The 56,092-nt window shown below is 70.2% G+C and carries 55 protein-coding genes (2 of these 55 cut by a window edge); 21 read left to right on the top strand and 34 right to left on the bottom strand.

Annotated features, from left to right (window positions below; genetic code table 11):
- The 6 genes from rbfA to rimP all read right to left on the bottom strand — a co-directional run.
- Nucleotides 1–193, bottom strand: the start of a protein-coding gene (rbfA, locus tag ABD951_RS08390) for a 30S ribosome-binding factor RbfA (RefSeq protein WP_345343515.1). It extends 278 nt beyond the left edge of the window; only the first 193 of its 471 coding nucleotides appear in the window; it begins with the start codon at nucleotides 191–193; the stop codon falls past the left edge of the window.
- A gap of 92 nt (nucleotides 194–285) precedes the next feature.
- Nucleotides 286–576: a DUF503 domain-containing protein gene (locus ABD951_RS08385; protein ID WP_345343941.1), complete on the bottom strand. Its 291-nt coding sequence runs from the start codon at nucleotides 574–576 to the stop codon at nucleotides 286–288.
- Between the two features lie 66 nt (nucleotides 577–642).
- Nucleotides 643–3,480 (bottom strand): translation initiation factor IF-2, encoded by a 2,838-nt coding sequence (gene infB, locus ABD951_RS08380; RefSeq protein WP_345343513.1) that lies wholly within the window; start codon nucleotides 3,478–3,480, stop codon nucleotides 643–645.
- 179 nt (nucleotides 3,481–3,659) lie between these two features.
- Nucleotides 3,660–4,004, bottom strand: coding sequence for a YlxR family protein (locus ABD951_RS08375; protein ID WP_345343511.1), 345 nt, complete (start codon nucleotides 4,002–4,004; stop codon nucleotides 3,660–3,662).
- A gap of 44 nt (nucleotides 4,005–4,048) precedes the next feature.
- Entirely contained in the window at nucleotides 4,049–5,068 is a 1,020-nt protein-coding gene (gene nusA / locus ABD951_RS08370) for a transcription termination factor NusA (RefSeq protein WP_425569811.1), read from the bottom strand.
- 16 nt (nucleotides 5,069–5,084) lie between these two features.
- Entirely contained in the window at nucleotides 5,085–5,675 is a 591-nt protein-coding gene (gene rimP, locus ABD951_RS08365; RefSeq protein ID WP_345343507.1) for a ribosome maturation factor RimP, read from the bottom strand.
- A 193-nt stretch (nucleotides 5,676–5,868) separates the two neighbouring features.
- Here rimP and ABD951_RS08360 point away from each other — a divergent pair, with 193 nt between their 5' ends.
- A complete protein-coding gene (locus ABD951_RS08360) occupies nucleotides 5,869–6,402 on the top strand; it encodes a hypothetical protein (RefSeq protein ID WP_345343506.1) in 534 nt (177 codons plus the stop codon).
- Entirely contained in the window at nucleotides 6,399–6,875 is a 477-nt protein-coding gene (locus tag ABD951_RS08355) for a ferritin-like domain-containing protein (protein WP_345343504.1), read from the top strand. Before ABD951_RS08360 ends, ABD951_RS08355 begins: the two co-directional genes overlap by 4 nt.
- Nucleotides 6,876–6,896: 21 nt before the next feature.
- Here ABD951_RS08355 and ABD951_RS08350 read toward each other — a convergent pair whose 3' ends face one another.
- Together ABD951_RS08350 and ABD951_RS08345 are read right to left on the bottom strand one after the other, a co-directional pair.
- The gene (locus ABD951_RS08350) at nucleotides 6,897–8,096 is read right to left on the bottom strand and encodes an RtcB family protein (RefSeq protein ID WP_345343502.1); all 1,200 of its coding nucleotides are present in this window, start codon (nucleotides 8,094–8,096) and stop codon (nucleotides 6,897–6,899) included.
- Nucleotides 8,097–8,189: 93 nt separating this feature from the next.
- Nucleotides 8,190–9,614 (bottom strand): DHA2 family efflux MFS transporter permease subunit, encoded by a 1,425-nt coding sequence (locus ABD951_RS08345; RefSeq protein ID WP_345343500.1) that lies wholly within the window; start codon nucleotides 9,612–9,614, stop codon nucleotides 8,190–8,192.
- Nucleotides 9,615–9,733: 119 nt separating this feature from the next.
- Here ABD951_RS08345 and ABD951_RS08340 point away from each other — a divergent pair, with 119 nt between their 5' ends.
- The 4 genes from ABD951_RS08340 to ABD951_RS08325 all read left to right on the top strand — a co-directional run bounded on the left by ABD951_RS08340 (nucleotide 9,734) and on the right by ABD951_RS08325 (nucleotide 17,001).
- Entirely contained in the window at nucleotides 9,734–10,372 is a 639-nt protein-coding gene (locus tag ABD951_RS08340; protein ID WP_345343498.1) for a TetR/AcrR family transcriptional regulator, read from the top strand.
- 196 nt (nucleotides 10,373–10,568) lie between these two features.
- Complete coding sequence (locus tag ABD951_RS08335; RefSeq protein WP_345343496.1) at nucleotides 10,569–13,184, top strand: helix-turn-helix transcriptional regulator; 2,616 nt, start codon at nucleotides 10,569–10,571, stop codon at nucleotides 13,182–13,184.
- A 446-nt stretch (nucleotides 13,185–13,630) separates the two neighbouring features.
- Nucleotides 13,631–14,440, top strand: a complete 810-nt coding sequence (locus ABD951_RS08330; RefSeq protein WP_345343494.1) for an ABC transporter ATP-binding protein — start codon at nucleotides 13,631–13,633, stop codon at nucleotides 14,438–14,440.
- Nucleotides 14,440–17,001, top strand: coding sequence for an ABC transporter permease (locus ABD951_RS08325; protein WP_345343492.1), 2,562 nt, complete (start codon nucleotides 14,440–14,442; stop codon nucleotides 16,999–17,001). Before ABD951_RS08330 ends, ABD951_RS08325 begins: the two co-directional genes overlap by 1 nt.
- A 6-nt stretch (nucleotides 17,002–17,007) precedes the next feature.
- On the opposite strand, the gene ABD951_RS08320 is transcribed toward ABD951_RS08325, so the two are convergent.
- Nucleotides 17,008–20,175: an ATP-binding protein gene (locus ABD951_RS08320; protein WP_345343490.1), complete on the bottom strand. Its 3,168-nt coding sequence runs from the start codon at nucleotides 20,173–20,175 to the stop codon at nucleotides 17,008–17,010.
- 316 nt (nucleotides 20,176–20,491) lie between these two features.
- Here ABD951_RS08320 and ABD951_RS08315 point away from each other — a divergent pair, with 316 nt between their 5' ends.
- From ABD951_RS08315 to ABD951_RS08305, 3 genes are all read left to right on the top strand, one after another.
- Nucleotides 20,492–20,998, top strand: a complete 507-nt coding sequence (locus ABD951_RS08315; protein WP_345343939.1) for a nuclear transport factor 2 family protein — start codon at nucleotides 20,492–20,494, stop codon at nucleotides 20,996–20,998.
- Nucleotides 20,995–21,846, top strand: a complete 852-nt coding sequence (locus tag ABD951_RS08310) for an SDR family NAD(P)-dependent oxidoreductase (RefSeq protein ID WP_345343488.1) — start codon at nucleotides 20,995–20,997, stop codon at nucleotides 21,844–21,846. Before ABD951_RS08315 ends, ABD951_RS08310 begins: the two co-directional genes overlap by 4 nt.
- Nucleotides 21,847–21,970: 124 nt before the next feature.
- Nucleotides 21,971–22,576, top strand: a complete 606-nt coding sequence (locus tag ABD951_RS08305; protein ID WP_345343937.1) for an FHA domain-containing protein — start codon at nucleotides 21,971–21,973, stop codon at nucleotides 22,574–22,576.
- A gap of 1 nt (nucleotide 22,577) precedes the next feature.
- Here the strand turns inward: ABD951_RS08305 and ABD951_RS08300 are convergent, their stop codons facing one another.
- The 18 genes from ABD951_RS08300 to ABD951_RS08215 all read right to left on the bottom strand — a co-directional run bounded on the left by ABD951_RS08300 (nucleotide 22,578) and on the right by ABD951_RS08215 (nucleotide 35,836).
- Entirely contained in the window at nucleotides 22,578–23,513 is a 936-nt protein-coding gene (locus ABD951_RS08300) for an alpha/beta fold hydrolase (protein WP_425569796.1), read from the bottom strand.
- A 58-nt stretch (nucleotides 23,514–23,571) separates the two neighbouring features.
- On the bottom strand, nucleotides 23,572–23,838 hold the full coding sequence (locus ABD951_RS08295; protein ID WP_345343484.1) for a hypothetical protein: 267 nt from the start codon (nucleotides 23,836–23,838) through the stop codon (nucleotides 23,572–23,574).
- A gap of 71 nt (nucleotides 23,839–23,909) precedes the next feature.
- Nucleotides 23,910–24,152, bottom strand: coding sequence for a hypothetical protein (locus ABD951_RS08290; RefSeq protein ID WP_345343482.1), 243 nt, complete (start codon nucleotides 24,150–24,152; stop codon nucleotides 23,910–23,912).
- A 38-nt stretch (nucleotides 24,153–24,190) separates the two neighbouring features.
- Complete coding sequence (locus tag ABD951_RS08285) at nucleotides 24,191–24,625, bottom strand: hypothetical protein (protein WP_345343481.1); 435 nt, start codon at nucleotides 24,623–24,625, stop codon at nucleotides 24,191–24,193.
- A 299-nt stretch (nucleotides 24,626–24,924) separates the two neighbouring features.
- Entirely contained in the window at nucleotides 24,925–25,359 is a 435-nt protein-coding gene (locus tag ABD951_RS08280; protein WP_345343479.1) for a hypothetical protein, read from the bottom strand.
- Between the two features lie 132 nt (nucleotides 25,360–25,491).
- A complete protein-coding gene (locus ABD951_RS08275) occupies nucleotides 25,492–25,617 on the bottom strand; it encodes a hypothetical protein (protein ID WP_345343477.1) in 126 nt (41 codons plus the stop codon).
- Nucleotides 25,618–25,682: 65 nt separating this feature from the next.
- Nucleotides 25,683–25,991: a hypothetical protein gene (locus tag ABD951_RS08270; RefSeq protein ID WP_345343475.1), complete on the bottom strand. Its 309-nt coding sequence runs from the start codon at nucleotides 25,989–25,991 to the stop codon at nucleotides 25,683–25,685.
- On the bottom strand, nucleotides 25,988–26,305 hold the full coding sequence (locus ABD951_RS08265; RefSeq protein WP_345343473.1) for a hypothetical protein: 318 nt from the start codon (nucleotides 26,303–26,305) through the stop codon (nucleotides 25,988–25,990). Before ABD951_RS08265 ends, ABD951_RS08270 begins: the two co-directional genes overlap by 4 nt.
- Before the next feature lie 5 nt (nucleotides 26,306–26,310).
- Nucleotides 26,311–26,580: an ABC transporter permease family protein gene (locus tag ABD951_RS08260; RefSeq protein ID WP_345343471.1), complete on the bottom strand. Its 270-nt coding sequence runs from the start codon at nucleotides 26,578–26,580 to the stop codon at nucleotides 26,311–26,313.
- 2 nt (nucleotides 26,581–26,582) lie between these two features.
- Nucleotides 26,583–27,878, bottom strand: a complete 1,296-nt coding sequence (locus tag ABD951_RS08255) for a cytochrome P450 (RefSeq protein ID WP_345343469.1) — start codon at nucleotides 27,876–27,878, stop codon at nucleotides 26,583–26,585.
- 37 nt (nucleotides 27,879–27,915) lie between these two features.
- Nucleotides 27,916–29,571 (bottom strand): acyl-CoA synthetase, encoded by a 1,656-nt coding sequence (locus ABD951_RS08250; RefSeq protein ID WP_345343467.1) that lies wholly within the window; start codon nucleotides 29,569–29,571, stop codon nucleotides 27,916–27,918.
- A 27-nt stretch (nucleotides 29,572–29,598) separates the two neighbouring features.
- The gene (locus ABD951_RS08245; RefSeq protein WP_345343935.1) at nucleotides 29,599–30,858 is read right to left on the bottom strand and encodes a hypothetical protein; all 1,260 of its coding nucleotides are present in this window, start codon (nucleotides 30,856–30,858) and stop codon (nucleotides 29,599–29,601) included.
- Between the two features lie 68 nt (nucleotides 30,859–30,926).
- Nucleotides 30,927–31,478, bottom strand: a complete 552-nt coding sequence (locus tag ABD951_RS08240) for a YybH family protein (protein ID WP_345343465.1) — start codon at nucleotides 31,476–31,478, stop codon at nucleotides 30,927–30,929.
- 43 nt (nucleotides 31,479–31,521) lie between these two features.
- Nucleotides 31,522–31,740 (bottom strand): ferredoxin, encoded by a 219-nt coding sequence (locus ABD951_RS08235; protein WP_345343463.1) that lies wholly within the window; start codon nucleotides 31,738–31,740, stop codon nucleotides 31,522–31,524.
- Between the two features lie 2 nt (nucleotides 31,741–31,742).
- The gene (locus ABD951_RS08230; protein WP_345343461.1) at nucleotides 31,743–33,176 is read right to left on the bottom strand and encodes a cytochrome P450; all 1,434 of its coding nucleotides are present in this window, start codon (nucleotides 33,174–33,176) and stop codon (nucleotides 31,743–31,745) included.
- Between the two features lie 11 nt (nucleotides 33,177–33,187).
- Nucleotides 33,188–33,985 (bottom strand): SDR family oxidoreductase, encoded by a 798-nt coding sequence (locus tag ABD951_RS08225; RefSeq protein ID WP_345343459.1) that lies wholly within the window; start codon nucleotides 33,983–33,985, stop codon nucleotides 33,188–33,190.
- Nucleotides 33,985–35,217 carry a cytochrome P450 gene (locus ABD951_RS08220; RefSeq protein WP_345343457.1) on the bottom strand — a complete coding sequence of 411 codons (1,233 nt, stop codon included), beginning with the start codon at nucleotides 35,215–35,217 and terminating at the stop codon, nucleotides 33,985–33,987. The genes ABD951_RS08225 and ABD951_RS08220 overlap by 1 nt, the downstream gene beginning before the upstream one ends.
- 4 nt (nucleotides 35,218–35,221) lie before the next feature.
- Complete coding sequence (locus ABD951_RS08215; RefSeq protein WP_345343455.1) at nucleotides 35,222–35,836, bottom strand: TetR/AcrR family transcriptional regulator; 615 nt, start codon at nucleotides 35,834–35,836, stop codon at nucleotides 35,222–35,224.
- 403 nt (nucleotides 35,837–36,239) lie between these two features.
- On the opposite strand from ABD951_RS08215, the gene ABD951_RS08210 reads away from it, so the two are divergent.
- The 5 genes from ABD951_RS08210 (at nucleotide 36,240) to ABD951_RS08190 (ending at nucleotide 41,372) form a co-directional block, all read left to right on the top strand.
- A complete protein-coding gene (locus tag ABD951_RS08210) occupies nucleotides 36,240–37,712 on the top strand; it encodes an aldehyde dehydrogenase (protein WP_345343453.1) in 1,473 nt (490 codons plus the stop codon).
- 31 nt (nucleotides 37,713–37,743) lie between these two features.
- Nucleotides 37,744–38,493, top strand: coding sequence for an SDR family oxidoreductase (locus ABD951_RS08205; RefSeq protein ID WP_345343451.1), 750 nt, complete (start codon nucleotides 37,744–37,746; stop codon nucleotides 38,491–38,493).
- A 56-nt stretch (nucleotides 38,494–38,549) separates the two neighbouring features.
- The gene (locus ABD951_RS08200; RefSeq protein ID WP_425569810.1) at nucleotides 38,550–39,401 is read left to right on the top strand and encodes an NAD(P)-dependent oxidoreductase; all 852 of its coding nucleotides are present in this window, start codon (nucleotides 38,550–38,552) and stop codon (nucleotides 39,399–39,401) included.
- The gene (locus tag ABD951_RS08195; protein WP_345343447.1) at nucleotides 39,398–39,841 is read left to right on the top strand and encodes a carboxymuconolactone decarboxylase family protein; all 444 of its coding nucleotides are present in this window, start codon (nucleotides 39,398–39,400) and stop codon (nucleotides 39,839–39,841) included. The genes ABD951_RS08200 and ABD951_RS08195 overlap by 4 nt, the downstream gene beginning before the upstream one ends.
- 61 nt (nucleotides 39,842–39,902) lie before the next feature.
- Complete coding sequence (locus ABD951_RS08190) at nucleotides 39,903–41,372, top strand: FAD-dependent oxidoreductase (RefSeq protein ID WP_345343445.1); 1,470 nt, start codon at nucleotides 39,903–39,905, stop codon at nucleotides 41,370–41,372.
- 53 nt (nucleotides 41,373–41,425) lie between these two features.
- Here the strand turns inward: ABD951_RS08190 and ABD951_RS08185 are convergent, their stop codons facing one another.
- The 3 genes from ABD951_RS08185 to ABD951_RS08175 are packed head-to-tail and all read right to left on the bottom strand — an operon-like array spanning nucleotide 41,426 to nucleotide 42,922.
- A complete protein-coding gene (locus tag ABD951_RS08185; RefSeq protein WP_345343443.1) occupies nucleotides 41,426–41,884 on the bottom strand; it encodes a MarR family winged helix-turn-helix transcriptional regulator in 459 nt (152 codons plus the stop codon).
- On the bottom strand, nucleotides 41,881–42,492 hold the full coding sequence (locus ABD951_RS08180) for a type 1 glutamine amidotransferase family protein (RefSeq protein ID WP_345343441.1): 612 nt from the start codon (nucleotides 42,490–42,492) through the stop codon (nucleotides 41,881–41,883). The genes ABD951_RS08185 and ABD951_RS08180 overlap by 4 nt, the downstream gene beginning before the upstream one ends.
- A gap of 52 nt (nucleotides 42,493–42,544) precedes the next feature.
- Entirely contained in the window at nucleotides 42,545–42,922 is a 378-nt protein-coding gene (locus ABD951_RS08175; protein ID WP_345343439.1) for a DoxX family protein, read from the bottom strand.
- A gap of 120 nt (nucleotides 42,923–43,042) precedes the next feature.
- Here ABD951_RS08175 and ABD951_RS08170 point away from each other — a divergent pair, with 120 nt between their 5' ends.
- Nucleotides 43,043–43,987 carry a pyridoxamine 5'-phosphate oxidase family protein gene (locus tag ABD951_RS08170; RefSeq protein ID WP_345343437.1) on the top strand — a complete coding sequence of 315 codons (945 nt, stop codon included), beginning with the start codon at nucleotides 43,043–43,045 and terminating at the stop codon, nucleotides 43,985–43,987.
- 10 nt (nucleotides 43,988–43,997) lie between these two features.
- On the opposite strand, the gene ABD951_RS08165 is transcribed toward ABD951_RS08170, so the two are convergent.
- Both ABD951_RS08165 and ABD951_RS08160 read right to left on the bottom strand, forming a co-directional pair.
- Complete coding sequence (locus tag ABD951_RS08165) at nucleotides 43,998–44,858, bottom strand: LLM class F420-dependent oxidoreductase (RefSeq protein WP_345343435.1); 861 nt, start codon at nucleotides 44,856–44,858, stop codon at nucleotides 43,998–44,000.
- Between the two features lie 224 nt (nucleotides 44,859–45,082).
- Nucleotides 45,083–46,810 (bottom strand): acyl-CoA dehydrogenase family protein, encoded by a 1,728-nt coding sequence (locus ABD951_RS08160; RefSeq protein WP_345343433.1) that lies wholly within the window; start codon nucleotides 46,808–46,810, stop codon nucleotides 45,083–45,085.
- A 274-nt stretch (nucleotides 46,811–47,084) separates the two neighbouring features.
- On the opposite strand from ABD951_RS08160, the gene ABD951_RS08155 reads away from it, so the two are divergent.
- The 5 genes from ABD951_RS08155 to ABD951_RS08135 all read left to right on the top strand — a co-directional run bounded on the left by ABD951_RS08155 (nucleotide 47,085) and on the right by ABD951_RS08135 (nucleotide 52,619).
- Complete coding sequence (locus ABD951_RS08155) at nucleotides 47,085–47,960, top strand: oxygenase MpaB family protein (protein WP_345343932.1); 876 nt, start codon at nucleotides 47,085–47,087, stop codon at nucleotides 47,958–47,960.
- A 33-nt stretch (nucleotides 47,961–47,993) separates the two neighbouring features.
- Nucleotides 47,994–49,337, top strand: coding sequence for a cytochrome P450 (locus tag ABD951_RS08150; protein WP_345343431.1), 1,344 nt, complete (start codon nucleotides 47,994–47,996; stop codon nucleotides 49,335–49,337).
- Between the two features lie 43 nt (nucleotides 49,338–49,380).
- Nucleotides 49,381–49,968, top strand: coding sequence for a TetR/AcrR family transcriptional regulator (locus ABD951_RS08145; protein ID WP_345343429.1), 588 nt, complete (start codon nucleotides 49,381–49,383; stop codon nucleotides 49,966–49,968).
- 133 nt (nucleotides 49,969–50,101) lie between these two features.
- On the top strand, nucleotides 50,102–51,697 hold the full coding sequence (locus ABD951_RS08140) for a succinic semialdehyde dehydrogenase (protein WP_345343427.1): 1,596 nt from the start codon (nucleotides 50,102–50,104) through the stop codon (nucleotides 51,695–51,697).
- Between the two features lie 91 nt (nucleotides 51,698–51,788).
- A complete protein-coding gene (locus tag ABD951_RS08135; RefSeq protein WP_345343425.1) occupies nucleotides 51,789–52,619 on the top strand; it encodes an SDR family NAD(P)-dependent oxidoreductase in 831 nt (276 codons plus the stop codon).
- Between the two features lie 73 nt (nucleotides 52,620–52,692).
- Here ABD951_RS08135 and ABD951_RS08130 read toward each other — a convergent pair whose 3' ends face one another.
- Nucleotides 52,693–54,450 carry a proline--tRNA ligase gene (locus ABD951_RS08130; protein WP_345343423.1) on the bottom strand — a complete coding sequence of 586 codons (1,758 nt, stop codon included), beginning with the start codon at nucleotides 54,448–54,450 and terminating at the stop codon, nucleotides 52,693–52,695.
- 59 nt (nucleotides 54,451–54,509) lie between these two features.
- Here ABD951_RS08130 and yaaA point away from each other — a divergent pair, with 59 nt between their 5' ends.
- Nucleotides 54,510–55,250 carry a peroxide stress protein YaaA gene (gene yaaA, locus ABD951_RS08125; RefSeq protein WP_345343421.1) on the top strand — a complete coding sequence of 247 codons (741 nt, stop codon included), beginning with the start codon at nucleotides 54,510–54,512 and terminating at the stop codon, nucleotides 55,248–55,250.
- Nucleotides 55,251–55,274: 24 nt separating this feature from the next.
- Here yaaA and ABD951_RS08120 read toward each other — a convergent pair whose 3' ends face one another.
- A protein-coding gene (locus ABD951_RS08120) for a class I SAM-dependent methyltransferase (RefSeq protein WP_345343419.1) crosses the window boundary here: on the bottom strand, nucleotides 55,275–56,092 show its 3' portion. The gene runs 16 nt beyond the window's last position; the window shows 818 of its 834 coding nt (coding positions 17–834); the start codon falls outside the window, past its right edge — the gene reads right to left on this strand; it ends in the stop codon at nucleotides 55,275–55,277.

The following is a 56,092-nucleotide window of genomic DNA, read 5'->3' as shown; positions in this document are numbered from 1 at the left end:
GGTCCGGGGCGGTGTCCAGGTCCACGCCGCGGACCGTGTAGTACACGGTGGCGTCGTGCAGGTCCGCCGTGACCTTCGCGTCGGTGATGGTGACGTAGTCCAAGCGCGGATCCTTGATCTCGTGGTCGATCGCCGACGCCACGATCGTCGCGATGCGCTTGGCGAGCTTGCGCGCCCGCGCCGGATCTGCCATGACCGAAGTCCCTTCTCATACGACGGCACCGCCGTCGATCTCACGCGACGGCGGTGCCGTCAGTCAATGGTTGTACACCCTGGTTCGGGTGATCAGTCCTCGGGTCCGAACATCCGCCGGCGAGCGGCCAGCAACTGCAGCTCCGGACGGGCCGCGACGGTCCGCTCGCAGGTGTCGAGGATCTCGTTGAGATGGGCGACGTCGGCACTCGCGACCGCGACTCCGATCAGGCTGCGGCGGTACCGGTCCTGATCGCCGGTTTCGGCGACCGAGACCCCGTAGCGGGCCAGCGCCGCGATCACCGGCTTGACCAGCGACCGCTTCTCCTTCAATGACCGCACGTCGCCCAACAGGATGTCCAGTTCGAGGGCACCGAGATACAACCGACCTCCCGAGGTCACCGGTGACGTCCCGCGGGCCCCGGCCGGGGCCCGCGGGACGGTCGACCGCTAGTCGCGCGGCTTCTCGCGCAGCTCGTACGCCTCGATCACGTCACCGACCTTGATGTCGCTGTACGTGACGGTCAGACCGCACTCGTAACCCTCGCGCACCTCGGTGGCGTCGTCCTTCTCCCGCTTCAGCGAGGAGATGGTGATCGTCTCCGCGACAACCACGTTGTCACGCAGCAGGCGCGCCTTCGCGTTGCGCCGCATGATGCCCGAGGTGACGAGGCAGCCCGCGATGTTGCCGACCTTGGAGGACCGGAACATGGCGCGGATCTCCGCCTTGCCGAGCTCGACCTCTTCGTAGACCGGCTTGAGCATGCCCTTGAGGGCCTTCTCGATCTCGTCGATGGCCTGGTAGATCACCGAGTAGTACCGGATGTCGACGCCCTCGCGGTTGGCGAGCTCGGTCGCCTTGCCCTCCGCGCGGACGTTGAATCCGATGATGATCGCGTTCGACGCCGACGCCAGGTTGACGTTGGTCTCGGTGATGCCACCGACACCGCGGTCGATGACGCGCAGCTGCACCTCGTCGTCGATCTCGATCCCGAGCAGCGCCTCCTCCAGGGCCTCCACGGTGCCGGAGTTGTCGCCCTTGAGGATGAGGTTGAGCTCGTTGTGCTCCTTCAGCGCGGCATCGAGGTCCTCGAGGCTGATGCGCTTGCGGCTCCGCGCGGCCAGCGCGTTGCGCTTGCGGGCGTTGCGCCGGTCCGCGATCTGCCGGGCGATCCGGTCCTCGTCGACGACGAGCAGGTTGTCGCCCGCGCCGGGCACCGACGTGAAGCCGATGACCTGCACCGGACGCGACGGCAGCGCCTCGAGCACGTCGTCGCCGTGCTCGTCGACCATGCGCCGGACGCGACCGTAGGCGTCGCCGGCGACGATCGAGTCGCCGACCCGCAGGGTGCCGCGCTGGATCAGCACGGTCGCCACCGGGCCGCGGCCGCGGTCGAGGTGCGCCTCGATGGCAACACCCTGGGCGTCCATGTCCGGGTTGGCACGCAGGTCGAGCGACGCGTCCGCGGTGAGCAGGACGGCCTCGAGCAGCTGCTCGATGTTGGTGCCCTGCTTGGCGGAGATGTCGACGAACATGGTCTCGCCGCCGTACTCCTCGGCCACGAGTCCGTACTCGGTGAGCTGACCGCGGATCTTCGCCGGGTCGGCACCTTCCTTGTCGATCTTGTTGACCGCGACCACGATCGGCACGTCGGCCGCCTGGGCGTGGTTGATCGCCTCGACGGTCTGCGGCATCACGCCGTCGTCCGCCGCGACCACGAGGATCGCGATGTCGGTGGCCTTCGCGCCGCGGGCACGCATGGCGGTGAACGCCTCGTGACCCGGGGTGTCGATGAAGGTGACCAGCCGCTCGGTGCCGTCCAGCTCGGTCAGCACCTGGTAGGCGCCGATGTGCTGGGTGATGCCGCCGGCCTCGCCCTCGCGGACGTTGGCCTTGCGGATGGTGTCGAGCAGTCGGGTCTTGCCGTGGTCGACGTGACCCATGACCGTGACCACCGGCGGGCGGGACTCGAGGTCCTCCTCGCTGCCCTCGTCCTCGCCGTAGGTGAGGTCGAACGACTCCAGCAGCTCGCGGTCCTCGTCCTCCGGGCTGACGACCTGAACGTTGTAGTTCATCTCGCTGCCGAGCAGCTCGAGGGTCTCGTCGTTGACCGACTGGGTCGCCGTGACCATCTCGCCCAGGTTGAACAGCGCCTGGACCAGGGCCGACGGGTTCGCGTCGATCTTCTCCGCGAAGTCGGACAGGGACGCGCCGCGGGCGAGCCGGATGGTCTCACCGTTGCCGCGGGGCAGCCGCACGCCGCCGACGGCGGGCGCCTGCATCGAGTCGTACTCTTGCCGCTTCTGCCGCTTCGACTTGCGACCGCGACGCGGGGCGCCGCCGGGACGACCGAACGCGCCGGCCGCAGCACCACGCTGACCCGGACGGCCACCGCCGCCACCGGGGCGACCGCGGAATCCGCCTGCGGGAGCTCCACCGGGAGCGCCTGCACCACCGGCACCGGGAGCACCGCCACCGCGGTAGCCGCCGCCACCGCCGCCGGGACGACCGCCCGGACCGCCCGGACGGCCACCACCGGGGCGACCGGCACCGGGAGCCGGACGGGACGAACGCGCGGGCATCGCACCCGGGTTCGGACGCGGGGGCATCGAGCCGGGGCTCGGCCGCGGGCCGCCCTGGCCGGGCGCCGGACGCGGACCACCGGGACCGGCGGCCGGGCGCGGGGCACCCGGAACCGGACGCGGACCACCCTGGGCCGGGCCCGGGCGGGGTCCACCGGGACGCGGCGCACCGGGGGTCGGGCGCGGGGCGCGGGGTTCGGCCGGAGCCGACGAGTACGGGTTGTTGCCGACCCGCGGGGCCTTCGGACCGGGCTTCGGTCCGGGCGCCGCGGGACGCGGAGCCGCCGGCGCGGCACTGGCCGCGGGGGCGACCGGAGCGGCCGGGGCCGGAGCCGCGGGCTTCGGGCCGGGCACGCCCGGCTTCGGGGCTCCGGGCGCCGGAGCGGCGGGTGCCGCGGCCACCGGGGCCGCGGGTGCCGCAGCCGCGGGGGCGGCCGGCGCCGGAGCGGCCGGCTTCGGGCCGGGACGGGGTCCGCCGGGCTTGGCGGTGGTGACCGGCCTCGCGGCCTCCGGGCGCGCGGCGGCGGGAGCCGCCTCGCCCTTGGCCGACGGGAACGATTCCCGCAGCCGTCGCGCAACCGGCGCCTCCACGGTGGAGGACGCCGACTTCACGAATTCGCCCTGCTCCTTGAGCCGAGCGAGAAGTTCCTTACTGGTGACACCGAGTTCCTTGGCCAACTCGTGCACGCGGGCCTTGCCTGCCACTGCTCTCCTCTACTGAGAGGTCGAGCGCGGCTGGGTGCCCGCACGACCTCGGGTTAACTCCGATGGACGATCATCGTTGGTGCTTCACGGTGTGCTCATGAGTGTGTTTGCCTGACTCTTCTCGAGAGGTGGTGCCTCGTTGTTCACGGGTCGTGTGCACGAGGCGTTCACTGTCGTGTTCACGAGGTACTGCTCTGTTGTGGGTGCGGTTCGGTCGCGTGATCCGTTCCGATCGCGAGACCGAGGGCCGCTGTGTCCAGGCTTCCGGACACTCGCAGCGCTCTGCCGAACGCTCGTCGCTTCTCCGCCTGACCCAGACACCTCCGGTCCGGGTGCACCCACGCACCTCGACCCGGAAGCCTGCGTCCCGGATCGGGCACCACCACCCAGCCTTCCGGCCCGGTCTGTCGTGCCACGACCCTCAGCAGATCGGCGGCCGGCGCGGGTTTCCGACAGCCGACACACGTTCGCACCGGTTGACCGGGGCGAAGGCGCACGTCTGCAGAGAACTCATGCCGAGCCATTGACCACTCTACCGCTGTTGTCGACCGAACCGCGCATGCCGCCCCTAGACACGCGTCGAGGACGGGCCCGGATGAGCACCCGACTCGGGCGCCGCGTCGCTGCGGATGTCGATCCGCCAGCCGGTGAGCCGCGCGGCCAAGCGGGCATTTTGCCCCTCTTTGCCGATGGCCAGCGACAACTGGAAGTCCGGCACCACGACCCGGGCCGCGCGCGCGTCGGCGTCGACCACTGTGACCGACACCACCTTCGACGGCGACAGTGCGTTGCCGACGAACTTCGCCGGGTTCTCGTCGTAGTCGATGATGTCGATCTTCTCGCCGGCCAGCTCGCTCATCACGTTCCGGACCCGCTGCCCCATCGGGCCGATGCAGGCGCCCTTCGCGTTCAGCCCCGGCACCCGGGAGGCGACCGCGATCTTCGACCGGTGACCGGCCTCGCGCGCGACCGCGACGATCTCGACGGACCCGTCGGCGATCTCCGGCACCTCGAGCGCGAACAGCTTCCGAACCAGGTTCGGGTGGGTGCGGGACAGGGTGATCTGCGGGCCCCGCTGCCCCCGGGTGACGCCGACGACGTAGCACTTGATCCGTTCGCCGTGCTCGTACACCTCGCCCGGCACCTGCTCGGCAGCGGGCAGGATGCCCTCGGCGCCGGTGGCCTCGCTGCCGATCCGGACGACGACGACGCCGCGGGCGTTGGCGCGGGTGTCCCGCTGGATCACGCCACCGACGATCTCGCCCTCGTGGGTGGAGAACTCGCCGTAGCTCTTCTCGTGCTCGGCGTCGCGCAGCCGCTGCAGGATGACCTGGCGGGCGGTGGTCGCGGCGATCCGGCCGAAGCCCTCGGGGGTGTCGTCCCATTCCTCGCCGACGATGTTGCCGTCGACGTCGACCTCGTGGGCCATCACCCGGACCTCACCGGTCTTCGTGTCGACGTCGATCCGGGCGTGCGGCTGATGCCCCTCGGTGTGCCGGTAGGCGGTCAGCAGGGCGCTCTTGATCGTCTCGATGATCGTCTCGACCGAGATGCCCTTGTCGTCCTCGATCGCCCGCAGCGCCGACATTTCGATATGCACTTGTCTACCCCTCCACGTGGATTTCGTCGTCTGTGTCGTCGTCTGTGCCGCCGAGGTCGGTCTCGCCCGGTTCGCCGGCCGCCACGCGCCCGTCCGCCACACCGCCCGCCAGCTCCAGCTCCGCCGCGTTCGGCGGCGAGAACTCGACCTGAACCACGGCCTTCACCACGTCGGCGAGCGGGATCTCGCGCACCACCGGGCCGCCCTTGGCGGGGACCACCAGCGCCACGGCGCCCTCGCCCAGCGCGCCGATGCGGCCGACGACCTTCTCGTCGGCCAGGTCGACGCGCACCTTGCGACCGCGGGCCCGGCGCCAGTGCCGGGGTTCGGTCAGCGGCCGGTCCACGCCGGGAGAGGTCACCTCGAGGGTGTAGGGCGTCTCGCCGAATTCGGTGACGGCGTCGAGACGCTCGGAGATCAGGCGACTCAGGTCGGCGACCGAGTCGAGTCCGAGCCCGGCGTCGCTGTCGACCATGATCCGGACCACACTGCGACTGCCGGCCTGCGAGACCGTCACGTCCTCCAGGTCGAACCCCTGGTGACGGATCAGGTCGGAGACGAGCTCGACCACCTTCTCCCTCGGCGGCACCGGCATCAGTAGAGCTCCTCGTTCAGTTGTGGTCGGATCACAAAAGTCTCAATGCGAGGATCAAGGATATCGCGCATTCGACGGCCCCGTGACCACCACGGCGCGACGCGCGGCGACGCCGCCCCGGCGGCCGCGGTCGACCACGGCGCGGCGACCGCCCTGCGCCGCCCCGCGCTCGGCACCTGACAAGATGGGCGCCGTGCCATCAGCCCCCGCGCTTCCACCCCCTTCCGCGCCGCCCCGACGACCCGCGCTGAGCCGACGGTCCGCACTCAAAGCGGGCGCCGCGGCCCTCGGTGTCGTGACCGTCGCCGCCGCCGCGGGATGCGCAGGCACCGGCGACCGTGACGGCGCGGACGAGCCCGACCCGTTGCTGTCCGCGCTCACCGCGGCCCGCCGGGATGCGGCCGCCGCGGGCGCGGCGATTGCGCTCGCTCCGGAGCGGACGGCGGCACTCGGCGTGATCGCGGCCGAACGCACCGCCCACGGGGACGCCCTGGCGGCCGAGATCGCCCGCGCCGCGGGCGGCGTCCCGTCCTCGACGAGCGCGTCCGCCGTGACCACCACCGCACCCGCGGCCCCGCCCCCGACGGTGGACGAGCTGCGCGCGATGCTCGGCGAATCCCAGCGTGGCGCAGCCACTCTCGCGCGCCGACTCGACGGACACCGGGCGGGACTGCTCGGTTCGATCAGCGCGGCGATCGCCGCCGAGCAGGCGGTGATGCTGCTGTGACCACCTCCCCGACCGCGCCGCCGGCGAGCGGCTCGTCGACCACGCTCGGTTCCGAGCAGCAGGCACTCGTCGACGCGCTGCGCGCCGAGCACGCCGCGGTGTTCGCCTACGGCATCGTCGCCGCGTTCTCGAATCCGGCGCGGTCCGCACAGATCGCGGCGGACACCGCGGCGCATCGGGCTCGCCGTGACGCGACGATCGACGCGCTGTCGGCGGCGAGCGTCACCCCGCCGGGCGCCGAGGCGGGATACACGATCCCGTTCCCGGTCACCGATCCGACCACCGCGATCCAGCTCGCGGTCCAGGTCGAGTCCGACACGTCCGTCGCGTGGCGGTCGGTGATCGAGCGGGCCCGATCGGAGGCGACCCGCGCCGCGGCCGTGGACGCGTTGACCGAGTCCACGCTGCGCGCCGCCAACTGGCGCGCCGTGCTCGGCGCGGCATCTCCGACCGTCGCGTTCCCCGGACAGTGACGCGCTGCGCGCCCGGCTGCGTCACGTCCCCTTGACGTTGAGGATCTGCCGCAGTTCGTGGACGACGACGACCAGGTCGCGGGCGTCGTCCATCACGACACCGATCTCCTTGTAGGCGTCGGGGATCTCGTCGACGAACTCGGCGCTGTCGCGGTACTCGATCCCGGTCATCCGGGCGCGCAGGTCGGCCTGGCTGAACCGCCGCTTGGCCTCGGTGCGGGAGTACCTCCGGCCGGCTCCGTGCGGTGCCGAACACAGGCCGTCGGCATTGCCGCGTCCCTCGACCACGTACGAGTGGGTCCCCATCGATCCGGGGATGACCGCCCGCACCCCGGCGTGCGCGTCGACCGCGCCCTTGCGGGTCAGCCAGACCTCTTCGCCGCCGTGCATCTCCTTGCGGGTGTAGTTGTGATGACAGTTCGTCCGCTCGGTCTCGCGGTGGTCGGGGGTGCCCATCCAGCGCGCGAACACGGCACCGAAGCGGTCCATCATCTCGGCGCGGTTGAGGTAGGCGAAGCGCTGCGCCCAGTGCAGCTCGCGCAGGTACCTGTCGAACTCGGCAGTGCCCTCGGTCAGGTAGGCCAGGTCGCGGTTGGGCAGGCGCACGTGCCGCTGCGCGCACGCCTGCTGCGCGACCCGGATGTGATGCTGGGCGATCCGGTTGCCCACGCCCCTGCTGCCGCTGTGCAGGAACAGCCACACCCGGTCCGTCTCGTCGAGGCACAGCTCGATGAAATGGTTTCCGCCGCCGAGAGATCCGAGCTGCTCCCGCCATTTCGGCGAGTGGGTCAGGTCGACGCCGTCGGCCGCGGCGAGGTCCTCGAGTTCGGCGATCCGGGCCGCGGTGAACTTCCAGCCGTGGGTGTCGCGGTTGTAGTGGCCGGGCGAGAGCGGGATCGCCGATTCGACGGAGCGCCGCAGCGCCCCGAGCCCGATGCCGGTGGCGGCGATGCGGGCGTCGACGTCGGCGCGGGTGAATCCGGTGCGGACGGCGATCATTCCGCAGCCGATGTCGACACCGACGGCAGCGGGCATCACCGCGCCGCGGGTCGGAATCACCGTTCCGACCGCGCTTCCCTTGCCTGCGTGCGCGTCGGGCATCAGCGCGACGTGCGGATGGATGAACGGCATCGCGGCGGTTTGCCGCGCCTGCGCGAGCGTGGACTCCTCGAGCTGGGACGCCCAGCTCAGCAGCGCGGGACCCACCCGGGTCGGGGGCATCGGGAACACCTCTTGACGTGATTCGATCTCCACCCCGGATGCGGGGCGCACCTCGACCTTGGCACGGTCGAGGTGCGCCCCGCATCCGCATTTTCAGGCGCGGCGCCGTCCGGGCATCAGGAGTGCGGCCACGAGCGCGACGGTGACCGACGCGGCTCCGACGAGCAGGGCCGGGCGCAACGCGTCGGCGTACCCGGTCGGGGTCAGGGTGCCACCGGCCGCCAGGAAGACGGCGGTGAGGATCGCGACGCCGAGGGCGATGCCGACCTCCCGGATCGTCGAGTTGACCGAGCTGGCGGTCGCGTGGTCCTCCTCGGGCATGTCCGCGAGAACGGCGGTCGCCGACGGCGCGAACGTCAGGCCCATGCCGACGCCGGCCATCGCGAGGGCGGGCACCATAGCCGGGTACGAGGTGCCGGCCTCGAACACGAACGCCATCCACACCAGCGACGTCGCCTGGAGCGTCAGACCGGTGACGAGGAGGCTGCGCAATCCCACACGGGGCGCGAGGATCCCCGCGATCGGGGCGACGATCATCGGCGCGGCGGTCCACGGCAGCGTCCGCAGGCCGGCCTGCAGCGGCGTGTAGCCCATCACGATCTGCAGATACTGGGAGAGCAGGAACACCGACCCGAACATGCCGAGGCTGAACATCAGTCCGATCACGTTGGCGACGCTGAAGCTGCGGGAGCGGAACATCCGCATCGGCATGACCGGGCTGTCGGTGCGCATCTCGCGAATCACGAACGCGCACAGCGCGAGCGCCGCGACAGCCAGGGTGCCGAGCACGGTCGCCGAGGTCCATCCGTCGTCGTTGCCGTGCACGATGGCCCACACGCCGAGGAAGACGCCGGCACCGGCGAGCGCGACACCCGGGAAGTCCAGGCCCTGCCGCCGGCCGCGGGACTCACCGAGGGCGTACATCGCCAACGGCACCGCGACCACCGCGACCGGCACGTTGATCCAGAAGATCGCCTGCCAGGAGACACCGTCGACGACGGCGCCGCCGATCACCGGGCCGAGCGCGACACCCAGCCCGGACACCCCGCCCCACACGCCGATCGCGAGCGCCCGCTTGGCGACCGGCACGGCCGCGGCGAGCAGCGTGAGCGACAGCGGCATGATCGCGGCCGCGCCGACACCCTGCACGGCTCGTGCCGCGATCAGCATGCCGGCGGTGTTCGACAGTGCCGACGCGATCGACGCGAGCGCGAAAACCGTGATGCCGACGATGAACACGCGCCGGCGACCCCAGCGGTCGCCGAGCCCGGCGGCGGACAGCATCAGGGTCGCGAACGCGAGCGTGTAGGCGTTGAGGAACCACTGCAACTGCCCGATCGACGCGTCGAGGTCGGCGCGGATCACGGGCAGCGCACTGGTCATCACGAGGTTGTCCAGGGTGGCCATGAACATCGGCAGCGAGGCGGCCAGCACGGCCAGCCAGATCGGTACCCGCCGGTGTGTCGGCGGCGCGGCGTCACCCGTCGCCGGGGCCAGTAGGTCGGTGGTTGCGGTCATCACTTCTCCTCGAACGGAGTTCTCAGTGGACTCGGAGGTACAGCAGGCTTCGAGTTGTAAGCATCGAATGATTACTTAACTGCTGTCGACGCTAAGGCATCAAGTGATAACCTGTCAACATGCCCGCGACGAACGGTTCCCGCCCCGCCACGCGTATGAACGCCGCCGAGCGCCGCGAACTCGTGCTCGCGGCCGCCGCGACCGCGTTCGCGCGCGGCGGCTGGTCCGGGACCAGCACCGATGCCGTCGCCAAGGAGGCGGGAGTTTCCCAGCCGTACGTGGTCCGGATGTTCGGCACCAAGGCCGAACTGTTCCGCGAGGTCTTCGCCCGCGCGCTGGACCGGATCGTCGAGGCGTTCGACGCCGAACTGGACCGCATCGAGGCCGAACCCGACGGCCCCACTCCCGACAGCGACGACTACTGGAGTCGCCTCGGAGCCGCCTACGGCGAACTCGTCTCGGACGGCGACATGCTGCTGGTGATGATGCACGGCTTCACCGCCGGGGGCACGCCTGAGATCGGCGCACAGGCCCGCGACGCGATGGCCCGGATCTACACCCAGATCCGCACCCGCACCGGCTGCACGCCCGAGAAGGCCCGCCAGTTCATCGCCCAGGGCATGCTGCTCAACACCCTGCTCGCAATGCGCGCGCCGCAGCACTTCGACGAGGATCCCGCGCTCGCGGAACTGTCCGAGTGCGCGTTCGGGGCGACCCTGCAGGCCGCGCTCGGCGCCGCGAACGCGGCCCCCGGCTGAGCGGGCGCAGCTCCCCGTCCAGCGCGTAGAGGGGCCGACGAGTACCTTGTCGTCTCGCGACTTTTCGCTTGATCATGGGGGCACCTCGTGAGCCGGCCTCACGGCAGGCACCTGCCCGGCCAGGCCACTGTGCCATCGACTGGAGACGCTGCCGATCCCAGGAACTCGAAGGCCGGGCAGGGGTTAGGCTTCATGGGTGCGTGCTGTGTGGCCCTTGATTGGCCGCTCGGGGCAGATGCGAACCATCGAGTCCGCGATCGAGGCGCCGGATGTTTCCGGGATCGTCGTCCACGGAGCGGCCGGAGTGGGCAAGAGCCGGCTCGCCCGGGAAGCACTGTCGGCTGCCGAGTCGAAAGGCTGCGAGAGCCGACTCGTGGTCGGCACGTCTTCGGGGCGGGCAATTCCGCTGGGCGCATTGACGGCGTGGGTGCAATCAGGCGTCACAGACACCGTTCAGTTGCTGCGAGGAGTGCTCGGCGCGCTGACTGCCACATCGTCCGGCGCCACGGTGGTGGTGGCCGTCGACGATGTGCACCTGCTCGACGATGTGTCGATGTTCGTGACGCATCAGATCGTGCACCGCGGTGCGGCGAAAGTGTTGCTCACCGTTCTCGACGGTGAACCGATTCCTGCCGCGGCGCAGGAGATATGGAAGATCGGCCGGTTCGACCGCCTCGAACTGCCGCCGCTGTCGCTCGCCGAGACCGCCGCGCTGCTGTCGGCCGCCCTTGACGGATCGGTGGATCCGGATGCCACTCGGCGGCTGTGGAAGCTCACTCATGGCAACGTCCTGTATCTGCGCAACATCGTCGAACAGGAGGTCGCCGACCGTCGAATCGTGCAGCAGCACGGATGCTGGCGGTGGATCGGTGATCCGAACATACCGTCGGGCCTGGTCCAGCTGATCGAATCCCGGATCGGCGCCCTTCCCCCGAAAGTCGGCGACGTGCTGGACGCGCTGGCTGTCGGGGAGCCGATCGACCTGGCGGCCCTGAACCGGATCGCTGATCCGGCGGCCGTCGAGGAGGCGGACACCCGCGGCCTCATCGCACTCGAACCCATCGGCGGCGGGATGAGGGTACGGGTGGCGCACCCGATCTACGCCGAGGTACGGCGCAGGCGCGCGGCACCAACTCGGCTACGACGGCTCCGCGGACTCGTCGCCGCCGAACTGGCCGCATCCAACGACCGTGACGACATGCGAGTCGTGGTGCACCGCGCCACACTGAGCCTCGACTCCGATGTCGCGCCGGACGCCGAACTGCTCGTCCGGGCAGCCCAGGGCGCCGTCTGGTTGGGAGACCTGGCCCTCGCCGATCGGCTCGCGGAAGCGGCGATTCGCGCCGGGGCCGGGCCAGAACCGACCTTTGTCCGGGCGCATGCACTGTCCTGGCTGGGTCGCGGCGAGAAGGCCGATTCTGTCCTCGGCGAGATCCCCACCAGCACGTTGACCGACAGCGAGAACGCCAGGTTGGCCTTCCTGCGGGCGAGCAACATGCTCTGGGCGCTCGGCGACCCGGCCCACGCGAAACACATCATCGATGCTGCGGCGCGCACGACATCGTCACAGGCCCGCCGCTACATCGACGCGTTCCTCACGGTGTACTGGTTTGCGATGGACCAGCCGAGCCTGGCAGTGCAAGCCTCGACAAGGCTTGCGCTGGATGACCTGCCTCCGGTCGTCGGCGCCGAAATCACCTGGGTGCTCGCCACCATCTTCGCCGACGCCGGCCGCACCGGCGACGCCGTGGCGGTCGCAGAGGCGGGATACGACTTTGCGGCTCGTTCCTTCGACGCTCCGCACATGAGATTCAACATCGCCGACGCACACGTGAGCGCCCTGCTGCTGTCCGGCCGGGTGAACGACGCCCTGGAGGTGGCCGAGCGGGTGCGCACGCAAGCGGCCGACCTTCCGGGGGCGGCTCAACTACTCGGCGCTGCGGTCGCGGCGAGGGCCGCCCTCGGCGCGGGTCGCCTCGATACGGCGTGTTCGACGCTGGAGCCGACGGTCGCATCACTGTCCGCCTCGGGCCATGCCATCGGCTGGGGGTATCGCTATCGGATCCCACTGGCGACCGCACTCGCCATGCGCGGTTCGTCGGACGAGGCGCTCGACACGCTCGACACGCCGCGTCGTGTCTTTCGGCCGCTGGACTACGAGCGCAGCCTTGCACGGGCATGGGCAACCGCGTGCCAGGGTGCCGTCAGCGAGGCGATCACCATCGTGTCGTCGGCGGCCGACACCGCTGCAGCCAGAGGACAATTCGGAGCCGAAGTGATCTGTCTGCAGACGGCAACCCAGTTCGGGGACCACACCACGGCACCCCGCTTGCGCGAACTGGAGTCGATCGTCGAGGGTCCACGTGCCGGTCTCTCGGCGCGGTTCGCCTCCGCCCTCCAGCACGGCGACGGCGCTGAATTGGATTCGGTATCAGAGGGATTCGAGGACATCGGCGACCTGATTGCCGCTGTCGATGCGGCCGCCCGCGCCGCCCTCGCGTATCGCAGCCAAGGACGACGTGGATCGGCTCTGGGATGCTCGACACGCGCGGATGCCCTCGCCGCACAATGTGGCGGCGCCGATACCCCGGTGTTCCGTCAGGTCACCGCGTCGTTACCGCTGACCGATCGCGAACGAGAAATCGTGCTGCTGGTCGGTGAAGGGCTGTCGAATCGCGCGGTCGCCGATCGACTGACTCTGTCCGTGCGCACAGTCGAGAGTCACATCTACCGGGCCATGACGAAGACCGGAACCACCAGCCGAGACGAACTCGCCGCCCTGCTGCCGCACCACAGGTCTCGAACACTGTGAGCATCGCACCCTGAGGGCGCGCGCACGGCGGCCGGAAAGCTCGACGCCGCCACGTGAGTAGCACCCCGCCGACGCCAGGGGAAATTGCAGTGGATCGCTACTGCGCTGCGTCCACCGCACGGGAGTGACGATCGATCACAACGCGGGGGGACAGGAGGCGCACAATGTCCAGCTTCGCGGCCACCCACGCCCATCGACCGATAGTCGTGTTCCCGCACCTGCACCCGACCCGCAGGATGCTCGGCGCCCTGCGCGCACTCTTCGCGACGTCATCCTCGGATGCACGGCCCGCGCCTCGTCACTATCCACCGCTGCGGAGCGACGCAGACGAGCGATGCGCCATGGCACGCGAAATGTACCGGCTGTGACCGCACTCACGGCGGCGCACGCGATCGAGCAGGCCTGTATCGGGGGCTGATTCAGTGTTTCGGAACAGATCATCTGCGATGACCTTGCCGACCGGCGGTGCGCATCGGCCCACAGATCGTGGCGTGCCTGCGCAGCGGCAGCCAACCGGCGATCCGGCCGGATGCGGACATCGCTGCGACCGCGCGACGCCGGTACTGCAAATCGAGGGCGTCGACAAGCAGTACCGCAGGGGCGACGAGCAGGTGAACGTGCTCGTCGATTTCGACCTCACGTTGGCCGCAGGCGAGTTCGTTACCGTGACGGGGCCGTCGGGAGCCGGCAAATCGACGCTCCTGCACGTGGCCGGTGGGCTGGACCCGCCGGACACCGGCAGTGTGGTCGTCTCCGGCCGGGACCTGTGGGCCATGAGGTCGAGCTCCCGCGCTGCGTTCCGGCGCCGCAACCTCGGATTCGTCTTCCAGTTCTTCAACTTGGTACCCATGCTGACCGCCGTCGAGAATGTGTCATTGCCGTTGGTGCTCGACGGAGTTCCGGCCCGATCGGCTGACACGCGCGCCGAGGAGCTTTTGTACCGTGTCGGGCTCGGGGACCGGCTCCGACACCGGCCGGCCGAACTGTCGGGCGGACAGATGCAAAGGGTTGCGGTGGCGCGCGCGCTGGCTGCCCGCCCGTCCGTCATCCTCGCCGACGAGCCCACCGGAAACCTGGACAGCCGCTCGTCGACGGAAGTCCTGGATCTGCTGCGCGCGTTGTCGCACGAGGACGGCGCAGCGGTCGTCATGGCCACACACGACGAGGCCGCCGCGGCGCGCTACGCGGTCCGCCGGCTTCGCCTTGTCGACGGCTCGGTGCGGGCAGTCGACGAGGCGCCGAACCTGGAGCGGTGATGCGACGGCTGCGCGCGCGATGGCTCTCCTTCCGGCGGATCCACCTGGTCGCGTTGGCTGCCGACTGGCGCCGGACGCTGCTCAGCGTGATAGGCGTCGCGCTCGGGGTGACGGTGGTCCTCGGGACGGTGATACTCAAGTCCGAGCTGGCCCGCCCCTTCGACGCCTTCGGCCCGGCGCTGTCCCACGGTGCCGACAAGGGGGTCGTCGAGGTAACGCCGAACATCAGCGGCCGGTTGCCGGTCGAGACGATCAACCGTCTGCGCGCAGAAGTCACCGGGGCGCAGGCGGTCATCCCGATCGTCGCCGGCTTGACGCCCGTCGGCATCGGCGACGACACCCCGGGGTTCCTCCTGGTCGGTGGGTCCTGCCAGATCGAGCTTCTGGTCGGCCCGTTCGACTGCGAGCGGCACGCGCGCGACGACAACCCGGCACCCGGCCCCGGTGTGCCGCTGCTGATGTCGACGGTGATCGCCCAGCGGCATGGCCTGCAGCTCGGCGAGGAGTTGCGCATCCCCGGCCTGCCTCCGGGTTCGGCGCACCTCGGTTGGACCTTCCCGGACGTGGACCGCCTCGAGGACATCAACGACGGCTACGTGCTGCTGGCCCCCTCGGGCGATACCGCTGCGCGCATGCTGTCCTCGTCACCCGGTTACGCCACGACCGCGTTCGTGCTACCCACGCCCGGCGCTCACATCGGGGCCGACGTCGACCGCGTGATCGCGGGCGTGGCGACGGCGGGACCTCCCCGGCCGCATCAGCCGGCCGTGTTCGAGAACGGCGCACAGAGCTTGACCATGACCGCGCTGGCGGGTGTCCTGGTCGGTTTCCTCATCGCCGTGAACACCGTCCTGCTGGCCGTCGAGGACCGGCGGGCGGTGATGGGGACCATCGGTGCGATCGGCGCCACTCCTGTCGGGTTGTTCGCCGGGATGCTCGGCGAGGGCGCCGTCGTCGGTGTTCTCGGGGGGCTCTCGGGAGTGCCCAGTGGTTTCCTGCTGGGGACCTATCTCGTGGACCGATCCGGGAAATCCATGCTGGCGGGCTCCGGAGGCACCATCACAGCACATTTCACGCCGAGCCTGGTCGTGATCGGAGCGACGGCGGGCATCGTCTGCGGCATCCTCGCGATGGTCGGGCCGGCCGTCAGGCTGGTCCGCGGCGGACCGTTGGCGTCGATGGCGAGCGCAGGCGGAGTGCAGCGCGCCCGGACGATTCCGGTGTGGCCGCTCTTCGCCGGCGCGGGGCTGATCGCGGGCGCCGTCGTCGTGATGAAGATCTTCGAGCGCGGGCCACTGCCACTGAACCTCGGGATCGACGCCATGGCGGTGGGGCTGTACGGAGTCGCACTGCTGACGGTGTGGATCGCCCCGCGGGGCGCCGGGAAGCTGATCGACTGGATCACCGTGGCCCGTCCCGATATCGGGCGTCTCCTGCGTGCAGATGTCCGGCGTTATCCGCTGTTCTTCGCGATGTCCGCCGCGATACTCGCGGTTGGCACCAGCTTGGCGATCGGGTCCCAGAGCATGCAACTGCTCGGCGCCGGGCAGATCGCCGAGCAGAAGGCCGAGCGTATGCCCGCTGCCTTGCTGATTTCCGCGCAATCGGTACTCGATCAGAGGGGCAGCCAGGTCGCCGACTCGACGCTCCGGTTGGTGACCGGCGCGGCCGACGGGCGGAGCGTGAGTTCGCGCTGGCGATCGACGATCTCGTCAGGGGCGGCGTCGCGTCTCGTAATGGGAGTTACGCCAGGTGATTGGTACAGCCAAGCGCTGTATCAGCCGACCGGTGTCCACGACGAGTTGTGGCAGGGCTTGTGGGAAGGCCGAATCGGCCTGAGCGAGGTTGCCGCCAGCCGACTCGGAGTTGCCGCGGGCGGAACGGTCGAACTGCCCACCGTGCACGGGCCGAAGCGTTACCGGGTGGCCGGAATCTTTCGGCCACGGATCGTCGATGACACCGCGGTCGGCGACATCGTCCTGGTGTCGGAGGGGTTGGCCCGGTCCGACTGGGCAGCCGCCCGCGACCAGGTCGCGGTGGAATATCCCACCGCCGCCGATGCGAGCGCCCACCGTGACGATTATCGCGGCCTCGGAGCCGGACTGTCGGTGTACGACAACGAACAATGGCGCGCCGTGGCGTCACAGGGGATCACCCGCTTCCTGCAGCCGTTCACGATCGCCGGGTACGTGGTGATGGCGACCGCGGGTGTGAGTGTGCTGAACGTGTTCGTGCTGGGACTCGTGCAGCGCAGACGCGAGCGGGCGGTGCTGCGGGCAGTCGGTGTGACACCTCGCCAAGAGCAGGGCGTCGTCATCGGTCATGCCGCGCTCCTTGCACTTCTGGTCGCCGCTCTCGGTGGGCTCGGCGGGGTGGGCCTGACGTATCTGTGGTCGCTGGGCTCGCCTGTGTACTACGGCATCACGATCGACTGGGGTCTGCTGTGGCTGCCGCTGCGCACCGGAGTGGTGGTCGCGACGTTGCTCGTTCTCGCGGCCGCGGTGTATCCGGTGATCCATTCGCGAGGTGTGGAGACGGTCGAGGTCCTGCGGACCGGCTGAGCGGGTCTACATCGCCTCGGCCCAGGCCAGGTGTCCTTCGAAGCCGAGCGATTCCGCGACCGCGCGATACTGTCCGACCAGGTCGCGGTAGGAGTCGTCGCCCTGCGCCCAGGCCAGTAGTGCGCGCAGCCGTAGCAGGATGACCTCGCGGATCGCCCAGCCTTCCGCTTCCGGTAGGGTCGCCAGCCGGTCGATCGCCTCGTGGGCCTCGGCGAGGTCGCCCTCGGTGCCGCGCTCCAGCAACGTCTCCACCAGAACCCCGGTGCCGAGGAGGCCCGACGCAACCCGTCCCGCCTCGTACTGCTCGTTCACGGCCTGGCGCATCACCGGTATCGCAGCATCGCGGTCACCGCCCCTGGCCCTCTCGCCGGCAGCATAGACCTCGACGATCGGGAACATCTGACCGACAACCCGAGTGCGCAGCCATATGTCACGGGCCTGCATCATGAGGTCCAGCCCGCGGTCACGGTCGGCCGCGGCGTCCCGATTCAGCAGCCCGACGGCCAACGTGTACTCGGCCAGGCTCAGTGCGATGTCGTCGCCAGCCCTCTCGGCGGTCTGCACCGCCTCTTCGATCACGCGCAGTACGGAGTCATCGGCCCGCAGCGCCCCGTACTGCACCGCGAATCCGTAGGTCCAGAGCACGACACCGCACAGGTTCATCGTGGTGCTGCGCCGGGCCATCGCGACGGCGTCGTGGAGATCTCGGCGCCATCCGGGACGGCCCAGCCACCACCGCGCAGTGCCGCGCCATGCCACCGCGATCGCGAGGGGTGATCCGAAGCCGAAGCCTGCGCCCATGTCCGGATCGCCGGCGGCCAGGTCGATCACGGTGTGTGACCACCGCAGGATCTCACCGAATTCACCGATCTCGTACCAGGCGGCGAACGCGAAGAGCCCCAACCCCACGGTCAGGGCGGGATCGCCGATCGACTCGAGCAACGCCAGTTGTTCGGATATGAGCCGCGCGGCTTCCCTCGAACGCCCGGCGTAGAACAGCTCGGTTGCCGGCCCGGTCATGCCGATGGCCAGCGAGCGCGTGTCCCCGGCCGCGGCGCACAGCTCCCGCAGCTCCGTGAAGCGGTCACTGGACTCCTGAACTCGGCGTGCCAGAGCGCGGGTGGCACACAGCATGGTGCGGGGGGCGATGCGCATCGACAATCGGGCGGGGTCGTCGTCGGGCAGAGCGTCGGCGATCTTCCGGGCTCGTTCCCAACTGATCCGGGCAGCGTCGACATCGCGATCCGTCGCCCACGCAGCGGCCCGCATGTGCCAGCCGTAGGCGGCGTGCAACTCACCGGCCGCGTCGAGATGCTCGGCGATCAGCGCGGCGTTCTGGTCGGTCGAGTCCGGGTCGCCCGACTCGATCGCGGTGGCCAGGCGCCGGTGCCATCGGACGCGGTCGGACTTCAGCTGTGACTCGTAGGCGACCGCGCGGATCAGCGGGTGGTGGAAGGCGTATTCGGTGCCAGCCGTGAAGTGCACCCGGTCGATCAGCTCCGCGCCCAGCAGCTCGTCGAGCGGCGCATCGATGCCCAGCGCGGCCAACAGCTCGGTGTCGAAGCGGGCCCCGATCACCGACGCGGCGGTGATCGCCTGCTTCGCCCGGCCGGTGAGCCGGTCGATACGAGCCTCGATGGCGGCCTGCACCGTGGCCGGCACGGAGATCCCGGCGACATCGGCGCCACAGACATAGCGGCCGCGCCGACCGGCCAGCACACCGCGCTGGGCCAGCTCGCGCACCATCTCCTCGGCGAAAAACGGGTTCCCGGCGGCTCGCTCGGCGACGAGGCCCCTGACCGGCGCGACCGAGCCGTCGACCCCCAGGAGCTCGTCCAGTAGCGCCACGGTGTCCGAATCACTCAGCGGGGCAAGCGCTATCGTCTGCGCGCCGGGAATCCGCGTCAACGCCCCGCGGTACTCCGGGCGGGCGGTGATCAGCACCACCGACGGGATGTGCGCGATGACATCGAGCAGGTCGGCCAGCATGGATTCGCTGACCTCGTCGATCCACTGGGCATCCTCGACGACGAACAACGCCGGTTCGGTGCGGGCCAGCGACACGGCGTTGATCAACGCGATCACCCGCCGCCGCCGCGCGCCGGGGTCCAACCGGGGCCGCGTCACCTCCGGGTCGGCGATGCCGAGTAGATCATCGAGCAGCAGCAGATCCTCCGCGTCGGCGTCGGGCATTCGTTCCCGCACCCGCGCGCGAGCCGCGTCCGCGGCCAGGTCGGCAACGCCGAGGCCTTCACGCAGCAGCTCGGTCACCGCATGAAGCGGGACGTCACGGGCGTGGGATTCGCAGAACGTCCACAGCACCTCGACCCCCCGAGCGGCCGCGGCCGACGACGCCTCCCGCGCCATCCGCGACTTGCCTATGCCGGGCGCCCCCACCACGTTCACCACACCACCACGGCCACCGATGGCGCGGTCCACGATCTCTTCGACCGCCGTCAGCTCCCAGCGCCGACCCACCAGGCCAGCCTCCGTGCGCCCGACCAGGGCCCGTGGCGGGCCGATCCCCAGCAGCCGCCGCACCGGCACCGGTTCGTTCCTGCCCTTGATCGTCATCAGCTCGGTGTCTGCCAGCACCGCGGCGTGCTCGACCAGCCGCGAGGTCGACTCCGAGAGCATCACCCCGCCCGGCGGCGCCACCGATTCCATGCGCTGCGCCATCCCCACCTGCTCACCGATCGCCGCATACCCCAACACGCCCGAGCCGATCTCGCCGGCGATCACTTGACCGGAGTTCAGCCCCACCCTCAGCCGCAAGTCCACCGCATCGCGGCGCAGCACCTCCGAGGCCAACCGGTTCGCTTCCTCCTGTATGGCAAGCGCCGCAAGGCACGCCCGCAGGGCGTGATCCTCCAACGCCATCGGGGCGCCGAAGATGGCCATCACGCCGTCCCCGGTGAACTCCACGGTCCCGCCGTAGCGGCGCACCACCGCCGCCGAGTGCTCCACCAGATCGGTCATGATCTCGCGCAACCGCTCCATGTCCACCGCGGCGGCGATGCGCATCGACCGCACCACATCGGCGAACAGCACCGTCACCTGCTTGTACTCCGCAGGCGACGTGGCGGGCGCAACCGCCGCTCCGCACTCGTTGCAGAATCTCGATCTCGGCGGCAGTTCGGCGCCGCACGACTCACACGCCAGTTCCGCCGTCATCCGAGCACCACCGATCCGGGGCCGAGGACCCCCAACGCCCAACAATAGGACGTTCACCGGTCTCGAACAGCCCCGTCACATTCCCTCCATGCGGTCCGACGCCCACCCGATCGGAACGCGTCGTCGGTCGGATCCGACCGGCCGGTCCGTTGCTCCTACCGTCTTCTCCCGGTTCCTGGCGGGTTGCGAGTACACGCCTCGCGGTAAACCGGCGCGCGACCACGCCGGTTCGCGCAACCGCACTCTTTCCGCGGAGCGGGAGAACCACCAGCAGTGTGACGAGCGACACTCTAGGGTCGGGTCCGTGACGGACAACATGGACACCGACCTCGCGCGGCGCGTCGACCGCATCGAGCAGGTCGAGGCGATCAAGGCACTCAAGCACCGCTACTGGCGCGCATGTGACGCCAAGGACCCCAAGGAGTTTCGCGCCAGTTTCATCCGCAGCGGCGCCCGCATCGACTACGGCGCGCTCGGTGCGTTCGACGACGTCGAGCCGATGGCAGAGATCTTCACGAAGGTCGCCCTGCACACGGTCGACGGCAAGCACGTCATCTTCGACATGCACCACGGCATGCACCCGGAGATCACGGTGACCGGCCCCGGCACCGCGACCGGGCGCTGGACCCTCCGGTTCCGGCAGGTCAACCTGCTCGACAACACCGAGAAGCTGATGACCGGCGAGTACGACGACGAATACGTCCTCGAGGACGGCGAGTGGAAGATGTCGGTCTGCCGGTTCACCGAGACGTGGGCGATGACCCGCCCACTGCCGGCCGAGACGGTGATCACGGAAGGCGCGTTCGCGGAGGTGGCGCGATGAGCGAGCAGCAGCGGCGCGTCGCGCTGGTGACGGGCGGAAGCCGCAGCGTCGGCAAGGGCATCGCCCTGGCGCTCGGCTCGGACGGCTGGACGGTCTACGTGACCGCGCGCGGCGAGGTCGGCACCGACAGCCCCCTCGACCGGACCGCAGCCGAGATCACCGAGCGCGGCGGCGAGGGCATCGCCGTCCAGTGCGACCACAGCGACGACGCCCAGATCGAGAAGCTCTTCGCCCGGATCGCCGAGGAACAGGGCGGCCGGCTGGACCTGCTGATCAACAACGTGTGGGCGGGCCCGGCCGACGGGTACGCCGGGTTCTCGCAGCCGTTCTGGCAGCGCCCGGTCACCGACTGGGACGCGCTGATCGGCCTCGGTCTGCGCGCGCACTACGTCGCGAGCGTGGAGGCGGCCAAGCTCATGGTCCCGCGCGGCTCCGGGATCATCGGCAACATCTCCTCCTTCGGCACCCGCGGATACCTGCACTCGGTGCTGTACGGGATGTCGAAGGCGGGCCTGGACAAGATGGCCGCCGACATGGCGGTCGAGCTGAAGGGCACCGGGGTCACGGCCCTGAGCTTCTGGCTCGGCCTGATCCGGAACGAGGCGATGATCGCCAGCGGAATGGACAGCTTCGAGGGCTTCTCGCTCGCGGACGCCGAGACCCCCGAGTTCGTCGGTCGGGTGATCGTCGCGCTGGCCAACGACCCGAACATCGAGCAGCGCAGCGGCGACACCCTGATCACCGCGGAGACCGCGCTCGACTACGGCGTCACCGGTGACGACGGCGGTCAGCCGGTCTCGCACCGGGCGCCGTTCGGTGGCGGGCCGCTGTTCGGCAGCGTGCACTGACCCGAGTTCGTCCGCGCCCCGAGCGCCGCCCCGACCGGGGCGGCGCTCGGGGCGCGTCGCCGATCCGGTAGCGCGGACCGGCCCGGAGCGGGACGATGGATCCGTGACCACAGACGGTGTCGAGCTGGCCCGGTTGACGTTGTCGGACGGTCGGGGCGGTCAGGTCCGGTGGGAGCTGACGCCCGACCATCCTCGGGTCACCGTCGGCCGGTCCACCGAGTCGGAGTTGTCACTGCCCGGCGACGACGAGGTCTCTCGGCTGCACGCGGTGCTCGAGTACGTCGGTGGGCACTGGACGATCGTGGACGACGGCCTGTCCCGCAACGGGACGTTCGTCAACGGCGACCGGATCACCGGCCGCCGCCGGCTGCGGCCGGGTGACAGTGTCCGGGTCGGCGGGACGGCGATGACCTACCAGGAGTTCGGCGGCGTCGCCGACGACGCGACGATGGTCGCCGGATCGGTCCCGAACATCCGCATGCTGACCCAGACACAGCGGTCCGTGCTGATCGCCCTGTGCCGGCCGTACAAGCACGGGGCCGCGTTCGCGAATCCGGCATCGAATCAGCAGATCGCCGAGGAGCTGTTCCTCACGGTCGACACCGTGAAGGCGCACCTGCGGACGCTGTTCGGCAAATTCGGTGTCGAGGATCTGCCGCAGAACCAGAAGCGCGTTGCGCTCGCCGAACGGGCCCTGCACAGCGGGTTGGTCACCAGTCACGACCTGTGATTCAGCCGGCAGGGGTCAGGCACCGGACGCCGACGCGGGCGACGAGCGCCTCGATCGCCGCGGCCACCTCGGGTGCTCTTTCGAGGATCACCGAGTGCCCGGCACCCTCCAGCCGGACGAGCTCCGACAACGGCAGCCGCTCGGCGAGTGACGCGGAGTGCGCGAACGGGGTCATCAGATCCGCCGAGCCGCACAGCACCAGTGACGGCACGGTCGACAGCCGCGACACCGCGGCGAACTCGTCGAACCCGACGAACGCCCGCAGGAAGCTGGACATCGTCACCACGGACGTCTCCCCCGCCATCGCCGCGGCGACGGCGAGCACTCGTGGGTCGAGTCGGCGACTGCCCGCGAGCCGCATCAGTGCCGCACCCACCCCGCACCCGGCGCGCTTCGTTCCGGCCGTCGCGCGGGGCGCCCAGCGAACCGCGGCGTGGAACGCGGTCAGCGCGGGACTGCGGAGCATCCGTCCGAGCCCGGCGTCGGCGAGGCCGCCGGCGGCCGTGGCGATCAACGCGACGGCCGCCAGCCTGCTCGACACCAGGGTGGGGTTCTGACGCGCGCACGCCAACGCGGCCATCCCGCCCATCGAATGCCCGATCAGGATCACCGGACCGCTGGGCACGATCGTCGTGATCACCGTGTCGAGGTCACGGCCGAGGCGGTCGATGGTGTAGCTGGCGGGGTCCGCATGCCCGGAGTCCCCGTGCCCGCGGTGGTCGTAGTACACCATCCGCACGTCCGGCCCCCAGGAGCGGGTCAGCTGGTCGTGCAGGGGATTCCACGATTCGGACCGGAGGCAGTGGCCGTGCGCGAACACCGCGGTGATCGGGGCCAGGGACGGTCCGTATTCGCGGACCGCGAGCGGGACGCCGTCGTCCGTGACCACAGTGGCACGGCGACCGGGTACCTGTGTCGACATGGCGTCCCTCCTCATCTCCACCTGGTAGTGGGTCTATCGCCGCGATCGGGCGGTTCCTTACACGTTCGGCGGGTCAGCGTCCGATCGGCAGGCCCAGGCCGAGGCCGGGACCGCCGAGTCCCACCCCGCCCGGTCCGGCGTTGATGCCGCCGGTGGCGATCGGGCCGACGTTCGCGCCGCCGATCGCGACGTTGCCGGAGTTGGCGCCGCCCGGAAATTGGAAGCCGTGCTGATCGCTCGGCGGCGGGGTCTGGGCGGCGGCGATGCCCGCGCCCGCGGTGAGCAGGAGGCCGGCGGCGGCGACGGCGGTGACGGTGCGCCGGACGGTGGTGGTGAGCATTCTTCGGTCCTTTCGATGGGGTGGGCCGGCGCCCGAGTGAGCGCCGGCCCGAGGGGTGTGGCGGGTGGCCGTCAGCAGAAGGGCCAGTAGAACGGGCAGTCGTACGTCTCTTCGGCGGTCGTCGTCGCGGTGGACGCACTCTTGTCGCCGGCGGCCTTGGTACCGCCGTCGTCCTTGTGACCGGTGTCGGTGGTCGAACTGGTCGCGGTCGGGGGGCTGCTGTGCGAGTCCGCGGTGGCGATGCCGGCGGCTCCGACGGCGGCGGCTCCGACGATGGCGAGGGCTGCCACGGTGCGTTCGATCGTTCTGAACATGAATCCTGTGCCTTCTTCGAAGTCGGAGGTCCCACCGATCAGCAGAAGAACCAGACGAAGCCGCAGTTGTCCTCGTTCGTGGTCGTCGTCGTCGTGGTGTTCGTGGTCGGGTTGTTGGTCCCGCCGGCTCCACCGCCGCCACCGGCACCACCCGCACCACCGGTCGCATTGCCGGTGGTCGCGTTGCCGCTGTTGCCACCGATCGCACCGCCACCGTTACCGGCCGACACCGGACCCTGGTTTCCGCCACCGATGTTCACGCCGCCGATCGCGACATTGCCCGAACCGCCCGCACCACCGGTCGCATTGCCGCCGGGACCCGAGGTCGCATTCCCGGACTGGGCACTACCGCCCGCACCACCCGGGGCACCGGCCCCGCCGTTGGCGTCCGCTGACGCGATACCGGCACCGCCGGCGACTGCGAAGGCGGCGATCGCCGCGGTGGCCAGAACTCGCTTGATGGTGATCGACATGGTGTTCTCCTTGCGGTGAGGGGATTGGGTTGGTCTTGCTTGCTGACATCAAGACTCCGCCACCACGCCCCACCCCGACAGACACCCCAGGTGGAATGCCTCCCCCACCCCCGCCCGGTCGCCACCGGCACGGCCGGCACGGGCGCGCGGCCGCGCCCGACCGCGCTCGCACGCCCTGATCGACTGCGGCACAGCGAAATCCACGTACACAACGCGCAGACCGGTGCCCCGGGACCGGCCGACCCGCACGGGGTCGATCGGCCACCGGGGCACCGGTGCGGTGATGCAGTTGACGTCGGTCAGCAGAACGGCCACACGAAGTCGCAGTTGTCCTCGTTCGTGGTCGTCGTCGTCGTGGTGTTCGTGGTCGGGTTGTTGGTCCCGCCGGCTCCACCGCCGCCACCGGCACCACCCGCACCACCGGTCGCATTGCCGGTGGTCGCGTTGCCGCTGTCGCCACCGATCGCACCGCCACCGTTACCGGCCGAGACCGGACCCTGGTTTCCGCCACCGATGTTCACGCCGCCGATCGCGACGTTGCCCGAACCGCCCGCACCACCGGTCGCATTGCCGCCGGGACCCGAGGTCGCATTCCCGGACTGGGCACTACCGCCCGCACCACCCGGGGCACCGGCCCCGCCGTTGGCGTCCGCTGACGCGATACCGGCACCGCCGGCGACTGCGAAGGCGGCGATCGCCGCGGTGGCCAGAACTCGCTTGATGGTGATCGACATGGTGTTCTCCTTGCGGTGGGGGGGATTGGGTTGGTCTTGCTTGCTGACATCAAGACTCCGCCACCACGCCCCACCCCGACAGACACCCCAGGTGGAAGGTCTCCCCACCCCGGATCGAATGTGAGTCGGCGCCTACACCGGGGCGAGTTCGCCTATCTGCCACCGGCCGTCGACGAGGTCGAGCCCGACCTCGACCCGGCTGGTGGTGCTGGCGGGCGTCGGCCGCGCGGTGGAGGTGGTGATCTGGTCGACGAACATCAAAACCCGGACGTGATCTCTTGTCCCGCTGCGGAATCCGACATCCACAACTCGGGACCGCGTACTCACTCCGGATTCTTTCGACTGCGGTACAACAGTTTTCGCCGCATATTCGACGAACTGATCGTGAAACTCGCCGGTGGTGGCCTGCGCGGCTCTTGCCACGTCCGCGTCGACCGTCCGGGGGGGGTGTAGCTGAGCACGTCCTCGACCAGCGCCGGTCCCGCTGCGAGAGCGTCGACGCGGGCGGCCTCTTCCGCCGCGGCGTCCCGGTTGATCCAGGACAGCATCGCGAACGCGGCCGCCAGCACCGCGACGAGCAGTGCGCACACCACCACGCGAGCCGGCCGCGTCGTCCCGCCGCGCGCGGTCACGGCACGAACTCGACGTTCGACATCAGCAAGCGGCCGTCGACATCGTCGACGGTGACGCGCAGCCGGTAGTTCCGCGGCGTGGCGGTCGGACCGGCGGCGTTCGTGACGGCGCCGGAGGCCGCGACGAGGACGACGCCCCCTCCCCCGCTCTCGCTCGCCAGCGCGGCGGAGTCGACGCGTCCGTCGGCGTTGACCGCCGCATCCCGGATCGCCTGCACGACACCGGATCCGCTGTCGGAGAGCTCGCCGGCGAATCGACCGGTGGTCAGCTCGCTGAGCCGGTCGAGGTCGGCGTCAACGGTGTCGGTGTGCATGTCGATCAACGCGAGCGCCCCGGTGGCGGCGGCGTCGACGAGCGCCTGTCGGTGCTCGTCCCGACGGTGAACGGCACGGCCACCAGGACGGTCGGGACGATCGACACCCGGGCGATCATCCAGCTCTGTTCGAGGAACTCCTGGATCTGGAACCGGGTGCGCACCACCCCGACTGCGACGTCGGCGGCCATCCGGTAGAACTGGCCGAGCCCGCGCAGCGGATCGCGCACGGCCACCGCGGCGGAACGTCCCGCCGACCCCGTCCGCGTGGCCATGGTCAGTGCACCACCGGACACTCGCCGGTCGCCGTGGGGACCGGCGGCGTCACCGGACAGCCGTAGTCGACCTGGAGTTCCTTGACGCCGTTGATCCACCCGGACTGCAGGCGCCGCGGGTCGCCGAGCACGCCGATGTCCGGCATGCGGTCGGCGATCTTGTTGAAGATCAGGTCGATCTCCATGCGGGCCAGGTTCGCCCCGATGCAGTAGTGCGGACCCGTGCCGCCGAACGCGAGGTGCGGGTTCGGATCCCGCAGGATGTCGAACGTGGTGGGGTTCGCGAAGACCTCCTCGTCGAAGTTCGCGGACCCATACAGCAGGACCACACGCTGTCCCTTCGCGATCGGGGTGCCCGCGATGTCGGTGTCGACGAGTGCGGTGCGCTGCTGCGAGATCAACGGGGACGCCCAGCGGATGATCTCGTCGGCCGCCGTCGCGGGCCGCTCCCGCTTGTAGAGCTCCCACTGCTCGGGGTGCTCCAGGAACGCGATCATTCCGAGAGTGGTTGCGTTGCGCGTGGTCTCGTTTCCCGCGACGGCGAGCATGATGACGAAGAAGCCGAACTGCTCCGGGGTCAGCGCCTGCCCGTCGACGTCGGCGTGCACCAGCTTCGAGATGATGTCGTCGAGTGGCTCGGCGCGCCGCGCCTCGGCCAGTTCGTAGGCGTAGCCCAGGATCTGCGCCGAGGCCATGCGCGACGCGCCGGCGAGCGTCTCGTCGTCGTACCCGGTCATCTGGTTCGACCACTCGAACAGCTGCTGGCGGGCCTCGGCGGGAACTCCGAGCAGCTCCGAGATCGCCTGCATCGGAAGCTCGCTGGCGACCTGGTGGACGAAGTCGCCGGTGCCGTTCGAGACCGCGGCGGAGGTGATCCGGTCGGCCCGCTCCGCCAGCTCCTCTCGCATCGACTCCACCGAACGGGGCGTGAACAGGCGCGAGACCAGCTTGCGCAGCTGGGTGTGCTCGGGTGCGTCCTTGTTGATCAGGACGTTCTTGGTCACCTCGAGCTCCTCCGGCGAGATGGTCTCCTCGTGACGGGGGATGGCGCCGTTCGCGTTGCTGGAGAAGTCGTCGGGCCGCAGGGACACGTCGCGGATGTCGGCGTGCCGGGAGACCACCCAGAACCCGTCGTCGGGAAAACCGTCGACGCCCGGGGGCTTCGCGTTCCACCAGACCGGCGCACACCTGCGCAGCGTCGCGTATTCCTCGAACGGCACCCGCTGCCCGTGCAGCTGCGGATCGGTGAAGTCGAACCCCGCCGGTAGGTCGAGCTCGGGGCTGTCGGTGTCGGCCATGTGCACTGAACTCCTCGGGTGACCGGCGCGCGGACGCCTAGTCGATGCGATGGGTGGGGCTGTTCGCCTCCGCATGGCGCTTGGCCCACCCGTAGTCGGGCTTGCCGCTGGGCGTGCGCACCACCTCGGGTGTCATCCAGAAGGTGCGGGGGATCTTGTAGCCGGCGAGCCGGCTTCGGGTGTGCTTCTCGACGGACTCGAAGTCCGGGGTGACACCGGGGCGGGCGCACAGCACCGCCGCGACCCGGCTGCCCCAGCGCTCGTCGGGGACACCGATCACGATCGCGTCGTAGACGTCGGGGTGCGCCTTGACGACGGCCTCGACCTCCTCGGCGAACACCTTCTCGCCGCCGGTGTTGACGACCATGTCGCCGCGGCCGAGCAGGGTGATCGAGCCGTCGTCCTCGATCCGGGCTCGGTCGCCGGTGACCACCGCCCGCTGGGTCGGGCCCCCGGGGTGGTCCGCAGGCAGTCCGGTCACCGTGCGGAAGATCTCCGCGGTCCGGTCCGGGTCGTTGTAGTAGCCGATCGGGACGTTGCCGAGCTTGGCGAGCCGGCCCTCGCCACCGGAACCCGGCGCCAACGCCCGGTTCTCGTCGTCGACGACCACCGAGTACTTGTTTCCGGACACCCTCGGTCCGCCGTGCTGTTCGAAACCCTTGGTCGCAAATCCGATTCCCCCGAAACCGGTTTCGGAGGATCCGACCGAGTCGGAGATCATCAGGTTCGGCATCGCGTCGAAGAAGGCGTCCTTGACCGCCGCCGAGAACAGCGCGGCACCGGACGCGACGACGCCGAGACTCGACGTGTCCCGGTCCTGTTCCCGGAAGGACTCCACCAGCGGACGGCCCATCGCGTCACCGGTGATGACCATGACCTGCGCCCGGTGCCGTGCGACGCTCTCCCAGACACGGTCGGCGTCGAACGTCGGGTGCATGATCACCGTGTTCCCGGAGAACAGGGCGTTGAAGGTCGGCATCATCGCCGAGGTGTGGATCAGTGGCGGCAGCATCACCCACCGCATCGCCTCCCCCGCGGCCACCCCGTTCCGGGACTGCTGGTACTCGTCGGCGATCGGTTCGCCGGTGTAGAAGTCGATGCCGCCGGCGAGCACCCGCCAGATGTCCTCGTGCCGCCACACGACGCCCTTGGGCCGGCCGGTGGTGCCGCCGGTGTAGAAGACGTAGAGGTCGTCGGGACGTCGCTCCCCGAAGCCCCGACCGGGATCTCCCGCGGCCAGGACGTCCTCGTACCGCACCGCGCCGGGGATCTCCACCTCGTCCCAGCTCGCCAGTACGTCGGGGACCGAGATCAGGTGCCGGATCCGGGGCACCGCGGGAAGGACGTCGGCGATCCGGTCCGCGAAGCCGCGGTGGAAGACCAGCGCCTCGAGGTCGGCGTTGTCGTACAGGTACCGCAGCTCGTCGGCGGTGTAGCGGAAGTTGACGGTCAACGGCACCGCGCGGATCTTGAAGGCCGCGATGATCGCGACCATCGTCTCGATCGCGTTGTGCATGTGGATGCCGATGTGGGCGCCCACGCCGAAACCCGCATCCTCGAGGTGGTGCGCGAGCCGGTTGGCCTGCTCGTCGAGCTCGCGATAGGTGACTTCCTCGGCGGAGACGATCATCGCGAGGCGGTCGGGCATTGCGTCCACCGAATGTTCGAACAGGTCCGCGAACGTGTAGGCCATGCGAATGTCCTTTGGCTGTGTGGCCGCTCAGACTACATAGAGCGGCAACGGAATTCCGCGATCTTTGAAAACGAATGCGGCACCGGTGCTCACCTTGGTGATCGCCACCTCGACGCACTCCGGAGCCGGCTCCGCGGTGCGGTCGACGGCCACCGTCAGTCCCGCCGCGTCCTCGCCGACCACTCGCACCGTGAAGTGCGGATTCACGCCGCGGACCAGCGCCTGCAGCGCGTCGAGGTGCTCGCCGTCGATCAGCGCCGGCCAGCCGCCGTCGGCATCGACCAGTCCGTCACGGCCGAGCCACAGTTCGAGGCGCTGCCCATCCAGTCGAACCTCGTTGTGCACGTATTGTTTCGGACTGAGCAGCGGATGCAGGGACAGCACGGTCGCCAGGCCCTCGAGATCGTCGGGCAGCCCGAGCGCGTCCCGGATTCGTTGCGCGGCCACACCGGCGATGCCGGTGAGCTGCTTGCGGGTGATCTCGCGCGCCTTGCCCTCGTCGACCCGCTTGCGGACCGCGATCAGGAAACCGAGCGCCAGCAGGTGGTGCTGCAGGCACACCTCCTCGGCGATCCGCACCAGCGCGGACCGGGAGAAGTCCCCGAACCGCACGTCCGAGAGCAGCGGCCCGGAGTAGTCGTCGGCACCCCCTCCACCGGTCTCGATCGGACTGAGCTCGACCGACACCGCTGCGGTCCGGCCGATCTGCGCGGTGTGCGGCGCCGTGACCGGAGGCACGTGCGCGTCGTCGATGGTCACCGTCCAGGCGCAGTGCGGGTGCCGGTCCGCCGGCCGGCGCGGCGGCCGGTGGACCGGCCGCACCTGTGCGTGCGGGTTGGTGGCCAGAGCGGTCGCGTCGAACGTCGGGTCCTCGATGTCGTGGCACATCGCGGTGACGTACTCGTCGCCGAGCGGTTCGACGTCCATCAGCGCGCCGCAGTGGTCGAGCCGGAACTCCCCGTGCTGCGGGTCGTCGACACGGTAGCGGAAGTCCATGAACTGCGGCGGCGCACCGATGTCGAGCTGCAGGCCCTTGAAGATGGTCACCACGTCGTCGCCCTCGTACCGCAGCGCCTTCTGCATCCGCCGGGTGTACCAGGGGCTCGACGCCTGCCACTCCTCGATCGCGACCTGCGTCATCCCCTCACGGCCGAATTCGCCGATCAGGTGGGCCATGCCGGATCGGTCGATCAGCTGACCGCACAGCAGCAGTTCCGGCACCAGGGTCGCGAGGTCGGTACGGGAGAGCGCCGCGAACGAGCGGGCCGGCTGGCGCTCGGTGCTCATCGACGGCTCCGCCTCGGTGCTCATCGACGGCTCCGCCTCGGTGCTCATCGACGGCTCCGCCTCGGCGCTCACCACAGCGGGACCGGTTCCTGGCCGGCCGGGTACCAGCCCGGGAGCTTCTCGCCGGAGACGGACCGCTGGATGCGGGCCTGCATGCCCGTCGACAGCGCGTTGTTCTGGATCATCTCCACGAACAGCGCCGACACGTTGCCGAAGTCGAAGAAGTCCCGCTGCCACGACCACTGGAAGTTGCCGCCGTAGCGGAACCAGCTGCCCCCGATGCCGTACACCGAGTAGGCGGTTCCGTCCGGGCGGGTGGCGTCGGAGACCTGCTTCCACAGCCCGATCACGCTGCCGCTGCGCTCGTCGACGACGAACTCCTGGTACGGGTACTGCCAGCCCTCGAGCCCCTCCATCTCGAGGCCGAGCGCGACGGAGCGGATCTCCTCGCGCCCGACCGCCATGAAGTCCTGCTTCGGACCGTAGTTCCAGCCGTAGGTCGCGTCCTCGGTGTACATGTCCGCCAACGGTTTCCAGTCACCGGCGGACTCCGCCTTCCTGTTCGCGTCCACCCACCGCTCGACCATCTCGTCGAGCTCGGCGCGGTCGAATCCGGTCATCGTCACTCCTCGAATGTCTGTGGTGTGGGTCGGTCTCGGGTGGTCAGTCTTCGCTGGACGGCGGTGCCGTCGTTTCGATCAGGCGCAGCGCCCGGGTCGGGCAGTAGCGGACGGCGTTCTCCACGTCTGCCCGCAGCGACTCGGGCGGGTGCGGCTCGAGGATCGTCACCGTGCCGCGCTTCGGGACGGTGAACACGTCCGGCGCCTCCATCTCGCAGGCGGCGTGCCCCTGGCACAGGTCGAGATCGGCTTCGACGCGCATCGTCACGCCTCGCTCGCGGTGTGGTCGACCGGACAGCCGGTCGGTGCGGCGGCGACACCGACACCGGCGCCGGCGGTCCCGGCGCGAGCGGCGCGTCTGCGGTAGCGCACCCGGCACGGCTGCTGCAGCTGCACGACCATCTTGCTGTGGTCGTTCCGGTAGCTGTCCGCGGGCTGCGCCATCTCGAACTCGTAGTCCCGCAACAGGATCGAGAAGATCGCCTTGAGTTGCATCTGCGCGAACGCGGCACCGACGCAGCGGTGGCGCCCGGCCCCGAACGGGATCCACGTCCACCGGTTGACGATGTCCTCCTGGTTCGGGTCGATGTAGCGGCCCGGGTCGAACGTGTCGGGGTCCGGGAAGTCCTCCGGGATCCGGTTCGAGATCGCCGGGGTCGCGGCGACCAGGTTGCCCTCGTCGATCGCGAAGCCGCCGACCTCGAAGTCGCCGCGCGCGACCCGCAGCAGGATGATCAGCGGCGGGTGCAGGCGGAGCGACTCCTTGATCACCGCCTCGAGCACCGGGATCTGCCGCAGGGCGTGGAAGCTGATGTCCGCGCCGTCCGAGTACAACTCGTCGAGTTCGGTCGTCACCCGCGCCTTCGCGTCCGGATGGCGCAGCAGCTCGATCAGGGACCACGCGGCGGTGCCGGACGTGGTGTGGTGGCCGGCGAACATCATCGAGATGAAGATGCCGGTGATCTCGTCGGCGGTGAACCGCAGGGTGCCGTCCTCGTCCCGGATGGACACCAGGACGTCGAGCATGTCGCGGTCCGCCTTGCCGCGGGGCGGGTTCGCGATCCGGCCGTTCATGATGCCCTGGACGAGCTCGACGAGCGCGAGCCGAGCCGCGTCACGACGCCGGAAGCTCTCGATCGGCGCGTACGGGTCGACGAACGCGATCGCGTCCGTTCCCTGTTCGAGCTCGTGGTAGAGCCGGGCGAACCGGTCGTCGAGCTCGTCGCGGAACTTCTTGCCGATCAGGCAGGCCGACGACGTGTAGATGGTCAGTTCGGCGAAGAACTCGAGGAGGTCGATCTCGCCCTCGTCGCCCCAGTCGGCGACCATGTTCTCGACCTCGACGCCGATCGTGGTCGCGTGCCCCTTCATCTGCTCGCCCCGCAGCGCGGAGTTGTGCAGCATCTCCTTGCGGCGTTCCGGGCTGGCGTCGAACACCACGCCCTCGCCGAAGATCGGCTTCATGAACGGGTACGCGGCCTGCTGGTCGAGATCCTCGTCGTCGGAGCGGAAGAAGAACTCGTTGGCCTCGGCCCCGGAGAGCAGCACCACGTCGCGGTCGGCGAGGCGGAAGACGCCGACGTCGCCGCACTCGTCCCGGACCCGGCGCATCAGCGCGATCGGATCGGTGCGCAGCTCCTCGAGGTGCCCGTGCTCGTGTTCGCCGCCGGACACGCGGGGTGGATGGGGAAGGGGCATCGGGATCACCGTCACTTCGTGTCGGGGGTCGGAAGGGGCGTCAGAGGCGCCTCCGGCTGGGCCTCGACGAGGACCAGGTGCACGCCGCGCGGCGCGGTCACCACCGCGACGACCGCGTTCGCGAGGTCCGAGGCCCGCAGGAAGTAGCCGTGCCGAGCGAAACCCCACTTGGTCCACAGCTCGGCGACCGGGGCCAGGGTCTCCGGGGTCGCATCCATGCCCATGCCGGTGAACGTGGGACCCGGTCGTACGATCGACGCCCGAATTCCGGTGCCCTCGAGTTCCATTCGCATCTGCCGCCCCATCGCCTCGAGGCCGGCCTTGGCGGCGTCGTAGGCCCCCATTCCCGGACGCTGCCGGTCGGCACAGTCGGACCCGATCAGCACGAAGTCGCCGCGGCGGCGCTCCCGCATCCCCGGCAGCACCCGGTGCGCGAGTCGCTGCGCCCCGACCAGGTGCACGTCGATCTGCGTGGCGAAGCGCACGGGGTCCATCCGGTCGGCCTCACCGAACTCGAGGTCGCCGGCACCGGAGACGACGATCTCCGCGGGACCCAGTGCCGCCTCGGAGGCGGTGACGAAGGCGTCGACGGAGTCGGTGTCGGTGACGTCGAGGAAGTGCGCGAACGCCTCTCCCCCGTTGCCGCGGATCTTCTCGGCGATCTCCGCGGACTTCTCGACCCGCCGGGCACCGAGAGCGACCGGATGGCCGAGCTCGGCGAGCGCGTAGGCGGTCGCCTCACCGATTCCGGAGGAGGCGCCGCTGATCAGCGTCGGCCGACGGTCGGGGTTGGGTTCGAAACGGGGCATCAGCGCACCTGCACCTTCACCGGCAGGGCGGCGAAGCCCCGCACGTTGGTCGAATGGACACGTTCGATTCCGGATTCGTCGACCTCGTATCCGCGGACGAGCCTGGCGAACTCGGTGAGCGCGACGTTCGCCTCGAGCCGCGCGAGGTGAGCGCCGAGGCAGAAGTGCACGCCGCCACCGAAACTCGCGATCTTGTTCGTGCTGTCGCGGCCGATCTGGAACTCGTCCGCGTCCTCGAACACCTCGCCGTCCCGGTTCGCGGAGCCGATCAGCAGGAGCATCTTCTCCCCCGCAGGCACGGTCCGCCCGTGGTATTCGACGTCGACGGCCGTGGTGCGGGCGACGATCTGGCTGGAGGTGTCGAATCGCAGCGTCTCCTCGACCCAGTCCGGCACCCGGTCGGGGTCACCGAGCACCCCGGCGACCTGGTCGGGATGGCGTCCGCCCCAGTACAGGGCGTTGCCGAGCAGCTTCGTCGTCGTCTCGTTGCCTGCGACGACCATCAGGAACATGAACGCGAGGATCTCCTGGTCGGAGAGCTTGTCGCCGTCGATCTCCGCGTCGAGCAGCGCCGAGGTCAGGTCCTCGGTACGCGAGCGGCGACGCTGCTCGATCATGTCCTTGTAGTAGCCCATCAGGCTGATCGACGCCGCCACGGACGCCTGCGGGACGTCGAGGACACCGTCCTCGCGATGCACGACCAGGTCCGCGAGCCGGCGCAGCTCGGCGCGATCCGGCCCCGGCACGCCCATCAGCTCGGAGATCACGTCCATCGGCAGCTTGCCGGCGACCTCGGCGATCCAGTCGAACTCGCCCGCCGCCAGCGCCGGATCCAGGTACTGCCGGGTGAGTTCGAGGATCCGGCCGTCGAGCTCGCCGACGCGACGCGGCGTGAACCCGCGCGAGACCAACTGCCGCAGGCGCATGTGCCGCGGGTCGTCCATCGCCAGGAAGGACATCACCAGGTGGGCGTGCGGACCGTAGGCGGCCGGGTCCAGCGAGACGCCGTTGGCACTGGACAACCGCGTGTTGTCCTTGAACGCCTCCTGCACGTCCGCGTGCCGCGACAAGGCCCAGAACCCGATCTCCGGGTTGTGGTACAGCGGCGCCTCCGCACGCAGCCGCGCGTAGGTCGGGTACGGGTCCTCGTGGAAGGCGTAGTCGTACGGGTTGAAGACCACCGGGTCGATCAGGGTCTCGCCTCGGGTCGTGCCACCGGTCGAGTCCAGCATGTGATCACTCCAATATCATTGTGGCGGAACGCTCCAGCCGATCAGCCAGGTCCGCGTAGGACCCGTAGCCCATGCCGGCTCGGAGCAACGCTCCGGCGTAGAGAAGTTCGAGGGTCTCGAGGACGTCGGGGTCGGCATTGCCACCCAGCGCGTCCTCGAGGCGCTCCCGGATCTCGAGCCCGATGCGCACGCGCAGGTGCTCGACGTCGGGGTCGCTGCCGAGCAGCGCATTGGTGACCGCACCCGACAGTCCGGGTTCGTCGGCGAGCAGCAGGGCGATGTCCCGCAGCACCGCGACCACCCGGCCGGTGCGGTCGTGTCCGTCGGTGTCCGGCCGCGGCGACTGCGACAGTCGCCGCCAGAACACCTCCGCGACCAGATGTTCCTTGGACGAGAAGTAGGTGTACGCCGTAGCCGGGCCGACACCGGCACGTGCCGCGACGGTGCGCACCGTCAGACCGGCGAAGTCCTCCTCCCGCAGGACGTCCACCGCGGCCGCACACAGCCGGTCCACGGTCTCGGCCTGCTTCGGCGTCAGGCGCCGGCGCGTGGACTCGAAACTGCGACCGGAAACACCGCGACCGGAAACGCCGGGACTGGAGACATGATCACTAGACACGTGTCCAGACATTACTACAGTTTCTCGTCCGGAACCATCCTTCCGGGCCGGATCCCGGATCGCGTGACGTGCCATAGCCGCTGGTCAGCAGGGCTCGCGCCCTACCGGTCCGATCCCGCACGGGGCGGCCGGACGGTCCCGGCCGCGCCACTCGATCGACCCATGACGACACTCCCTTCGATCCAGCGAACAGGGAAACGAGATACGCACCCGACCCGCAGCCCGGAGGTTCGATCCCCCGGGGCGTCGGGGCGGTGCCCACAGTAGGCACAGCGGCCGCGGTTTGTCGAGAACCGAACCGAATTCTCTTACGCCCGAAACCCATTGCGTGTGACATCTGTGCGAACTATAGTCCAGACACCTGTCCAGAAGCCCTGTTTCGCGCACTGAGGAAGGCTCGCGCATGACGCTTCGACCTGCCGACAGCTCGGCACTGCTCGTCGACGGCAAGCTGGTTCCCGGCACCGGCGGCACCTTCGAGATCGTCAATCCCGCAACCGAGGACGTGATCGGCCGCGCGGCCGAGGCGACCGCCGCGGACATGGATGCCGCGATCGCGGCGGCCCGCCGCGCGTTCGACACCACCGACTGGTCCCGCGACCACGCGTTCCGCGCCCGCTGCCTGCGCCAGCTGTGCGATGCCCTCCAGTCCCACATCGAGGAGCTGCGCGAGATCACGATCGCCGAGGTCGGCGCGCCGGCGATGCTCACCGCCGGACCCCAGCTCGAGGGCCCGATCGAGGACCTGCGCTATTGGGCCGGTCTCGCCGAGAGTTACTCGTGGGAAGACGATCTCGGGAACGCCACGCCGATGGGCATTCCCACCCACCGCCGCCTGCTCAAGGAAGCGGTCGGCGTCGTCGGCGCGATCACCCCGTGGAACTTTCCCCACCAGATCAACTTCGCGAAGCTGGGCCCCGCGCTCGCGGCGGGCAACACGATCGTGCTCAAACCCGCCCCCGACACCCCCTGGTGCGCGGCGCTGGTCGGTCGGGTGATCGCCGAGGAGACCGAGATCCCGGCCGGGGTCGTCAACGTCGTCACCTCCACCGATCACTCGCTCGGTGAGCAACTGTGCCGCGACCCGCGGGTCGACCTGATCTCGTTCACCGGGTCGACGGCCACCGGCCGGACGGTGATGGCCGCGGCGTCCGAGACGCTGAAGAAGGTCTTCCTCGAACTCGGCGGCAAGTCCGCGTTCATCGTCCTCGACGACACCGACCTCACGGCCGCCTGCTCGGTGGCCGCGTTCTCGGTGTCGGTGCACGCCGGCCAGGGCTGCGCACTGAGCACGCGACTGTTGGTGCCACGGGAGCGGTACGACGAGGCGGTCGCCGCCGCGGCGGCCGCGATGGCCGGCGTCCGGGTCGGCGATCCCACCCGGTCCGGAACCGTCTGCGGCCCGCTGATCTCGGCGAGACAACGCGACCGCGTCGAGGGGTACCTGGCGTTGGCGATCGAGGAGGGCGGCACGTTCGTCACCGGCGGCGGCCGCCCCGAGGGCCAGGAACGCGGATTCTTCGTCCAGCCGACTCTCGTTGCCGGCCTGGACAACTCGTCCCGCGTCGCGCAGGAGGAGATCTTCGGCCCGGTTCTGGTGATCCTTCCTCACGACGGGGACGAGGACGCGATCCGGATCGCCAACGACTCGCCGTACGGCCTGTCCGGGACGGTGTGGGGCACCGACCCCGACCGCGTCGAACACGTGGTCCGCGGGGTGCGCACCGGCACCCTCGGCGTCAACGGCGGCCTCTGGTACTCGGCCGACGCCCCGTTCGGCGGCTACAAGCAGTCCGGCATCGGCCGGGAGATGGGCGTCGCGGGCTTCGAGGAGTACCTCGAGACCAAGCTCGTCGCCGGCCCGGCCGCCTCCTAGCGCTCGACTCGACAGAAAGCAGGATTCGACAATGGGACGTTTCGACGGACGCACCGCCATCGTCACCGGCGCAGCGCAGGGTATCGGCGAAGGGTATGCCCGGGCGCTGGCCGCCGAGGGCGCGAACGTGGTGGTCGCCGACCTCAACGGCGAGCTGGGCGAGCAGGTCGCCAAACAGATCGTCGCGGACGGCGGCTCGGCCGTCTTCCAGCGGGTCGACGTCGCCGACGGGGCGTCGGCACAGGCGCTGGCCGACGCGACGATCGAGAGGTTCGGCGGGATCGACCACCTGGTGAACAACGCCGCGATCTACGGCGGCATGAAGATCGACTCGTTGCTGACCGTGGACTGGGACTACTACCGGAAGTTCATGAGCGTGAACATGGACGGCGCGCTGCTGGTGTGCCGCGCGGTGGTCCCGCACATGCGGGCGAAGGGCGGTTCGATCGTGAACCAGTCGTCGACCGCGGCCTGGCTGTACTCGAACTACTACGGCCTGGCGAAGGCCGGCATCAACAGCCTCACCCAGCAGCTCGCCACCGAGCTCGGCTGGTCGAAGATCCGCATCAACGCGATCGCGCCCGGCCCGATCGACACCGAGGCCACGCGCACCGTCACCCCCGGCAACATCGTCTCCGAGATGGTCAAGAGAATCCCGTTGCAGCGCATGGGAACCCCCGAGGACCTCACCGGTCTGTGCCTGTTCCTGCTCTCCGACGACGCGAGCTGGATCACCGGGCAGATCTTCAACGTCGACGGCGGGCAGGTGTACCGCTCGTGACCGCACCCGATCCGAACGAGACCGCCGTCACCGTCGGTTGCATCGGTCTCGGCAACATGGGCGCGCCGATGGCCACGCGGCTGCTGGACTGGCCGGGCGGCCTCGTCGTGTGCGACGCGCGTGCGGAGGCGGTCGAACCGTTCGTCACGGCCGGTGCCCGTGCGGCGGCGACGCCGGCCGCGGTCGCCGCGCAGGCGACGGTGATCTCGGTGACCGTCCTCGACGACGCCCAGGTCCGGGACGTCGTCGCCGGGCCGGACGGCATCCTCGCCACCGCAGGCCCGGGCACCGTCGTCGCGGTGCACTCGACGATCTCCGACACCACCGCGGTCGAACTGGCGGCGATCTGCCGGGGCGCCGGCGTCCACCTGATCGACGCGCCGATCAGCGGCGGCGCCCCCGGCGCGCGGCAGGGCCGGCTGGCGGTGATGGTCGGCGGCTCCGACGAGGCGTTCGCGGCGGTGTCCGGGCCGTTCGGCCGGTTCGCCGAACTCGTCGTGCACGCCGGGGACGTGGGCGCAGGCACCCGGATGAAGCTGGCCCGCAACCTGCTCCACTTCATCTCGTTCACCGCCGCGACCGAGGCGCAGCGCCTGGCCGAGGCCGCGGGGCTCGACCTCCGCGTGCTCGGGAAGGTGGTCCGGCACACCGACGCGATCACCGGCGGGGCCGGGGCGATCATGTTGCGCGAGACCACCGCGCCGGTCGCCGAGTCCGATCCCTGGTTCTCGATCCTCTCGCACGTCCGCAACCTCGGCGAGAAGGATCTCGCACTCGCGCTCGACCTCGGCGACCGGCAGGGCGTCGACCTCCCGCTCGCGACCCGGGCCCTGACCGGTCTCGGTCCTGGGCTCGGCGTCGGCACCGGCACGATCGCCGCATCCGCAACCACCGAGGAGCACGCATGACCGACGACAAGCGATCCCGGCTCACCGAGGCCCGCGAGCGCGGCGTCGCGATGATGAACCAGGTGTACGGCTGGGAGATGCCGGCCGACGTTCCCGGCGACTTCTTCGCGGTCACCGCGGATCACCTGTTCGCCGACATCTGGACCCGGCCCGGCCTGTCACTGCGCGACCGCCGGCTGCTGCTCCTCGGCGCGATCGCCGCGCAGGGGCAGACCGACGTCGCGAAGATCCAGATCAACGCCGCACTGCACAACGAGGAACTGACCGAGCAGCAGGTCGAGGAGGCCGCGATCTTCCTCTGCCACTACGTCGGCTGGCCGCTCGCGACGGGCCTGAACAACGCCCTGATCGCGGTGCAGGCGGACCGCCGGAAGGCGGCCCGGGCGGCGGCGAAGGCGGCCGCCGCGAACGGCGAGTCTCCGGATTCGGCCACACCCTGATCCCGCAGCCGAAATACTGCACCACGGCAACAACCGACGACGAGTAAGGATCCGATTCCCGATGGCCGAGGCCAACCCCATCCGTCCCCAGTCCGCCGCGAGTGTCGAGACCTGGCACCGCGAGGCCGACGTCGTGATCGCCGGCTACGGCATCGCCGGTGTCAGCGCCGCGATCGAGGCCGCCCGCGCGGGCGCCGAGGTGCTCGTCCTGGAGCGGACCAGCGGATGGGGTGGCGCGGCCGCCCTGGCCGGCGGGTTCATCTATCTCGGTGGCGGCACACCGCTGCAGAAGGCGCTCGGATTCGAGGACACCCCCGAGAACATGAAGGCGTTCATGATGGCCGCCCTCGGACCGGGCGCCGACGAGGAGAAGATCACCGACTACTGCAACGGCAGCGTCGACCACTACAACTGGCTCGTCGACAACGGAGTGCCGTTCAAGGAGAGCTTCTACGGCCAGCCCGGTTGGGAGACCCCGTTCGACGACGGGCTGATGTACTCGGGCGGCGAGAACGCCGCACCGTTCAAGGAGATCGCCACACCCGCGCCGCGTGGGCACATCCCGCAGATGAGCGACAAGCGCACCGGCGAGAAGGGCGGCGGCTACATGCTGATGAAGCCGCTCGTCGAGACCGCCGAGAAGCTCGGTGTCCGAGCCGAGTACGACATGCGGGTGCAGCGACTGGTCGTCGACGACACCGGTCGGGTCGTCGGCATCGTCGCCAAGCAGTACGGCAAGGAACTCGCGATCCGCGCCCGCCGCGGCGTCGTGCTGGCCACCGGCAGCTTCGCCTACAACAAGGAGATGGTGCAGTCGTTCGCGCCGCGGCTGATCGGCAGGCCCGGCGCCGCGATCGAGGAGCACGACGGCAAGGCCATCCGGATGGCGCAGGCGATCGGCGCGGACCTGGCGCACATGGACGCCACGGAGGTCGCGTTCTTCGGCGACCCGCAGCTGATGGTTCGCGGCATCCTGGTCAACGGCCGCGGCCAGCGCTACGTCAACGAGGACACCTACCCCGGCCGGATCGGTCAGGAGACCCTGCTGCGCAACGAGAACCAGGCGTACCTGATCATCGACGAGGCCGCCTACGAGGAGGGCTGCGCGGCAACGAGTTCGACGCCGTTCTTCCGCTTCCAGCCGAAGTGGGTGGCCGAGACGGTCGAGGAGCTCGAGTCCGACATGGGCCTGCCGGCCGGCACCCTGCAGGCGACGGTCGAGGTGTACAACCGGCACGCCGAGAACGGCGAGGATCCGGTGCTCGGCACGAAGCCGGAGTGGGTCAAGCCGATCGGGACCCCGATCGCCGCGCTGGACCTGCGGAACTGCACGGCCGGCTTCACCCTGGGCGGCCTGCGCACCACGATCGACTCCGAGGTGCTGCACGTGTCCGGCGAGCCGATTCCCGGCCTGTTCGCCGCCGGCCGCTGCACCGCCGGCGTCTGCGCCGGCGGCTATGCGTCCGGAACCTCGCTCGGCGACGGCAGCTTCTACGGCCGCCGCGCCGGCATCTCCGCGGCCAAGGGGTAGGTGCGACAACGCCGTTCGTGAGTGGGTCCGGCCCGGTCCGGGGCCGGACCCACTCACGGACGCGACGGGACGGCCAGTTCGTCGAGCACCGCCGAGAGCCGCCGCATCGCGGCGAGCGCATCCGTCAGATCCCGCTCCCCCATGGCGTCGGCGAGGCGGCGCGCGAACGCGGCGTGGCCGGGATCGATCCCCGAGATCGCGTCGCGCCCGGCCCCGGTCGGGGCGACGAGTTTGGCCCGCCGGTGGGCCGGATTGGGGCGGTACTCGGCGAGTCCGCGCTCGACCAGCAGGTCGGCTGTCCGCTGCACACTCTGTCTGGTGATCCCCATCTCGCGGGCGATCGCGGCGACCGACAACGGCTCGGTCAGGACCGCGCCGAGGACCTGCCACCACGCCGCGGTGAGGCCCACCGGCCGCGACAGACCCTCGGCCACCTCGAGAAACTGCCCGTTGAGCCGGAACGCGGACAGGGCGAGGCCACTGAGCAGCTCCTGCTCCCCGTGCTCGCTCATCGGGCCATGAGCTCGTGGAAGCCCGCCGGATCCCGCAGGCCGTAGAGCCTGAACCACGAGGCGAGGGTGTCGGGATCGAACACGTCGAGGCGTTCGAGGATCTCCCGCGCGAACTCGACCGGCGCCGTCGCACTCGCGGTGACCAGATCACGATCGGTCACGGCCGGCTCGTCCCGGTAGAGGTGCCCGCCCCGGTAGCCGACACTCTGCAGGAACTCCGCCGCGTTGCTGGTGTGCTCGCGGTCGTCGAGCACACCGGCCAGCGCCAGTCCCCCGGTCGAACCGCAGATCGCGGCGACGGGCACCCCGGCATCGAGGAACTCCCGGGCCTTGTCGGCGAACGGCGCGAACTGCGCGGTGTGCCAGATGTCGTTGCCGGCGAGGATGAGCATCGCGCTGTCACCCGGACCGATCGCGTCCAGCGTGGTGTCCGGGACGACGCGCATTCCGCCCATCGTCGTGATCGGACGATCCGTGGCGCCCACCGTGGCGACGGTGTAGCGGCCCGGATCCTTGTGCCAGAGAGGCTTGTTGATGTGGGCGATCGCGTACCCGATCTCCCAGTCGGCGAAGGTGTCGTACACGGCGACGTGAACTGTCTCAGTCATGACAGCATGCTGTCATGACTGACAGCATGCTGTCAACATGGTTCGCGGTGGGTCAGCCCCAGCCGGCGAAGCGTCCGATCGCCACGAAGGCCGCCAGCACGAGGAGCACCAGGTTCACCGGCAGCGTCGCCGCGAGCTCGCCCCGGCGCGCGTGCACGACGATCGCGCCGGCCTGCACGAGGACGAGACCCACCGCGGCCCACGGCGTCAACGCCTCCGCGACCCCGGTGGCCTGCGGCAGGATCAGCCCCACCGCACCGAGCACCTCGACCGCGCCGATCGCCTTGACCGCACCCGGGGAGAAGTCGCCGGCCCAGGCCATGTTCTTGTTCGCGGTGAGCCTGTCGTAGGGGATGGCGAGTTTCGCCACCCCCACAGCCAGGTACACCGCCGCCAGTACACCCGCAACGATCCACAACGCGACGTTCACAGTGACCTCCGATGATGTCGGCGAGCTGTCGTAGGTGGTCGACTCGATCCTCCGGCACAACCGGGACCTCGGCAGCGCGAACGCGGGAAGTCGCGGGACGGACAACGGTAGGCTCGCACCATGCCGGTCTCCTGGTCCGACAGCGTCGACGATGTCATCGGTGGCGATCTGACCTGTGCTCTCGCCTGCCTCACTCCCGCGGGCGGGGCGGTCGTGACGTCCGTGGCACCGATCGGTCTGCGCGACCGCGAGCGCGGCACGGTCGGTTTCACGACCTCGCTCGGCTTCGGACGCAAGCTCGAGCGGATTCGGGACGATCCTCGCGTCGCCCTCGCCTACCACGCCCGCGAGCACGGCGTCGGCGACCGCACCAATCCTCGGTTCGTGCTCGCCCAGGGCGAGGCGCGCTTCGATCCACACCCCGATCGCGCCACACTCGACGAGATCGCCCGACAGTCGTCGCGATACCTCGGCGAACCTCGCCGCGGCCGGTTCTGGGACCGGTGGCTGCACGCCTACTACGAGGATCGGGTGCTGGTGACGGTGACCGTGACGCGGGTCGTCGCCTGGCCCGACCTCCGCGCGGCCGGCACACCCGTGGTCACCGGCGCGCCGTTACCCGAGGGCGCCGCTCCGCAGACCCCGCCGAAGAACGGCACCGCCCCCCGCGTGGACGCCGCCCGGACCGGCCGGCGCGCGGCGCGGCTGCCGCACGTGCTGCTCGCCTACCGGGGACAGGACCGGTACCCGGCCGTCGTTCCGGTCGAGGTGGGGTCGGCGGATGTCGAGGGTGTGCACCTGCGGGTGCCCGACTTCGTGCCGCCCGGCGGACGCCGCGCAGGCCTGCTCGCCCATTCCTACCGGTCCCAGCTCGTCGGCCTCGAGTCCCGCCAGAACACCGGGTGGCTCGAGGTCACCGACGCGGACGCGGTGTACGCGCCGCACACCGAGTCCGGGTTCCGGGCACCGCCACAGAAGACGGTCCTGTTGCTGGCCAACGGTTTCCTGGCGCGACGGGGGCTGGCGCAGGCCCGCAAGCAGGGCCGGATCCAGGCGCTGGGCTGAGACCGCCCGCTCAGCCCGCGGCCGACGAGCGGCCGAGCTTGCCGGCGAGCCGCTCGAGGTAGGCGACGACGGTCGCCTCGTCGGCGTCGGGCAGCCCGTACACCACTTCGTCGACGCCGAGATCCTCCCAGCGCGCCAGGGTTTCGGGAACGGGCTTGCGATCGAGCACCACGATCCGCGGCGAGCCCTCGCGGCCGGCCGCCTCCCACGTCTTGCGCAGCAGCAGCACGTTGTCGTCGATGTCCTGCTCGATCGGGGTGGTCATCCAGCCGTCCGCGGCACGCGCGATCCACTTGAAGTTCTTCTCGTTGCCCGCGGCGCCGACGATGATCGGAACCCGAGGCTGCTGAATCGGTTTCGGCCACGCCCAGCTGGGCCCGAAGCTGAGGAACTCACCGGAGTAGGACGCCTCCTGCTGCGACCACAACGCCTGCATGCCCTCCAGGTACTCACGCAGCATGGTGCGACGCTTGCCGGTGGGGACGCCGTGGTCGGTGAGTTCGTCGAGATTCCAGCCGTATCCGACACCGAGGGTGACCCGGCCGCCGGACAGGTGGTCGAGGGACGCGATCGTCTTCGCGAGGGTGATCGGGTCGTGTTCGACCGGCAGCGCGACCGCGGTGCCGAGCCGGATCCGCTCGGTCACCGACACGGCGGTGCCGAGCGCCACCCACGGGTCGAGTGTGCGCATGTACCGGTCGTCGGGCAGGGTCTCGTCCCCGGTCTGGGGGTGCGCTGCGTCGCGGCGAACCGGAATGTGGGTGTGCTCGGGAACGTAGAACGAGTCGAACCCGAACCGCTCCGCCGCCTGCGCCGCGGCCGCGGGGGTGATTCCCCGGTCGCTCGTGAACAGGGTGATGCCAAACTCCACCGATGCCTCCTCGCACTGTGACGAACGCCTCGCCGACGGTCCCCGACCCTATTTGCCGGACACCTGTTTATCAAGGTGTCCACCTCGACGTGAGCAGGCGTTCCGCGCGGCACCGCCGACACGGCGGGTGAGGGCGCGGCGGGCGACGGACCGACCGGCGGACTTCGTACCCGCGCCCGCCACCGGCCGAACCTGCCGCGGGCGCGGGCACCGACCGGCGCCGACTACGGGCGCATCTCGTAGGCCCCGTCGTACGCCGCGACCTGGTCCCAGATCCGGTCGAAGCGGGCGGTGTCGACCACCGGCTTGCGGATCGCGCCGAGTGCCCACTGCTGCTGCGCCGGTGTCGACGACGCCTTGCCGTGCAACGCGACCGCGTGACCGGAGAAGTCGCGGATCTGGAAGTCGAAGATCTGGTCGACGAGGTCGCGGTCGACGTCGGTCAGGTCGGCCTGCTCGAGGATCAGCTGCCCGTACACGACCAGCGAGAACAGGTGGCCGATCACCAACATGAAGTCGAGGTCCTCGCGCTGCTCCTCGGCGGGCGGCGCGGTGGTCAGCAGCACGGTCAGCGCCCGCGCCTGCTCGAAGAACCGGGCGACGTTCGGCACGTCGGAGAACCGCTGGTAGGCGCTCGTCCAGTCGTGGAACCGAACCTTCGCCGCACCGCGGGTCGGGCCCTGGTTCCAGAAGAACACGTCGTCGGCGGCGTCGCGGCGGGTGCCGACCTCCGGAAGGTCGGCGGGAGCGAACAGATGGTTGGGCATGAACTTGAGCACCAGGCCGACGTTGACGTGGACGGTGCCCTCGAGCTTCGGCAGCATGCCGATGTACCGCACCGCCTCCTGGAAGTAGGTGCTCTTCTCGTACCCCTTCGCGGCGATCACGTCGTGCAGCAGCCCGACGACCTTCTCGCCCTCCGTCGTCACCTTGGACTTCGTCATCGGATTGAACAGCAGGTAGCGCCGGTCGTCCCGGGACGCGCTGCGGAAGTAGTCGACGGCGCGGGCACTGAACAGCTTCATCGCGATCGTGCGGGCGTACGCGTCGACGAAGTTCGCGCGCACGTGCGCGAAGTCGGTCACCGGCTTGCCGTACAGGATCCGGTTGTGCGCGTGGGTGATCGCCTCGAAGAACGAGTGCTCGGCGATGCCGATGGATCCGGTGCACAGGTTGAACTTGCCGACGTTGACGGTGTTGAGCGCGGCCTCGAACGCCGCGACCCCGGTGTGCAGGACGTCCTCGTCGCGCACCGGGTAGTCCTCGAGCCGGAAGGTGCTCACGTACATCTGGCTGCGCAGGACGTTGTCGATCAGGTGGTAGTTCGGGTGGCTGCTGTCCGCGACGAAGAAGACGTAGCCGTCGGCCCCCCCGACGTCGGTGCGCCGACCGAACACCGACACCATGCCCGCGACGTTGCCGTTGCCGATGTAGTACTTCTCGCCGGTCGCCCGGAACGCGACCCCGTCCTCTCCTCCGGCCGGAGCGAGGAGCATGTCGGTGGAATAGACGTCGGCGCCGTGTGTCCGCTCGGACAGTCCGAACGCCATCACCCCGCCGTCGACGAGTTGCGCCGCGGCGCGGCGGCCCGCGTCGGCGTTGTCGCTCATCCAGATCGGGCCGAGGCCGAGGACGGTGACCTGCCAGGCATACCAGTACGGCAAACCGTAGAAGCCGAGGATCTCGCTCAGTGCCGCGTTGCGGGCGGCGTCCCAGCGCCGCTCGCCGTCGCCGTCGGCGAACGCGGCCGGTGTCTGGAACGTGGCGAACAACTTCTCCTCGCGGACGAAGTCCAGGAAGTCCGCGGCCCAGACCGCCTCCAGATCGTCCTGCAGCACTTGCTGTTTGCCGCGGGACTCGAACCAGTCGATGGTGGCGCGCAGCAGTCTGCGGGTCTCCGGATCGAATTCCTGCGGGTCGTAGGTGTTCGGGTTGAACAGCAGCGCGGTCACGGCTCGACCTTTCCTCGTCGGTGTCGACGCCAAATTACCAGCCAGTAACTTCGGTCGGAAGTCCGCGCCCCGGGCCGCGACCGGGCGGGGCACTCGCGACCCCTTGTGTGAGACGCACCACGTTGATAGCCTCCTGACACATAGAGACGTTTTTGTTTCACCGTCCTACGCGACAGGAGTACACATGACGTCCATCGAGGAGTCCGACAGCGGGAGCGCCACCGGCGGCCGGGAGCGGCGGGGATTCGACGAGGGCATCCGCGAGGCGGTGCCGATGCCGGTCGACGACGACATCGCCGACCTCGTTGCGCCCCTGGGGCCCGACTCGCTGGTGTGGAAGTTCTACGGCGACGTCCGCGGCGTGCTCGGTTTCCAGCGGCTCGCCGGCACCGAGAACTGCATCGAGCAGCTCGGCCAGGCGGTCGAGGACCACTCGGTGATCTTCGCGGACACGATCGGCCGGGCGAAGCGCAGCGGCCCGCCGATCATGAAGACCGTCTACAGCGAGGACCCGCACGCCTGGGGCCGGACGGTGCGCGACTTCCACCGGCCGATCAAGGGCACCATCGCCGACGGATCGCGCTACCATGCGCTGAACCCCGAGCTGTTCTACTGGGCGCACGCCACTTTCGTCGACCAGGTCCTCTATGTCACCGACACGTTCATCCGCCGGCTGTCGGACGCGGAGAAGGAGCAGATCTTCGAGGAGAGCAAGGCCTGGTACCGGCTGTACGGGGTCAGCGACCGCGGCCAGCCACAGACCTACGCGGAGTTCGTCGAGTACTGGGATCGGATGCTCGACCGGTTCGTCCCGACCAGGACGATCGTCTACGCCACCGGGTACATCCGGAAGGGCGTCCCCGGCCCCCGCCGGATCCCGGCGCCCGTCTGGAAGGTGCTGTCCGCGCCGCTGAATGCCTTCACCCGCACGGTCGTCGTCGGCACCGTGCCGCCGCAGATGCGCGAGGTGTGCGGACTCGAGTGGGATGACAAGAAGGAGAAGCGCTTTCAGCGTTTCGCCCGCATGATGCGGGCGCTCGATCCGGTGTTCAACCGGCTACCTCTCGGGGTGCTGTACCTGCCGTGGGCCCGCGACGCGTGGCGGCGCGCCGGCGTCGATCCTCGTCGCCGGCACAACGCCCCCGCCTGACCATCCACCGAACGACGACCTCCAGGAGATCGCATGCGTCGCAAGCAGCTGGCCACCGTTCCCACGGGCAGCGGGCTGAAGCCGATCCACGGCACGGGTGACCCGGGTGTGCTCGAGGTGCTGCGCTTCTTCCACGACCCGATCACGATGATCGCCAAGCGCCGCGCGGAGTACGGCGACATCACCTACATCAAGTCGTTCGGCCTCGAGTTCGTGATCCCGCTGACCGCCGACGGGTGCGAGGCCATCGCGATGAACCGCCAGAAGGCCTTCGCGAACGAGCCGGCCTGGGGATTCCTCATCGGGCCCTTCTTCCGCCGCGGCATCATGCTGATGGACTTCGAGGAACACCGCCACCACCGGCGAATCATGCAGCAGGCCTTCACGAACACCCATCTCAAGGGCTACCTGCAGGACATGCAGCCGATGCTCGCGGACCGGGTCGCGCACCTCCCCGTCGGGGACGACGTTCGACTGCTCGACGAGTTCAAGCAGGTGACCCTCGATCTCGCCCTGGAGATCTTCCTCGGCCTGGACCTCCCCCGCGCCGAGGCGGACCGGATCAACAAGGCGTTCGTCGACTGCGTCGGGGCCGGGCTCTCGATCATCCGCCGGAACATCCCGGGAACCCGGTGGGCCCGCGGGCTCGCCGGCCGCAGGGTGCTCGAGGACTTCTTCCACGAGCACCTGCCCGCGAAACGCGCCACGCCCACCCCCGACCTGTTCTCCGTGCTGTGTCACGCCCAGGACGAGGAAGGCCACACCTTCACCGACGAGGACGTCGTCAACCACATGATCTTCGTGCTGATGGCCGCCCACGACACGTCCACGATCACCCTGACCACGATGGCGTACTACATGGCCCGGTATCCGGAGTGGCAGGAGAGGGCCCGCGAGCAGTCGCGGAACCTGCCACCCGAGATCTCCTACGACACCCTCGACGAATTCACCGTCCTGGACCGGATCATGAAGGAGTCGCTGCGGCTCAACGCCCCGGTGCCCGGGCTGCCCCGGCGGGCGATCGAGGACACCGAGATCTGCGGGCACCACATCCCGAAAGGCACCTACGTCGCCGCCATCGGCATGGTCAACCACCACGATCCCGCGCTGTGGAGCGATCCGGAACGCTTCGACCCCGACCGGTTCATGACGGAACGCGCCGAGGACAAGGTGCACCGCTACGCCTGGATGCCGTTCGGCGGTGGGGTGCACAAGTGCATCGGCCTGTACTTCGCGCAGATGGAGATCAAGACGATCATGCACAACATGCTGCTCCGGTACGAGTGGTCGGTGCCCGACGACTATCGCTGGGAACTCGACAACTCCACCCTCCCGGTGCCGAAGGACCACCTGCCGGTGCGGCTGCGGGCCCGGTAGGCGGAGACCGACATGGGAAACGGCGACCGATATGCTCCACCCGATGCCCACACCAGCCGAACGCACCGCGACGCCCGTGTCACCGGAGACGGCGATGCTCGACGCGGCGCGGGCGGAGTTCGAGCGCTACGGCATCCGGCGCACCAACATGGACGACATCGCCCGCCGGGCCGGCATTTCCCGCAGCACGCTCTACCGGCGGTTCCCGAACAAGGACGCACTGGTGGAGACGCTCGTCCTGCGCGACACCGCGGCCTTCTTCGCGGAACTCGACCGGGTGGCCGCGGACCGGGACCCGCGCAGCGCGGTGGTCGAGTGCTTCACGCGCGGCGTCCGCCTCGCGCAGGAGATGCCGCTGGTCGCCCGGATTCTCGAGAGCGAACCCGAACTGATCCTCGGGCTCACGAACCGCACCGACGGTGCACCGACCGTCCAGGCCGCCGCCCAGGTCGCGGTGACGCTGCGCCGCAGCGGCGTCACGATGTCGGACGAGGACCTGAGCGCGGTCGCGGAGATCCTGGTCCGCATCGCGGTCTCCCTGATGCTCAATCCACATGGGCAGCTGGACATCTCGGACCAGGAGGCCGTGCGGCAGTACGCCGAGCGGTACCTCGTCCGTCTCGTGTGGTGACGCGCCTCCGCCGTTGCTGACCGCGGAACGCCCCCTCACACCGCAACACACCTCTTCACCGCACACGCCCGGCCGGCGACGGCTTCACCTCCCGCCCGGGATCCCCCCACTCCGAACGAGGAGACATCCTTCCGTGACGTCCGTCGGTACACCCGAGGTCGGCGATCCCCCCGCCGCCGATCATCCGCGCGCGGTCACTCCGGCCCTGATCGACGCCCTCCGCGCGCAGCTTCCCCCGTCGACCACCCGGCGAGCCGCGCGGGCACCGTTCACCGGAACCGCGCTTCCCGCTGTCCCCCAGGCAGATCCGGCCGCGGTCACCGACGTGGCGCGCTCCGCGCGGCGAGCCCAGGCGACCTGGGCGGCCGTCCCGATCCGGGAACGCGAGCGGGTCGCACGGCGCTTCGCGCGGACCCTGATCGACAACCACGACCTGCTCTGCGACCTGATGCAGTGGGAGACCGGCAAGGCCCGGGTCCACGCCGCGATCGAGGTGCAGGGGGTGATCTCGGTGGCCGCCTACTACGGCCGCACCGGCGCCGGCCACCTGCGTGAACGGCGTGCGAGCACCGCGGTGCCCGGCGTGGTCACCGCCCGGGTCGGGTATCGGCCGAAGGGCCTGGTCGGGGTGATCGCGCCGTGGAACTATCCGCTGTTCCTCGCCGTCGGCGACGTGATCCCGGCCCTCGTCGCGGGCAACGCGGTGCTGAGCAAGGCCGACTCGCAGGCGCCGTGGACACTGCTGCTGGCCCGGAAACTGGCGGTGGACGCGGGAATTCCGCCACAGGTGTGGCAGGTGGTCGCGGGCCCCGGTGCCGAGATCGGTTCGGCCGTGGTCGATGCCGTCGATCACCTCTGCTTCACCGGGTCCACCGCCACCGGACGCGGGATCGCGCGACGCTGCGCGGACCGGCTGATCGGGGCGTCCCTCGAACTGGGCGGCAAGAACCCGATGATCGTGTGCGCGGACGCCGACATCGACGCCGCGGCCACCGGCGCGGTCCAGGCCTGCTTCTCCAACGCGGGCCAGATGTGCATCGGCCTCGAACGGATCTACGTGCACGAGTCGGTGCACCCGCGATTCGTGGCGGCACTGATCGGCCGGGTCCGCCGGATGCGGCTCGGCCCCGGGTACGCGTACGACGTGGACATGGGGTCGCTGACGTCGCCGCGCCAACTCGCGACCACCACCCGGCACGTCGAGGACGCCGTCGCCAAGGGCGCGACCGTGCTGACCGGTGGCCGCGCTCGCCCGGATCTGGGACCGCTGTTCTTCGAGCCGACGGTCCTCGCCGACGTCACCGCCGACATGGCGGTGTACGCGGAGGAGACCTTCGGCCCCGTGGTGTCGGTGTACCGCGTGGCCTCCGACGACGAGGCGGTCCGGCTCGCGAACGAGGGCGAGTACGGTCTCAGCGCCAGCGTCTGGACGCGGAACCTGGAGCGGGGCAGACGAATTGCGGAACGGATCGTGGCGGGTTCGGTGAACGTCAACGACGGGTATCTGTCGGCGATCGCCGCGCTCGACGCACCGATGGGCGGGATGCGCGCCAGCGGCGTCGGACGCCGGCACGGCCGCGAGGGGATCGTCCGCTACACCGAGCCGCAGACCGTCACCGCACAGCGGGTGCCCACCGCCTACCCCGACCGTTTCCGCGCGCCACTGCTGCGCGTGCTGAACCTGCGTGCCCGCCTGACCCTGGGCCGCCGCGCCGGAGGCACTCGATGAACCCGCGCACCGCGACCGCCCTGGTCCGCAACGAAGTGGCCGCCGCCGGTGTCCCGCGCCGAACCGGCGACGAGGTGCAGGAGAGCCACGCATGAACGGTGTCGAGCTGACCGGCCGGGTGGCGGTCGTGACCGGAGGCGCCCGCGGCATCGGCCGGGCGGTCGCGGTGGCCCTGCAGGAGGCCGGGGCCAGGGTCGCGATCGGTGACGTCGACACCGACCGGGCCGCGGCGACCGCCGCCGAACTGGGCGTCCTCGCCGCCCGTCTCGACGTCACCGACCCGGTGTCCGTCGAGGCGTTCCTGGACGAGGTCGAGGGCCGGCTCGGTCCGGTCACCGTGTGGGTCAACAACGCCGGCATCATGCCGATCGGTCCGGTTCTCGAGCAGGACGACGCCGTGGTCCGTCGCGCCGTCGACGTCAACCTGCTCGGTGGGATGAACGGTGCCCGCGCCGCGGCCCGTCGCATGGTCGCGCGGGGCGGGGGGCGGATCGTGAACGTCGCGTCGATCGCGGGCCGGATGCCGGCCCCCGGCATGGCCGTGTACACGGGAACCAAGTTCGGGGTCGTCGGGTTCGGCGAGGCACTGGACGCCGAACTCGCGGGCCGGGGGGTGCGGGTGTCGACGATCCTGCCCTCGTTCACGAACACCGAGCTGATCTCGGGGACGAAGCCGGGGCCGCTGACCCGGCCGATCCCGCCGGAGCGGGTCGCCGCCACCGTGGTGACGGTGCTGCGCCGGGGCCGCAGGCAGGCGGTGGTACCGGGGCGGCTGTCGACGGGAAGCGCCGTGTGGCACCTGTTTCCGCGGCCGGTGGCCACCGCGGTGCGGCGCTGGATCGGACTGGACCGCGTCTTCCTCGAGGTCGACGCCGACCGGGCGGCGTACGAGCGACGGATCGCGGCGGACCCGGCGGACTGAAACGGGGCGCCCGCGGTGCCTGGGAGTGATGTTCACCCCGGTCGGGGTGAACATCACTCCCAGGCGGCGGCGCTCAGCTGCGGACGATCGCGAGGACCTCGTCGAGCGCGGTCTCGGCGGGCACCTCGCGGGACTCGCCGGTGAACCGGTCGCGCAGTTCGACGTTGCCGTCGGCGTAGCCGCGGCCGACGACGACGATCAGCGGGACGCCGAGCAGTTCGGAGTCCTTGAACTTCACGCCGGGCGAGGCCTTGCGGTCGTCGAGGATCACCGACAGCCCGGCCTTGTCGAGCTGCGCGGCGAGTGCCTCGGCGCCCTCGCGGGCGGCGTCGTCCTTGTTCGCGATCACCAGGTGCACGTCCGCCGGCGAGACCTCGGCCGGCCAGCGCAGGCCCTTGTCGTCGTGCTGCTGCTCGGCGATCACCGCGACGAGGCGGGAGACGCCGATGCCGTAGGAGCCCATCGTCGGACGGACCGGCTTGCCGTTCTCGCCGAGCACGTTCACCTCGAACGCGTCGGTGTACTTGCGGCCGAGCTGGAAGACGTGGCCGACCTCGATTCCGCGGGCGGCGACCAGCCGACCGGCACCGTCCGGGGACGGGTCGCCGTCGCGGACCTCGGCGGCCTCGATCGTGCCGTCGGGGGTGAAGTCGCGGCCGGCGACGAGACCGACGACGTGCTTGCCCGGCGCGTCGGCGCCGGTGATCCAGGCGGTGCCGTCCACCACGCGCGGGTCGACGAGGTAGCGAACCCCGTTGTCCAGCAGCGCCTTCGGACCGATGTAGCCCTTCACCAGGAAGGGGTTCGCGGCGAAGTCGGCCTCGGTGAGCAGCTCCACCTCGGCCGGCTCGAGCGAGGCCTCCAGCCGCTTGTCGTCCACCTCGCGGTCGCCCGGGATGCCGATGCCGAGCAGCTCCCACTCCTCGCCCGGACGCCGGGTCTTGACGACGATGTTCTTGAGGGTGTCGGCCGCGGCGACCGGACGGCCCCCGTCGAGCGTCACGCCGGCCGAGTTGGCCCAGTGCACGAGCGTGGCGATCGTCGGGGCGTCGGGGGTCTCGTGGACGACCGCCTCCGGGAGCCCGTCGAACGGGATCGGCGCCGGCGCCGGCGTGGTCACGGCCTCGACGTTGGCGGCGTACCCGGACTCGACGCAGCGGACGTAGGTGTCCTCGCCGACCTCGGACTCCGCCAGGAACTCCTCGGAGGCGCTGCCGCCCATCGCGCCGGACGTCGCGGACACGATCACGTACGACACGCCGAGACGCTGCAGGATCCGCTCGTAGGCGTCGCGGTGCGCCTGATAGGAGGCGGCCAGACCCTCGTCGGTCAGGTCGAAGGAGTAGGAGTCCTTCATCACGAACTCGCGGCCGCGCAGGATGCCTGCACGCGGACGCTCCTCGTCGCGGTACTTGGTCTGCACCTGGTAGAGGGTGACCGGGAAGTCCTTGTAGGAGTTGTACTCACCCTTGACCGTGAGTGCGAACATCTCCTCGTGGGTGGGCCCGAGCAGGTAGTCGTTGCCCTTGCGGTCCTGCAGCCGGAACAGGCCGTCGCCGTACTCGGTCCACCGGTTCGACGTCTCGTACGGGTCGCGCGGCAGCAGGGCGGGCAGCGAGATCTCCTGGGCGCCAATGGCGTCCATCTCCTCGCGGACCACGCGCTCGACCTCCCGCAGCACCCGCAGGCCCAGCGGCAGCCACGAGTACACGCCCGGCGCGATGCGACGGACGTAGCCGGCACGGACGAGCAGCTTGTGGCTCGGAACCTCGGCGTCGGCCGGGTCGTCGCGAAGCGTGCGCAGGAACAGCTGAGACAGGCGGGTGATCACGGGGTATCAGGATAGTCGGGGCGTCGGCCGTCGGCTGCGGCCCGGTACCGTTACCGCCCGTGCTGGTTCTGCTGCCCCCTTCCGAGACCAAGTCCGACGGCGGCAAGGGCGCCCCGCTCGACCTCGGGGAGCTGTCCCTGCCCAAGCTCACCGCCACCCGGGAACTGCTCGTCGACACGCTCGTCGAGCTCGCCGCGGACGTCGAGGCGTCGAGCCGGGCGCTGGGTCTGAGCGCCGGGCAGGCCGACGAGATCGCCCGCAACGCCGCGCTGTGGACCTCCCCCACCCGGCCGGCGCTCGAGCGCTACACCGGCGTGCTGTTCGACGCGCTCGACGCGCGGTCGTTCACCCGCGCGCAGAAGGCCAAGGCACTCTCGCGCCTGGCGATCGGGTCCGCGCTGTTCGGGGTCGTGCGGGCCGGCGACCCGATCCCCGCCTACCGGCTGTCGGGAGGGTCGAAGCTGCCCGGTATGGGCACCCTGCAGTCGCTGTGGAAGCCGGAGCTGGCGCCCGCGCTGGACGCCGAGGACGAGGGCCTGGTCGTGGACCTGAGGTCGGGCACCTACCAGCAGCTCGGCCCGGTGCCGGGTGCGGTGACCGCGACGGTGCTCACCGAGAAGCCGGACGGCAGCCGGTCGGTCGTCAGCCACTTCAACAAGCACCACAAGGGTCTGCTGGCCCGCGCGCTCGTCGTCTCCCGCGCCGAACCGTCCGACGTGAAGGGCGTGGCCCGCGTCGCGGCCAAGGCGGGCCTGACGGTGGAGATCGCCTCCCCCACCGAGTTCGTCATCCTGACCTGACCGCGTTCGGTCGCCCGCCCGCGCTCATCCGCGCCGGGCCGCCCAGACGGTCCGGCTGCCGCGGATCCTCAGGCCCTCGCTGTGCAACGGCGAGTCGGCGTTGCTCTCGGAGAGCAGGTGGTCGAGGGTTGCGAGGTCGCCGGCGTCCAGCTTGTCGGCGAGGAAGTCACGGACCCGAGCCAGGAACACTCGCGCGTACCGACCGTTCGTCGGCGCCGGCCGGTCGACGGCGAAGGTGCGCTGGTCGGCGACCTCGAGCCCGGCCCGCTCCAGGTGCGGCCGCCAGTCCGGGTGCGCATTCCACCCGGACTCGGACAGCACGGCGTGGCAGCGTGCCTCGAGCCCGTTGCCGAGCGAGTCGGGCAGGAACCGCGGCAACCCGTCCATCTCGACGACCACCAGGAGTCCGCCGGGGGTCAGGGTGTCCCGGACCTCGCGCAGCAGCCGGTCCGGGTCGGCGACCTCGTGCAGCGACGACGACGCCCACGCCACGTCGACCGCGCCGACCGCGGGCCACCCGGTGTCGAGGTCGGCCCGCACCAGCCGAAGCCGGTCGGCCAGTCCCCGCCCGACCGCCGCGTCGCGGACGCGGTCGAGCATCGTCTCGGACCGGTCGATCGCGACGACGTCGGCCGCGGCGAAACGCCGGGCGAGCGCCAGCGTGCCGGTGCCGGTGCCGGCACCGATGTCGGCGACCGTGCGCACCTCGTCCGGGGCGAACCGGCTCGCCCACCTCGTCACCTCGTCGAGCACCGGGCCGAGCGCCTCGGCGTCGAGGTCGAGCGTCTCGGCGAGCCCGGCATCGTCGTGCCCGTGCCCGTGCCCGTGGTGGGGGTGGTGGT

Source organism: Rhodococcus olei (assembly GCF_039540555.1).
In the GTDB taxonomy this organism is placed as follows: Bacteria; Actinomycetota; Actinomycetes; order Mycobacteriales; family Mycobacteriaceae; genus Rhodococcus_G; species Rhodococcus_G olei.
This window is presented reverse-complemented; position numbering and strand designations above follow the sequence as displayed.

Excerpts from the sequence above, each read along its gene's own strand:
- ABD951_RS08375 (WP_345343511.1), bottom strand. The coding sequence starts at position 4,004 with ATGGCTCGGCATGAGTTCTCTGCAGACGTGCGCCTTCGCCCCGGTCAA.
- nusA (WP_425569811.1), bottom strand. The coding sequence starts at position 5,068 with ATGTCGGCGCTGCGGGCGATCGAGGACGACAAGGGCATCTCGGTCGAG.
- rimP (WP_345343507.1), bottom strand. The coding sequence starts at position 5,675 with ATGCCGGTGCCGCCGAGGGAGAAGGTGGTCGAGCTCGTCTCCGACCTG.
- ABD951_RS08350 (WP_345343502.1), bottom strand. The coding sequence starts at position 8,096 with ATGCCCCCGACCCGGGTGGGTCCCGCGCTGCTGAGCTGGGCGTCCCAG.
- ABD951_RS08345 (WP_345343500.1), bottom strand. The coding sequence starts at position 9,614 with ATGACCGCAACCACCGACCTACTGGCCCCGGCGACGGGTGACGCCGCG.
- ABD951_RS08340 (WP_345343498.1), top strand. The coding sequence starts at position 9,734 with ATGCCCGCGACGAACGGTTCCCGCCCCGCCACGCGTATGAACGCCGCC.
- ABD951_RS08330 (WP_345343494.1), top strand. The coding sequence starts at position 13,631 with ATGACCTTGCCGACCGGCGGTGCGCATCGGCCCACAGATCGTGGCGTG.
- ABD951_RS08325 (WP_345343492.1), top strand. The coding sequence starts at position 14,440 with ATGCGACGGCTGCGCGCGCGATGGCTCTCCTTCCGGCGGATCCACCTG.
- ABD951_RS08320 (WP_345343490.1), bottom strand. The coding sequence starts at position 20,175 with ATGACGGCGGAACTGGCGTGTGAGTCGTGCGGCGCCGAACTGCCGCCG.
- ABD951_RS08315 (WP_345343939.1), top strand. The coding sequence starts at position 20,492 with ATGGACACCGACCTCGCGCGGCGCGTCGACCGCATCGAGCAGGTCGAG.
- ABD951_RS08310 (WP_345343488.1), top strand. The coding sequence starts at position 20,995 with ATGAGCGAGCAGCAGCGGCGCGTCGCGCTGGTGACGGGCGGAAGCCGC.
- ABD951_RS08300 (WP_425569796.1), bottom strand. The coding sequence starts at position 23,513 with ATGAGGAGGGACGCCATGTCGACACAGGTACCCGGTCGCCGTGCCACT.
- ABD951_RS08295 (WP_345343484.1), bottom strand. The coding sequence starts at position 23,838 with ATGCTCACCACCACCGTCCGGCGCACCGTCACCGCCGTCGCCGCCGCC.
- ABD951_RS08290 (WP_345343482.1), bottom strand. The coding sequence starts at position 24,152 with ATGTTCAGAACGATCGAACGCACCGTGGCAGCCCTCGCCATCGTCGGA.
- ABD951_RS08285 (WP_345343481.1), bottom strand. The coding sequence starts at position 24,625 with ATGTCGATCACCATCAAGCGAGTTCTGGCCACCGCGGCGATCGCCGCC.
- ABD951_RS08280 (WP_345343479.1), bottom strand. The coding sequence starts at position 25,359 with ATGTCGATCACCATCAAGCGAGTTCTGGCCACCGCGGCGATCGCCGCC.
- ABD951_RS08275 (WP_345343477.1), bottom strand. The coding sequence starts at position 25,617 with ATGTTCGTCGACCAGATCACCACCTCCACCGCGCGGCCGACGCCCGCC.
- ABD951_RS08265 (WP_345343473.1), bottom strand. The coding sequence starts at position 26,305 with ATGCACACCGACACCGTTGACGCCGACCTCGACCGGCTCAGCGAGCTG.
- ABD951_RS08260 (WP_345343471.1), bottom strand. The coding sequence starts at position 26,580 with ATGGCCACGCGGACGGGGTCGGCGGGACGTTCCGCCGCGGTGGCCGTG.
- ABD951_RS08255 (WP_345343469.1), bottom strand. The coding sequence starts at position 27,878 with ATGGCCGACACCGACAGCCCCGAGCTCGACCTACCGGCGGGGTTCGAC.
- ABD951_RS08250 (WP_345343467.1), bottom strand. The coding sequence starts at position 29,571 with ATGGCCTACACGTTCGCGGACCTGTTCGAACATTCGGTGGACGCAATG.
- ABD951_RS08245 (WP_345343935.1), bottom strand. The coding sequence starts at position 30,858 with ATGAGCACCGAGCGCCAGCCGGCCCGCTCGTTCGCGGCGCTCTCCCGT.
- ABD951_RS08240 (WP_345343465.1), bottom strand. The coding sequence starts at position 31,478 with ATGACCGGATTCGACCGCGCCGAGCTCGACGAGATGGTCGAGCGGTGG.
- ABD951_RS08235 (WP_345343463.1), bottom strand. The coding sequence starts at position 31,740 with ATGCGCGTCGAAGCCGATCTCGACCTGTGCCAGGGGCACGCCGCCTGC.
- ABD951_RS08230 (WP_345343461.1), bottom strand. The coding sequence starts at position 33,176 with ATGCCCCTTCCCCATCCACCCCGCGTGTCCGGCGGCGAACACGAGCAC.
- ABD951_RS08225 (WP_345343459.1), bottom strand. The coding sequence starts at position 33,985 with ATGCCCCGTTTCGAACCCAACCCCGACCGTCGGCCGACGCTGATCAGC.
- ABD951_RS08220 (WP_345343457.1), bottom strand. The coding sequence starts at position 35,217 with ATGCTGGACTCGACCGGTGGCACGACCCGAGGCGAGACCCTGATCGAC.
- ABD951_RS08210 (WP_345343453.1), top strand. The coding sequence starts at position 36,240 with ATGACGCTTCGACCTGCCGACAGCTCGGCACTGCTCGTCGACGGCAAG.
- ABD951_RS08205 (WP_345343451.1), top strand. The coding sequence starts at position 37,744 with ATGGGACGTTTCGACGGACGCACCGCCATCGTCACCGGCGCAGCGCAG.
- ABD951_RS08200 (WP_425569810.1), top strand. The coding sequence starts at position 38,550 with ATGGGCGCGCCGATGGCCACGCGGCTGCTGGACTGGCCGGGCGGCCTC.
- ABD951_RS08195 (WP_345343447.1), top strand. The coding sequence starts at position 39,398 with ATGACCGACGACAAGCGATCCCGGCTCACCGAGGCCCGCGAGCGCGGC.
- ABD951_RS08190 (WP_345343445.1), top strand. The coding sequence starts at position 39,903 with ATGGCCGAGGCCAACCCCATCCGTCCCCAGTCCGCCGCGAGTGTCGAG.
- ABD951_RS08185 (WP_345343443.1), bottom strand. The coding sequence starts at position 41,884 with ATGAGCGAGCACGGGGAGCAGGAGCTGCTCAGTGGCCTCGCCCTGTCC.
- ABD951_RS08180 (WP_345343441.1), bottom strand. The coding sequence starts at position 42,492 with ATGACTGAGACAGTTCACGTCGCCGTGTACGACACCTTCGCCGACTGG.
- ABD951_RS08170 (WP_345343437.1), top strand. The coding sequence starts at position 43,043 with ATGCCGGTCTCCTGGTCCGACAGCGTCGACGATGTCATCGGTGGCGAT.
- ABD951_RS08155 (WP_345343932.1), top strand. The coding sequence starts at position 47,085 with ATGCCGGTCGACGACGACATCGCCGACCTCGTTGCGCCCCTGGGGCCC.
- ABD951_RS08150 (WP_345343431.1), top strand. The coding sequence starts at position 47,994 with ATGCGTCGCAAGCAGCTGGCCACCGTTCCCACGGGCAGCGGGCTGAAG.
- ABD951_RS08145 (WP_345343429.1), top strand. The coding sequence starts at position 49,381 with ATGCCCACACCAGCCGAACGCACCGCGACGCCCGTGTCACCGGAGACG.
- ABD951_RS08135 (WP_345343425.1), top strand. The coding sequence starts at position 51,789 with ATGAACGGTGTCGAGCTGACCGGCCGGGTGGCGGTCGTGACCGGAGGC.